16 protein-coding genes (2 of these 16 only partly in view) are annotated in these 57,671 nt (G+C 75.0%); 7 read left to right on the forward strand and 9 right to left on the reverse strand.

What is annotated here, in order from left to right; all coding sequences use genetic code 11:
* From ACIA8L_RS12450 to rfbH, 4 genes are all read left to right on the forward strand, one after another.
* Positions 1-4,909 carry the 3' portion of an amino acid adenylation domain-containing protein gene (locus tag ACIA8L_RS12450; protein ID WP_395903484.1) on the forward strand. 2,702 nt of this gene lie to the left of the window's left edge, so 4,909 of the gene's 7,611 nt are visible here — the last part of the coding sequence; its start codon lies off the left edge, out of view; its stop codon occupies positions 4,907-4,909.
* A 1-nt stretch (position 4,910) separates the two neighbouring features.
* Positions 4,911-6,263, forward strand: a complete 1,353-nt coding sequence (locus tag ACIA8L_RS12455; RefSeq protein ID WP_395903486.1) for an MFS transporter — start codon at positions 4,911-4,913, stop codon at positions 6,261-6,263.
* A gap of 133 nt (positions 6,264-6,396) precedes the next feature.
* Positions 6,397-7,404, forward strand: a complete 1,008-nt coding sequence (locus ACIA8L_RS12460) for an NAD-dependent epimerase/dehydratase family protein (protein WP_395903488.1) — start codon at positions 6,397-6,399, stop codon at positions 7,402-7,404.
* Positions 7,397-8,707: a lipopolysaccharide biosynthesis protein RfbH gene (gene rfbH, locus ACIA8L_RS12465; protein WP_395903490.1), complete on the forward strand. Its 1,311-nt coding sequence runs from the start codon at positions 7,397-7,399 to the stop codon at positions 8,705-8,707. The genes ACIA8L_RS12460 and rfbH overlap by 8 nt, the downstream gene beginning before the upstream one ends.
* A gap of 5 nt (positions 8,708-8,712) precedes the next feature.
* On the opposite strand, the gene ACIA8L_RS12470 is transcribed toward rfbH, so the two are convergent.
* A complete protein-coding gene (locus ACIA8L_RS12470; RefSeq protein ID WP_395903492.1) occupies positions 8,713-9,930 on the reverse strand; it encodes a nucleotide disphospho-sugar-binding domain-containing protein in 1,218 nt (405 codons plus the stop codon).
* A gap of 176 nt (positions 9,931-10,106) precedes the next feature.
* Here ACIA8L_RS12470 and ACIA8L_RS12475 point away from each other — a divergent pair, with 176 nt between their 5' ends.
* From ACIA8L_RS12475 to ACIA8L_RS12485, 3 genes are all read left to right on the forward strand, one after another.
* Positions 10,107-11,018, forward strand: a complete 912-nt coding sequence (locus tag ACIA8L_RS12475; RefSeq protein WP_395903494.1) for a menaquinone biosynthetic enzyme MqnA/MqnD family protein — start codon at positions 10,107-10,109, stop codon at positions 11,016-11,018.
* 28 nt (positions 11,019-11,046) lie between these two features.
* Positions 11,047-12,243 carry a cyclic dehypoxanthinyl futalosine synthase gene (gene mqnC / locus ACIA8L_RS12480; protein ID WP_395903496.1) on the forward strand — a complete coding sequence of 399 codons (1,197 nt, stop codon included), beginning with the start codon at positions 11,047-11,049 and terminating at the stop codon, positions 12,241-12,243.
* 63 nt (positions 12,244-12,306) lie between these two features.
* Complete coding sequence (locus ACIA8L_RS12485; protein WP_395903498.1) at positions 12,307-13,068, forward strand: NAD-dependent epimerase/dehydratase family protein; 762 nt, start codon at positions 12,307-12,309, stop codon at positions 13,066-13,068.
* 22 nt (positions 13,069-13,090) lie between these two features.
* Here the strand turns inward: ACIA8L_RS12485 and ACIA8L_RS12490 are convergent, their stop codons facing one another.
* The 8 genes in view from ACIA8L_RS12490 to ACIA8L_RS12525 are tightly spaced (at most 30 nt apart) and all read right to left on the reverse strand, a layout consistent with a single transcriptional unit that may run on beyond the window.
* A complete protein-coding gene (locus ACIA8L_RS12490) occupies positions 13,091-14,287 on the reverse strand; it encodes a macrolide family glycosyltransferase (protein WP_395903501.1) in 1,197 nt (398 codons plus the stop codon).
* Positions 14,284-15,258: a hypothetical protein gene (locus ACIA8L_RS12495; RefSeq protein WP_395903503.1), complete on the reverse strand. Its 975-nt coding sequence runs from the start codon at positions 15,256-15,258 to the stop codon at positions 14,284-14,286. Before ACIA8L_RS12495 ends, ACIA8L_RS12490 begins: the two co-directional genes overlap by 4 nt.
* Before the next feature lie 4 nt (positions 15,259-15,262).
* On the reverse strand, positions 15,263-16,210 hold the full coding sequence (locus ACIA8L_RS12500) for a hypothetical protein (RefSeq protein WP_395903505.1): 948 nt from the start codon (positions 16,208-16,210) through the stop codon (positions 15,263-15,265).
* Positions 16,207-17,475, reverse strand: a complete 1,269-nt coding sequence (locus ACIA8L_RS12505; protein ID WP_395903507.1) for an activator-dependent family glycosyltransferase — start codon at positions 17,473-17,475, stop codon at positions 16,207-16,209. Before ACIA8L_RS12505 ends, ACIA8L_RS12500 begins: the two co-directional genes overlap by 4 nt.
* A gap of 15 nt (positions 17,476-17,490) precedes the next feature.
* Positions 17,491-18,246, reverse strand: coding sequence for a thioesterase II family protein (locus tag ACIA8L_RS12510; protein ID WP_395903510.1), 756 nt, complete (start codon positions 18,244-18,246; stop codon positions 17,491-17,493).
* Between the two features lie 4 nt (positions 18,247-18,250).
* Entirely contained in the window at positions 18,251-41,830 is a 23,580-nt protein-coding gene (locus ACIA8L_RS12515; RefSeq protein WP_395903513.1) for a type I polyketide synthase, read from the reverse strand.
* Positions 41,831-41,859: 29 nt separating this feature from the next.
* Positions 41,860-55,020: an SDR family NAD(P)-dependent oxidoreductase gene (locus tag ACIA8L_RS12520; RefSeq protein ID WP_395903515.1), complete on the reverse strand. Its 13,161-nt coding sequence runs from the start codon at positions 55,018-55,020 to the stop codon at positions 41,860-41,862.
* Positions 55,021-55,050: 30 nt separating this feature from the next.
* Positions 55,051-57,671: the final stretch of a type I polyketide synthase gene (locus ACIA8L_RS12525; RefSeq protein WP_395903517.1), read on the reverse strand. It continues 11,434 nt past the right edge of the window; the window shows 2,621 of its 14,055 coding nt (coding positions 11,435-14,055); its start codon lies off the right edge, out of view; its stop codon occupies positions 55,051-55,053.

Genomic DNA, 57,671 nt, shown 5'->3' on the forward strand with positions numbered 1-57,671 from the left:
CCGGGTCGAGCTCGGCGAGGTCGAGGCCGTCCTGGCTCAGCGGGTCGGACCCGCGGCCGTCGTGGCCCGCACTGACGGCCCCGGCGGACCGCGCCTGGTCGCTTACGTCGCCCCGCCCGCGGCGGCCGGCACCGACCCGGCCGAGCTGCGGGAGTGGCTGCGCGGCCGGCTGCCCGAGTACATGGTCCCGGCCGTCGTCGTGACGTTGCCGGAGCTGCCGCAGCTGTCCAGCGGCAAGATCGACTACCGGCGGCTGCCGGAACCGCCGCGGGAAGTGCCGGTCGCCGCCGCGTACGCCGCTCCCCGCGGCCCGGTCGAGGAGACCCTCGCCGGGCTGTGGGCGGAGGTCCTCGGCGTCGGGCGGGTCGGGCGCGACGACGACTTCTTCGCCCTCGGCGGGCACTCGATGCTCGCCGTCCAGTTGCTGTCCCGGGTCCGCGACACCATGGCCGTCGACGCACCGCTGCGATGGGCCTTCGACGCACCCACCCCGGCCGGGTTCGCCGCCCGGCTGGCCGGGACGGGCCGCGCGGACGCCGCCGCGCTCCCGCCGGTGCCCGCGGCCGGCGCGCCGGTGCCGGAGCTGTCGGCCGCCGAGACCGGGCTGTGGCTGGTCGATCAGCTCGCCCCGGCCGACCCGGCCTACGTGGTCCCGGTGGTCAGCCGGCTGCGCGGCCCGTTGAACCCGGCCGCGCTCGTCGCCGCGCTGCGGACCCTGCCCGCGCGGCACGAGGCCCTGCGCACGACCTTCGCGGCGCGGGACGGCGCACCCCACCGGGTCGTCCGGCCACAGCTGGACCTGGCGGTCGCGCGGCACGACCTGCGGGCCGAGCCCGAGCCGGCGCGGGCGGCCGCGCGGGAGCGGCTCGTGCGGGCGATCACCGACGCGCCGTTCGAGCTGGCCGTGTCCCCGCTGGTCCGCGGCGCGCTGATCACCGTCGCCGACGACGAGCACATCCTGGCGCTCGCGTTCCACCACGCCGTCGTCGACGCCTGGTCCCTCGCGGTCCTGCACGACGACCTGGTCGCCGCCTACGACGCCGCCGTCACCGGCCGCCCCGGGCCCGCCGGACCGGCCGCGCGGACCGCGAGCGACTACGCCCGCTGGCAGCGCGGCCTGGAGCGGGACGAGCGCTTCGACCGGGAGCTGGCGCACTGGCGGGACCGGCTGGCCGACCTGCCGCCCGGCCCCGAGCTGCCCGCGGACCGCCCGCGCCCGGCCCGGCCCGATCCGGCCGGGTCCGCCCACGCGTTCACCGTTCCGCCGGCGGTCGCCGCGGCCGTGCGGGAGCTGGCCGCGGCCGAGAGCGCCACGCCGTTCATGGTGCTGCTCGCCGCCTACACGGCCCTGCTGCAGCGGCTCGGCGGGCGGGCCGACGTGGTCCTGGCGATGCCCGTCGCCGACCGGGCCCGTCCGGAGCTGGAGCGCGTCGTCGGCCTGCTCCTCAACACGGTGCTGCTGCGGGTCCGCGTGCGCCCCGCGGGGTCGTTCCGGGAGCTGGTGCGGGCCGTGCGCGGCGCCGTGCTCGACGCGTACGAGCACCGCCAGGTGCCCTTCGCCCGGGTCGTCGAGCGGCTCGGCCTGGACGCGGCGGCGCTCTCGCGGTACACCGTCACCATCGACCAGCCCCCACCGGCCGCCGCCCTCAGCGGCGGGGTCGTGCTGGAGCCCGCACCGTTCGTGCCGGCCGCGGCCAAGGCCGAGCTCAACGTGTCCTTCATGGACGGTCCGGACGGGCTCGGCGGATCGCTGGTGTACCAGACCGCCCGCTTCGACCCCGCGACGATCGCCCGCACCGCGGAGCAGCTGCTGAGCCTGCTCGGGGCCGCGCTCGACGCCCCCGACACCCGGGTGGAGCGCCTGGACCTGCTCACCGCCGCCCAGCGGGCCGACCTGCTCGGCCCGCCCGACGATCCCGGACCGGCCGAGGCACTGCACACCCTGGTGCTGCGCCAGGCCCGGCGGCGCCCGGACGCGACCGCACTGGTCTGCGCCGGCACCACGGTCACCTACCGGGAGCTGGCCGAGCGGGCGGAGCGGCTCGCCGGCCGGCTGGACGCGCACGGTGTGCGCCCGGGCGACGTGGTCGCACTCGCGCTCGGTCGCGGCCCGGCCCAGCCGGTCGCCGTCCTCGCGGTGCTGCGCCTCGGCGCCGCCTACGTCGCCCTCGACCGCCGCCACCCCGCGGCTCGGCACCGGCAGATCCTGGCCGACAGCGCCGCCCGGTGCGTCGTCACCGACCTGGGCGGCGACTGGCCGGTCCCGGCGGTGCCCGCCGACGGGGCGGGCCACCTCGCCCCACCCGTCGTGGAGGCGCCGGACGCGGTCGCGTTCATCGCGTACACCTCCGGCTCCACCGGCACGCCCAAGGGCGTCCTGACCCGGCACCGGGCGGCCGCGGCCTACCTCACCCGGTACGTCATCCCGACGCACGGCCTCGGTCCGCACGACACGGTGCTGCAGCTGCCCGCGCTGGCCTTCGACGCCTCGGTCCGGGACCTGTTCGGGCCGCTCGCCGCCGGGGCGCGGGTGGTGCTGGTCGACGACGACGCGGCCGCCGACCCCGCCGCACTGCTCGCCGCGATCGACCGGGAGGGCGTCACCGCGCTGCTCAGCGTCGTGCCAACAGTCCTGCGGGCGCTGCTCGCCGAGGCAGCCTCCGGCTCGGGGGCGCGGCTGTGCCGGATCCTCAGCGCCGGCGAGGTCCTCGACCACCGCGACGCGGCCCGCGCGGCCGAGGCGTTCGCCGGGCGGCCGGTGGTCGTGAACCAGTACGGTCCGACCGAGACGACGATGACCGCGACCTGGCACCGGGTCGAGACCGCGCCGGGTGCGACCGGGCCGGCACCGATCGGCCGTCCGGCGCCGGGCGTCCGGGCGTGGGTCGTGGACCGCGGCGGCGAACTGGCCCCGCCCGGCGTCCCGGGTGAGCTGTGGATCGGCGGGGACCGGGTCGCCCTGGGCTACCACGGCCGCCCCGCACTGACCGCGGAGCGCTTCGTGCCCGATCCGTTCTCCGAAGTGCCGGGATCACGGGTGTACCGCACCGGCGACAAGGTCTACCGCGACGCCGACGGCACCCTGCACTTCGTCGGGCGCGACGACGACCAGGTGAAGATCCGCGGCAACCGGGTCGAGCCGGCCGAGGTCGAGGCCGCCCTGCGCGACCTGCCCGGGGTCCGGGAGGCGGCGGTGGTCGTCGCCGGCGCCCCGGGCGCGCCGCGACTGGCCGGGTTCGTCGCGCCCGAGGGCCTCGACCTGGTCGCGCTGCGGGCCGCGCTGGCCGAGCGGCTGCCGGAGTACCTCGTCCCGGCCACGCTGCACGCGCGGCCCGCGCTGCCGCGCACGAGCAACCAGAAGGTCGACCGGGCCGACCTGGTCATGCGGGCGGCGGCCGCGGAGCCGGCCGGACCCGGCGGCGGTGACGTGCCCCGCAACGCGGCCGAGCGGCGGGTCGCGGCCCTGTTCGACGGGCTGCTCGCGGCCGAGGGGGTCGGCGGGCCGCCGTGCGGCCGCAGTGCCGACTTCTTCACCCGTGGCGGCCACTCGCTGCTGGCGGCCCGGCTGGCCGGCCGCCTGGGCGTGCCGCTGCGGACGGTCTTCGAACTGCGCACGGTGGCCGCCCTGGCCACCGCGGTCGACGGGGACCGGCCCGCGCGGGCCGAGCCGGACCGGGGCGCGTCCGCGGACACCGGCCGGCTCACCCCCGCACAGGCGTTCATGGTCCGGCATCAGGCGGCCGACCCGCTGAGCCCGATGTACAACATCAGCTTCTCGGCGCTGTTGCACGGCCCGCTCGACGAGGTCGCGCTGGTGCGCGCGGCCGACGCGGTGGCGGCCCGCCACCCGGCGCTGCGGACCCGCTTTCCGGACGGGCGCGGCGAACCGGTCGCGGTCGTGGAACCGGTCGGGCCACCCGAGATCGTGCGGTGCCCGGCGCCGTCGGCCGCCGCCGCGATCGCGATGGCGACGGAGCAGTTGCGGCGCCCGTTCGACCTGGCCGCCGGGCCGCTGCTGCGAGTGGCACTGATCCGGCTGAGCGCGGACGAGCACCTGCTCGCCGTCATCGTGCACCACGCGGTGGCCGACGGGTGGTCGCTGAGTGTCATCCAGCGCGACCTGGCCGCCTACTACGCCGCGTTCGCCGAGGGCCGCGCGGTGACCCTCCCGCCGGTGGGCGGCTTCGCCCCGGACACCGGCGACCCGGACCCGGCCGATGGGGCGTTCTGGGCCGGGCGGCTGCGCGGCGTGCCGGTCGACGTGAACGCCACGGCCGACCGGCCCCGGCCGCCGCAGTGGTCGACGGCGGGCGCCGTGCACCATTTCGACCTGCCCCCGAAGCTGACCGAGACGGTGCGCGACACCGCCGCGGCGACCGGGGCGACGGCGTTCATGGTGCTGTTCGCGGCCGTGCAGCGCTGGCTGGGCCGGCAGACCGGGGCCGAGCGGTTCCTGGTCGCGGTGCCCGTCGCCGACCGGACCGCCGACGCCGAGCACGAGGTCGGGCCGTACGCGAACATCCTGCCCGTCCGGGCCGACCTGACCGGCCCGCCGGACTTCGGCACCCTCGTCGCCCGGGTGCGCACCGAGATGCTGGCCGCCTGGGAGCACCAGCACACGCCGTTCGAGTCCCTCGCGGCGGAGTACGGCGGCGGCCTGCACCCGCCCCTGTGCCGATTCATGTTCGGGATGCAGAACCTGCCGCCCGGCGGCGACCCGCTGCCCGGCCTGGCCGTCGAGCGGGTCGACCTCGACCGCGGCACGTGCCGGTACGACCTGCACGTGCGCTGCCGCGAGACCGAGGACGGGATCTCGGGCTGGATCGAATACAGCACCGCGCTGTTCGACCCGGCCACCGTCACGGCCCGCCTCGAGGACCTGTTCGCCGTGCTCGCCGAGGCGGTGTGACGTGCGGGTCTTCAACGTTCTCTGGGCCGGCCAGATCGTGTCGCTCGTCGGCTCGTCGGTCACCGCGTTCGGCGTCGGCATCTGGGTCTACGCCCAGACCGGGTCCCCGGCCGCGTTCACCCTGCTCGTGCTGGCCGCCTCGCTACCCGGGATCGTGCTGCTGCCGATGGCCGGGGCGCTGGTCGACCGCTGGGACCGCCGCCGGGCCATGCTGCTCAGCGACGCCGGCACCGCCCTGGTCACCACGCTGGGCCTGATCCTGCTGGCGACCGGCGCCTTCGCGCTGTGGCAGCTCTACGTCATGGCCGTGCTCCTGTCGGTCTTCAAGGCGATCCAGTGGCCGGCGTTCTCGGCGCTGGTGAGCGAGATCGTGCCGCGTGGACAGCTCGGCCGGGCCAACGGCCGCATCGGCCTGGCCGAGGCGGTCGGCGAGGTCCTCGGCGCGGTCCTGGCCGGCAGCCTCTACGCCGTGCTGAGCCTGCGTGGCCTGCTGCTCATCGACGTGCTCACGTTCACCGCCGCGCTGGGCACCATGCTGTGGTCGCTGCGCCGCCTGCCGCCCCGGGCGCCGCGGGCCGCCGGGGACCGGGAGCCGCTCGGCGGGGAGCTGAGCGCGGGCTGGCGGTTCATCCGGGCCCGGCCCGGCCTGTCCGGGCTGCTCACGTTCTTCGCCGTGCACAACTTCGGCATGCAGCTCGTCATCGTGCTGGTGCCGCCGCTCGTCCTGACGCTGTCCGGGCCGGCCGCCTACGGCATCGTGGAGGCGGTCGGCTGGGCCGGCATGGTCATCGTCGGCGCCGTCATCAGCGTCACCCGTCAGCCGCGGCACCGGGTGCGGGCGATCCTGATCGTCGGGGCCGTCCACGGGCTGCTCGTCGCCGCGATGGGGCTCACGCACAGCGTGTGGGCGGTCGCGGCCGGCATGTTCGCCATTCTCGGCGGCTGGGCCGTCACCAACGCGGTGACCGCCACCCTGTGGCAGCTCAAGACGCCGCTGGAGGTGCAGGGCCGGGTCTTCGCCGTCCGGCGGATGCTCGCCTGGTCCGCGCAGCCCCTCGCCTACGCCGTCGCCGGGCCGGTCGCGCAGTACACGGCCGCGCCCCTCGTCGACGCCGGCGGCCCGCTCGCCTCGTCCCTGGGCGCCGTCACCGGGGGCGGCATCCCCGGCGGGATCGCGCTGCTGTTCCTGGCGGCCGCCCCGCTGCTGCTCGGCATCGTCGCGCTCAGCGCGCTGCGGCCCCGGGTGCGGCGGCTCGAGTCCGAGCTGCCCGACGTGCCGAAGGAGCCCGGCCCACCACCGTCCGATGCGCCGGACGAGGTCCAGCCCGTGGCCGCCACCCCGAGCGCGGTCTGACGTGGCGCACCCACCGGCGCCGCGGACTCCGGGGATTCCCCCAGACTTCTCCTGGGCGCGTCCCGGGGCGGCCGCCGGTGGCGCACGATGCTCACCGGCGGGGGCATGCCGCGCGACGATCCGGGAGGCCGCCGTGGAGACCAGCCGAGCGGGCCGATCAGGCCCCGGACGCGCAGTGCTGCTCGGCGCGACCGGGTTCGTCGGGCGCGGCATCGCGGCCGGGCTGCTCGACGCCGGCTGGCGGGTCACGGCCGTGGCCCGCGGGCCGGCCGGCCCGGACCCGCGGTGCGCCACCGTGCGCCTCGACGCCGCCCAGGCGCCGGCGGAGGCGATCGCCGCCGTGACCGCCGGGGCCGATCTGGTCGTCAACGCCGCCGGCGCGCTGTGGGGCGTGACCGACGCCGAACTCGACCGCGGCAACGTGATGCTGGTCGAGCGGCTCGTGGCCGCGCTGGCAGCCGGGCCCGGGCCCGGACCCGTTCGGCTCGTACACCTCGGCTCCGTGTTCGAGTACGGCGAGCAGCCGCCCGGGCCGCCGCTCACCGAGGACCTGGCCGAGCACCCGGTCAGCCGGTACGCACAGACGAAGCTGGCCGGGACCCGGGCCGTCACCGGCGCCGCGACGGCCGGCCGCATCGACGCGGTCGTGCTGCGCGTCTCGACCGCGATCGGGCCGTGGGCGCCTGCGCAGAGCCTGCTCGGCGGCCTGGCCCGGCAGCTGGCCCGGGACGGCGCGGCGGTGGAGGTGCCGCCGCTGTCCGGGCACCGTGACTTCGTCGACGTACGGGACGTCAGCGACGCCGTGCTGTGCGCGGCGGCCGCACCGGCGGTACCCCCGGTGGTCAACGTCGGCGGCGGGCGGGCCGTGGCCGTAGCCGACATCGTCGGCCTGCTCATCGCCCGGGCCGGCGGCGGTGGGCGGGTTACCCAACGGGCCGGGGCCGCCGCCCGGCGCGACGCCGGGGTCTCGGCCCGGCCGATGGACATCGGCCTCGCGCACCGGGCCCTGGGCTGGGCCCCGGCCCGATCGCCGGCGGAGGCGATCGACGCGCTGTGGCGGCACACCCGGCCGGACGGCACCAGCGGCGGGACCGCAGCAATCCCGAGCTTCGCAGCGAATGGAGACACCGCAGATGGTTGACGAGGTCAAGCAGCTCATCCTCGAGCAGACCCGCAAGCTGCACCGCGACCGCGCGGCCGGCGAGCAGGGATTCGTGCCGGGGGTCACCCCGATCCTGCCCTCCGGGGCCGTACTCGACGAGGACGACCGGACCGCGCTGGTCGAGCAGGCACTGGAGATGCGCATCGCCTCGGGTGCGGCCGCGCTGCGCTTCGAGCGGCTCTTCGCCCGTGCGATCGGCGTACGCAAGGCGCACCTGACCAACTCCGGCTCCGCGGCGAACCTGCTCGCCGTGGCGTCGCTCGGCGCGCCCGAGCTCGGCGAACGGCGGCTGCGGGCGGGCGACGAGGTCATCACCGTCGCCGCGAGCTTCCCGACGACCGTGAACCCGCTGCTGCAGCACGGGCTGGTCCCGGTCTTCGTGGACGTGGACCTCAGGACGTACAACACCACACTCGACCGGATCGAAGCCGCCCTGACGCCGAAGACCCGCGCGGTCATGATGGCGCACACGATGGGCAACCCGTTCCCGGTCGCCGAGATCGCCCAGCTGTGCCGGGACCGCGGCCTGTTCCTGGTCGAGGACAACTGCGACGCGGTGCTGGCGACCTATCAGGGCCGGGTCACCGGCACGTTCGGCGACTACTCGACGGTCAGCTTCTACCCCGCCCACCATCTCACCATGGGCGAGGGCGGCTGCGTGCTCACCGACAGCCTGGAGCTGGCCCGCATCGTCGAGTCGATGCGGGACTGGGGCCGCGACTGCTGGTGCGAGCCGGGGCAGGACAACAAGTGCCTCAAGCGCTTCGAGTATCAGCTCGGTGATCTGCCCTACGGCTACGACCACAAGTACATCTTCTCGCACGTCGGCTACAACCTGAAGACGACGGACATCCAGGCGGCGCTGGGCCTGAGCCAGCTCACGAAGATCGCCGACTTCGTCGACGCCCGCCGGCGCAACTGGCAGCGGCTGCGCGAGGGGCTCGACGGCGTGCCGGGCCTGATCCTGCCCGAGGCGACGCCGGGCAGCGACCCGAGCTGGTTCGGCTTCGTCATCACCCTCACCGAGGACGCTGGCTTCCACCGGCGCGAGATGGTCGACTTCCTGCAGTCGCGCAAGATCGGCACCCGGCTGCTCTTCGCCGGCAACCTGATCCGCCAGCCGGCCTACCGGGACGCCGTGTACCGGGTGAGCGGCGAGCTGACCAACAGCGACATCATCACCGAGCGCACGTTCTGGATCGGGGTGTACCCGGGTGTGACGGCCGAGATGATCGACTACATGGTCGAATCCATCAAGGAGTTCGCGCAGCGACGGGCCTGAAGCGGTCAGGTGGCCAGCTTCTCGAGCCGGGGCAGGACGTCGACGGGGGACGGCCGGTCCTCGGCCGCCCGCCGCAACTCCGCCGCGGCGAGCCGGTGGGCCGGGCCGTCGAGCAGGCCGGCCGCCGCGGCCCGGATCGACGCCACGGTCACAGCCGGCCCGGGTATGTGCCGGGCGGCGCCCGAGGCGGCCGTGCGCCCGGCGGTGCAGGCCTGCTCGCTGGCGAACGTCAGCATCAGCTGGGGTGTCCCGGTGGCGATCGCCGTCATGGTGCTGCCCGAGCCTCCGTGGTGTACCACCAGATCGCACTGCTGCAACAGCGGATGCAGCGGGCAGTACTCCAGCACCCGCGTCCGCGGCGGCACGTCGCCGAGCGCGGCGGCGTCGGCCCGGGTCGCCGTGAGCACGATCTCGACGTCGAGGCCGTCCAGCGCCTCGAGGATGTGCGGCAGCGCGTAGGAGCGCGGGCCGGTCATCGTGCTCAGCGCCGTCGACCAGGTCACGCAGACCCGGGGCCGGTCGATGGCGGGCAGGGGCTCCGGCGGGGTGCCCGGGCCGTTGTAGGGCACGTACCGCACCGCGATGCGCTCGGCCCGCGTCGGCGGCGCGATCGCGTCCGGGCACGGGTCCAGCACGTGGCGGACCAGGTCCGGGCTGAACGGGCCGGCACCGTGGCGCTCGAACGAGCCGCCGAGGTCCGCGGGCAGCAGCCGGAACGGCGACGCCGGCTCGTGGGTGCCGACCGGCCCCCACAGGCCGAGGACCGCGGGCACCCCGAGCACCATCGCGGCGAGCAGGCCCTCGGTGCTGACCGGGTCGTGGATCACCAGGTCCGGCCGCCACGACCGGGCATAGGCCACCGCGGCGTCGTGGCTGCGGGCGGAGCCGGCCGCGTACCGGGCGCCGTCGGCGCGGGCATACGCCGCGGTGTCGAAGTCGGCCAGGGACGCCATCGCCGCGCCGGTGACCGGGTGCAGGGGCGTCCAGGGGTAGGGCCAGTCGCCGTCGAGGGCTTCACGAACGTAGGACAGTCTGTTGTGGACGGACATCTCCATGCCGTCGAGGATCGGCACCGGGGCCAGCCCGGCCCCGGCGACCGCGTCGCGCTGCGAGGGCATGCACAGGACCCGCACCTCGTGCCCGGCGGCGCGCAGCGCCCACCCGTACGGCACCAGTGCGGCGTAGTGGGTCGGCCACGAGGAGACAGTGAACAGCACGCGCATCCGGGACCTCCTGGTCGGTTCGGCCGTTCCCAGGATGCCGCCGGGCCTGCGCGGCGACGGCGCACCGGCGCCAAGAACCGGGAAACACCCAGACTTGACGTGCATCCGGCCCCGAACGGTGGTCGCGCGCGCGGCCGTGATGGATAGTGACCGCATCGTCGACCCGGGGAGTGCACATGCCAGTTTCACCCGGTACCGCACCGGCTTCCGCGCACGGCGGCGCGGTCCTCGCACCGGCCCGGCCGGTCCGGCCGCGGGTCGGCCACATCGACTTTCTCAACTGCGTGCCGCTGTTCTGGGGCCTGGCCCGCACCGGCGCGCTGCTCGACCTCGACCTGCACCGCGCCACCCCGGACCGGCTCAACGACGCGCTGGCCGCCGGCGCGCTGGACATCGGGCCCATCAGCCTGCTGGAGTTCCTGCGCCACGCCGATGACCTGGTGGCACTGCCCGACATCGCGGTCGGCAGCGACGGCCCGGTGATGTCGTGCCTCATCGTGAGCCGGGTCCCGCTCGAGGAGCTCGACGGTGCGCCGGTCGCGCTGGGCTCCACCAGCCGCACGTCGGTGCGCCTCGCGCAGCTGCTGCTGCACGAGCGGATCGGGGTGCGGCCGCGGTACTTCACGGCCGAGCCGGACCTCGACGCCATGCTGCGCGACGCGCCCGCGGCCGTGGTCATCGGCGACGTCGCCCTGCGGGCCGCGCTCACCGAGGCCGAGCGGCTCCGGCTGCACGTCCACGACCTCGGTGCGATGTGGCGCGAATGGACCGGGCTGCCGTTCGTGTTCGCGGTGTTCGCCGCGCGGCGGGACTTCCTCGCGCGGGAGCCGGAGACGGTGCGGCGGGTCCACGCGGCGTTCCTGGCCTCCCGCGACCTCTCGCTGCGGGAGGTCGACGAGGTCTGCGAGCAGGCCGCCCGGTGGGAGCCGTTCGACGCCGGGACCCTGCGGCGGTATTACATGACCGCGCTCGACTTCAGCCTCGGCGATCGGCAGCTGGCCGGCATCGCGGAGTTCGCCCGGCGGGTCAGCGACGCCGAGGCCGGGTTCCCGCCGGACGTCGACGTGCGGCTGCTGCCCAGACCGTGAACCATCGTCATTTCCCGAAAGGTTCGACATGGCCAGTTCTGTCAGCGCGGTGCTCGACCGAGCCGCCGCCGGAGGACGTATCAGCCCCGAAGAGGCGCTGGAGCTTTACCGTTCGGCGCCCCTGCACGCCCTCGGCGAAGCGGCCGACGCGGTACGCCGGCGCCGGTACGCGGGCGTGGAGCACATCGCGACCTACATCATCGAACGCAACATCAACTACACGAACGTCTGCGTGACGGCGTGCAAGTTCTGCGCCTTCTACGCCCCGCCGAAGAGCGACAAGGGCTGGGAGCGCGACCTCGACGACGTGCTGCGCCGGTGCGCCGAGACCGTCGAGCTCGGCGGCACCCAGATCATGTTCCAGGGCGGGCACCACCCGGAGTACGGGGTGGAGTACTACGAGCGCATGTTCGCCGCCATCAAACAGGCGTACCCGTCGCTCGTGATCCATTCGCTCGGCGCCTCCGAGGTCCAGCACATGGCGAAGGTCTCCGGCGTGACGCCGAAGGAGGCCATCGAGCGCATCCGGGCCGCGGGCCTGGACTCGTTCGCCGGCGCCGGGGCCGAGCTGCTGCCGGCCCGGGCCCGCAACGCCATCGCCCCGCTGAAGGAGAGCGGCGAGCGCTGGCTGGAGATCATGGAGATCGCGCACAATCTCGGCGTCGAGTCGACGTGCACGATGCTCATGGGCACCGGCGAGACCAACGAGGAGCGCATCGAGCACCTGCGGATGGTCCGCGACGTGCAGGACCGCACCGGCGGGTTCCGCGCCTTCATCCCGTACACCTACCAGCCGGAGAACAACCACCTGAAGGGGCGCACGCAGGCCACGCCGCTGGAGTACCTGCGGATGATCGCGATCGCCCGGCTCTTCTTCGACAACGTCAACCACATCCAGGGCTCGTGGCTGACCACGGGCAAGGAGGTCGGCCAGCTGTCACTGCACTACGGCGCGGACGACCTCGGCTCGGTGATGCTCGAGGAGAACGTGGTGTCCTCGGCCGGCGCCAAGCACCGCTCCAACCTGCTGGAGATGATCCACCTGATCCGGGCCGCGGGCCGGGTGCCGGCCCAGCGCACCACGACCTACGAGCACATCCGGGTGCTCGAGGACCCGGCGGACGACCCAATCGACGACCGCGTCGTGTCGCACCTGTCGTCCATCGCGGTCGAGGGCGGCGGCGTCGAGCCCCGGCGGATGCTGAAGGTGACACCGGTCGGATGAGCCACCCGCGTGGCGGCCGAGGCGCCGGCGTGCGGCCGGCGCCGCCGCGGTGGAGAGGATGACATGCAGATCGTCGGCAATGGCTTTCTCGCCAGGAACCTGCGCGAGGCGTTCGGGGATCGGTTCCCGGGAGTGACGGCGTTCGCGGCGGGGGTGTCGAGCACCTCGGTGACCGACCCGGTGCAGCTGGACCGGGAGGCCGAGGCGCTCTACGACGCCCTGCGGCAGTGCCGGGCCGCGGGCAGCGCGCTGCTGTACTTCTCCACCGCCTCGTTCGCGATGTACGGCACCACCGAGGCACCGGCGACCGAGGACGGGCCGCTCTACCCCCCGTCGACCTACGGGCGGCACAAGCTGGCCCTGGAGGCGTGCGTGCGGGCCGGCGGCGGCCCGCACCTGGTGCTGCGCCTCGCGCACGTCGTCGGCCCGTATCAGCGCCCGCACCAGCTGCTGCCGGCGATTGTGAAGCAGGTGTGCACCGGCACCGTCACCGTGCACCGGGGCGCGCACCGCGACCTGCTCGACGTGCGCGATCTCGTCGTCGCCATCGACGGGCTGCTGAGCGCGGACGTGCGCGACATCGTCGTGAACGTGGCGTCGGGCCGGCCCTGGCCGGTCGAGGACATCATCGACGGCGTCGCGAAGCGGCTGGGGACGGCGCCCGACCGCACCTACCGGGCCCGGCCCGTCTCGCGCACCGAGGTGTCGCTGCGCCGGCTGCGTGAGCTCGTGCCCGGCTTCGGCGCGGACGCGGACGGGCCCGGATACCTCGACATGCTGCTCGACCGCTACGTCGACCGGCAACTGAGCGCGGCGACGCACTGAGGCCGGCGCACCGGGCGCCGGCCTAGCGGCTCCGCTCGAGAGCGCCGGCCGCCAGGGCCCGCTCCACCATGTCCGCCGCGAGCGTCGCCCCGCCGCTCGCCCGGAGCGCGGCCCGCATCGCGGCTACCCGGGCCAGGGTCTGCGGGTCGTGGGCGAGGGCGTCCACGGCGGCCCGCAGGGTGGCCGCGTCCAGCCGCTCCGCCTCGAGCAGCCGGCCGACGCCGAGCTCCTGCAGCCGCCGCGCGTTGACCCGGTTCTCCGGGGTGTGCGGCACGACGACGAGCGGGCGGCCGAAGTACAGGGCCTCCAGGACGCTGCCCATGCCCCCGTGGCACACGAGGACAGCGGCGTGCGGGAGGACGGCCAGGTGCGGCAGCCACTCGTGGGCCTCGATGTTCGGCGCGCTCAGCCCGGCGGGCAGCCGCTTGCCGCGGCCGAGTGTCATCACGACGTGCCAGGCACCGTCGGCGAACGCCTCGGCGCACATGTGGAACACGTGCTCGCGCTCGTTGGACTCGGTGCCCATCGAGACCAGGGCCACCGCGACGTCCGGGTCCGGCGGGCGCCAGTCGACGGCGGGCGGCGCGCTCGGCAGGCAGTGGCCGACGAAGGTGTACCGGTCGTCGAAGGTCTCGCCCTTCGGCTGCAGCTCGCGTGGGAGGAGTACCAGATTCCGGGCGTCCTGCGGCGACATCATCGCCCACTGGGCGTCCGGGTCCGGCTCGACCGTGGCCAGTACCCGCAGGATCGTCTCCACGCCGTCGTGCACGGCCGGGGAGTCGGGGTCGAAGACCTCGGCGTGCAGCGACCACTGCTCGTTGGAGGCGAGGTACGGGAAGAACTGCACGGTCGCGCTGCCCCATTCGCGGGCCAGGATGCGCGCCGAGACGAAGCTCTCGAAGTCATACACGATGAGGTCCGGCCGGTCGGCCGCGAACCCGGCGCGGGCCGCCGGCAGCACCTCGCCGGTGGTGTAGCGCAGGATGTCCAGGCCGAGCTCGGCGATCTCGTCGGCGTCCACGTGCCCGGCGCTCAGGCGGCGGCGGGTGGCCGCGAAGGGCATCAGCGACGCCCCGACGGCCTCGACGGCCGGGCCGTAGTCGGGACTGAGCATGTACGTCACCCGGTGCCCGCGCTCCACGAGGAGCCGGGCGATCTCGAACGTCGGGTTGACGTGGCCGTAGTCGGGGAAGATGAAGAACGCGATGTGGTGGCTCATCGGACCCTCCGGGGCGGCATGACGACACCGGTCTCGAAGATGCCGGCGGTGACGGCGGGCAGGTCGGCCGGGGACTCGATGTGCACGACCGGGAACGGGAAGTCGATCCAGCCGCGCGGCAGCGACGGGCCGAGGACCAGGCCGAGGCGGGTACGGTGCCGGCGCATCTCGGCGCTCATGGCGTCGATGCGGATCGTCTCGACCGCGTTGCGGCTGAACATGTCGGCGACCTCGGCCGCGGTGGTGAGCGTGCGCTGCTCCAGTGCCGAGCACAGCGGCAGGACCGGGTCCTTGATCGCGACCTCGGCGATGAGCGGGGCGATCGAGGCGCGCACCGGCTCGCGCAGCGGCGTGTGCACGGCGACGGTGTTGGGTTCCTGCAGCTGCACCGAGCCGACGGTCGTCTCCGCGGCCAGTCGCTCCAGGCTCTCGCGGTACCCACCGAGGAGCAGGATGCGGAACTGTCCGGTCGGATGGGTGCCGAAGTCCCCGGCCAGCCAGACGCCGTCGCGCTTGGGCTCCACGAGCAGCTCGATGTCGTCGTCGACGGGCAGGAACGCCACCGCGATGCCCTCGGCCGGCGCGCCCGGGTCGCGCGGCCCGATGTGGTCCATGCGCATGAGTAACTCGAAGACGGCCCGGCGGGGTAGCGCGCCGGCCAGGCAGCTGCTCACCATGGACCCGAGGCTGAGCCCGCCGACGGCCGCCGGGTGGATGCCGAACTGCTGGCCGAGGACGTCGTGGATGCCGATCATGGCGGCCGCGAGGGCCACGGAGCCGTGCCGGGAGCGGGTCTCCGGGTCGGCGCCGGTGTCCTCGCGGCGGCGCAGCAGCAGGTCCTCGTCGACGCCCGTCCACTCGCTGACCGAGGCGTAGAGGCGCTGCATGCACGGGTTGGCGGTGTGGAACTCGGCCACGCCGCGCGGGTCGTAGTTGAGCAGGTTCGTGCCGAAGATGAATGCGATGCTCACGGGTTCAGCCCTTCAGACTCTGCAGTGCCTCGTGCTCGCCGACCGCGGCGACGGCCTGGTCGAGGTGCTCGGGCGCGTCGACGTACACGACCGGGAACGGGAACTCGAAACCGTCGCGCGGCAGCGTCGGGCCGAGCACGACCCCGAGCCGCACGCCGAGGCGGCGCATGCGGTCGCTGAGGTGGTCGGTGTGCACCGGCTCGACGACATTGCGGCTGAACTCGGCCCGCACCAGCGCCGCGCTGTGCAGCTCGCGCGGCTCCAGGGACGAGCACATCGGTACCGCCGGGTCGGTGAAGTCCATGGCCGCGGTGCGCCGGGCCACCTCGTCGCGGGCGCGGTGACGCAGCGCGCAGTGCACGGCGACGTCCTCGTCGCTGAAGACGAAGTACTCGGGCGGGTACCCGGCGGCGAGCTCTTCCAGCGCGTCGCGGTAGCCGCTGAGCAGCAGCATGCGGAACGCCCCGCTGGTGTGCAGGCCGAAGTCGCCGCCGAACCAGATGCCCGGGCGGGTGCCGTAGAACTCCTCGTAGGTCTGGCCGAGTGGAAGTACCGCGGCGACGCACCCTTCGGGCCGGGCCGGGTCCAGCGGGACATCGTCCTCAGCGGTCCGGGCCAGCAGCTCGATGAGCTGCCGGCGCGGCACGGCGCCGGCCAGCGCGGCCGCGACCATGGCGCCGAGGCTGATCCCGCCGACGACGGCCGGTCGCACGCCGCGCTCCCGCAGCACATCGGCGATCCCGAGCATGGCCGCGGCGAGGCCGAGCGAGATGGTGCGCGAGCGCACCACGGGGTCCTCGCTGCCGCGTACGAGCAGCTCCGGGTCGTTGCCGCTCCACCGCCCGACGCCGGTGTAGCTGTCGCGCACGGCCGGGCACTGCTCGTGCAGGGCGATCAGGCCGGCCGGGTCGTAGTTGAGGTTCTTCTGCCCGAGGATGAACGCGACGGTCACGGCCGGCTCCAGCCGGGCAGCCGCGACCCGGCGGCCAGCCGCTCCAGCTCGCCGACGATCGACGAGGGCGCCGGGCGGCCCGTCGCCTCCCGCCGCAGCGCGTCCGCGCCGGCGGCGAAGCCGGGCTCGGTCACCAGCCGGTGGACGGCGTCGCGGATGCCCTCCGCGGTCATCGCGTGGTGCGGGATGAGCAGGCCGGCCCCGGCGTCCCGCAGCCCGGTGCCGCGCAGGATCTGGTCGGCCACGGCGGTGGCCACGAACAGCTGCGGCACGCCGTGCACGAGCGCGGTGGCGTAGCTGCCGAACCCGCCGTGGTGGATGAGCGCGGCGCAGCTGGGCAGCAGCGCGTGCAGCGGTACCGAGGAGACGACGCGGGCGTTGTCCGGCACGGTGCCGAGCTCCGCGACCTGGGCCGGCAGCAGCGCCGCGACCACCTCGACGTCGAGGTCGGCGAGGGCTTCGAGGATCGCGCCCTTGGAGACGTAGTCGCCGCCGTACCGCTCCGTGTTCGCCGCACCGAGGCTCAGGGCGACACGGGGCCGGGCGGGCGGCTCGGCGAGCCAGCCGGGGACGACCGCCGGGCCGTTGTACGGCACGAACCGCACCGGTACCCGCCGCACGTCGGACGGCACGGAGAGCCGCTCGGGCAGCGGGTCGAGGGTCAGCTGGCCGGTCACGAGGTCCTCGCCGAACGCGCCGCCGAACTGCTCGGCGTGCCACCCCAGCCACTCGGCCATCGGGTCCTGACGCAGCGCCTCGGGCTGTTCGTCGCGCAGCTTCAGGAACAGCTGCCGCTTCATCACCCACACGTCGGCGAAGCACATGGAGCGTACGTGGGCGGCGCCGCTGGCGCGGGCGGCGATGGCCCCGGCGTAGGTCAGCGGGTCCCAGACGACGAGGTCGGGCCGCCACTGCCGGGCGAAGGCGACCAGGTCGGGGATCATCGGCTCGTTGTAGTACGCGAAGCCCCAGGCGCCCATCTGGGCCCGCTCCAGCTCCTGCGCGTAGGTCAGGCGGGCCGGGTCGAGCTCGCTCCAGTCGACCGACTCGACCTCCTGCGACTCGCGGTGCTGGGCCATCGCCGAGCTGATGTTGCTGTCGTCGCCGACCCCGACGGCGGTCATGCCGGTGCGGGCGATCACGTCGGTGAACGCGGGCGAGCTGGCCACCCGGACCTCGTGCCCGGCGGCCCGCATCGCCCAGGCGATCGGGGTCAGGCAGAACAGGTGCGACTTCTCCGGCAGCGTCGCGAACAGCACACGCATGTCGAACTCCTTAGGTTATGCGGCCCGCAGCGAGGCGCCGACCAGGGCCAGGACGGCGGAGATGTGCTCGGCCAGGAAGAAGTGGCCGCCGCCGTACACGTGCAGGACGCTGCGCCCGGCGGTGTGCTCGCGCCACGCCTCGGCCTCCTCGACGCTGACCTTCGGGTCGTCGTGGCCGGTGAGGACCGTGATCGGGCACCGCAGGAGCGGACCGTCGCGATACTCGTAGGTCTCCGCCGCCTTGTAGTCGTTGCGCAGGATCGGCAGCACCATCCGCAGCAGCTCCTCCTCGGCGAAGACCCGGGTGTCGGTGCCGCTGAGCGAGCGCATCTCGGCGATGATGCCGTCGTCGTCGCGGCGGTGCACCGACTCGTCCCGGTTGCGTGACGGCGCCCGCCGCCCGGAGGCGAACAGGTGGACCGGCCCGCGGGCCTCGGCTTCGAGCCGGCGGGCGACCTCGAACGCGACGGTGGCGCCCAGGCTGTGGCCGAACAGGGCGAAGGGCCGGTCCAGCGCCGGCCGCAGGACCTCGGTGCAGCGGTCGGCGAGCGTGTCGACGTTGTCGATGAGCGGTTCGTGGCGGCGCTCCTGGCGGCCCGGGTACTGCACCGACAGCACGTCCACCGCGGCGCTGAGCCCGGCCGCCATCGGCAGGAAGTACGGCGCCGAGCTGCCCGCGTGCGGGAAGCACACGAGCCGGACGGGGGCGTCGTCGTGCGGATGGTACCGGCGCAGCCAGGCGTCGGCTGTCGGGTTGGTCGCGATGGTCATCGATCTACCTTTCCGGCGCGATCGCGCGCCCGACCCACTGCCGGACCGCGTCCGCGGTCGTCCCGGCGTGGTGCTCCATCATCGTGAAGTGGTTCCCGGGCACGTCGAGGATCGTGTCCGCCTCCGACCAGGACGTCTGCCAGTCCTCGGGGCGGTACGGCCCGTCGGGGCCGGCCGCGACGATCGGCTCGGAGGAGCGCAGCAGCAGTGTCGGCGTGGCCGTCGACGCCGGCCGCCAGCCCGCGTACAGGTCGAAGTACCAGCTCATGGCGGTCAGCCGGGCCGAGTCGAGGTGGGTGAACAGTCCCTGCCGGTCGAACATGCCGTCGATGAGCTCGGCCTGGAACTTCGCGAGGGGCGAGTCCCCGGTCGCCGGGTAGGTGTCGAGCAGGACGACGCCGGCGGCCGGGCGGCCGGCCTCGCGCAGCCGGGCCGCGGCGGCGTGGGCGAGCAGGCCTCCGCCGGAGGAGCCGAGCAGCACCGCGGCGCGGTCGCCGACGCACTCGGCGACCAGCTCGGCCTGCATGCCGGTGACCGTCTCCGCGCTCACCGGCAGCCGCTCGCCGGCCCGGAACCCGGGCACCGACAGCGCCCAGACGTCGAAGCCTTCGCGGAACCCGGCGGCCAGGCGGGCGTACTGGTGCACGCCCGCGAGGGCGACGAACGAGCTGAAACACACCAGGACCGGCCGGTCGGCGGGGCCGGAGGCGAGCTTGACCGGCGGCAGCTCGCGGCCGAAGTCGGCGCGGGACTTGAACGTGGGGCGCAGGGCGGCGGCGCTGCGCAGCAGGGCGTAGCCCTGGTCGACCTGCCGGTTGCGGCACGCCGCGCGGAACAGCGCGCCGATGCCGTCCTCCCGCGCGCCGGCGGCGTCGTGCTCGTCGGGGCTGACCACGGGGGCGGCATCGGCGAGGTCGCCCAGTTCGGCCAGCAGGTGCGCGGCCAGCGCGGCGGGCGTCGGGTGGTCGAAAACCAGCGTGGGCGGTAGCCGCAGGCCGGTCGCGGCGCCGAGCCGGTTGCGCAGCTCGACCGCGGTCAGCGAGTCGAATCCGGTCTCCAGCAGGCTCTTGCCGGCCGGGACGGCGTCCGGGGTGGTGAAACCGAGCACGGTGGCGACCTGGGTGCGCACGGTGTCGAGCAGCAGCGCGTCCCGTTCGGCGGCGGCGAGGGCGGCCAGGCGGTCCCGCAGCGATGCGGGCGCGGCGGCGGTGCGGGCGGCGGCGGTGCGCCGGAGCGGACCGCGAACCAGGCCCCGCAGGACCGGTGCCGCGGCGTCGCCGAGTTCCCGCAGTGCGGTGCCTTCGATCCGCAGCGGTACCGCAACCGCCGCCGCCCGGTCGACAGCCGCGTCGAACAGGGCCAGGCCGCGGGTGGTGTCGAGTGGCAGCAGGCCTCCGCGGGACATCCGGGCGATGTCGGCGTCCGTCAGCTCGCCGGTCATGCCACGGCCGGTCGACCACGGCCCCCAGGCGAGGGCGGTGGCGGGCCGGCCGCGGGTCTGCCGGTCGGCCGCCCAGGCGTCGAGGAACGCGTTGGCGGCGGCGTAGTTGGCCTGCCCGGCCCCGCCCATGAGGCCCGAGACCGAGGAGTACACGACGAACGCGGCGAGGTCCGTTCCGGCGGTGAGCGCGTCGAGGTGCCGCACGGCGTCCGCCTTCGGGCGCAGGACGGCGGCGAGCCGCTGCGGGTCGAGGGTGCCGACGGTGGCGTCGTCGAGGACGCCGGCGGTGTGCACGATCGCGGTCAGCGGGTGTTCGGCCGGGACCGCGGCGAGCAGCGCGGCGGTGGCGTCCCGGTCGGCGACGTCGCACGCGGCGACGGTGACGGTCGCACCGAGCGCCTCGAGCTCGGCCCGCAGCTCGCCCGCGCCGGCGGCGGCCGGTCCGCTCCGGCTGGCCAGCAGCAGCCGCCGGACGCCGCGGTGCGCGACGAGGTGGCGGGCGGTGTCGGCGCCGAGGCCGCCGGTGCCGCCGGTCACCAGGACGGTGCCGTCGGGCCGCCACGGTGCCGGCAGGGTGAGCACGACCTTGCCGACGTGGCGGGTCTGGCTGATGTAGCGGAAGGCGTCGCGGGCCCGGCGGACGTCGGACGCGGTGACGGGGAGCGGGTGGAGTACCCCCGCGTCGAACAGTGCGACGAGGTCGCGCAGCATGGCGCCGATGCGCGCGGGCCCGGCCTCGATGAGGTCGAACGCGCGGTAGCGCACGCCCGGGTGCGCGGCGGCGACCGCGTCGGCGTCGCGCACGTCGGTCTTGCCCATCTCCAGGAAGTGCCCGCCCCGCGGGAGCAGGCGCAGCGACGCGTCGACGTAGTCGCGGGCGAGCGCGTTGAGGACGAGGTCGACGCCCTCCCCCGCGCTGCGCTCGCGGAACGTCGCCTCGAAGTCCAGGGTGCGGGAGGAGGCGAGCCGGTCGGCGGCCACGCCCAGGCCGCGCACGACGTCCCACTTGCCGGTGCTCGCGGTGGCGTAGACCTCGGCGCCGAGGTGGCGGGCCAGCTGCACGGCGGCCATGCCCACGCCGCCGGCGGCCGCGTGGACGAGCACCCGCTGCCCGGCGCGCAGGTCGCCGAGCTCGACGAGGGCGTAGTAGGCGGTGAGGAACACCAGCGGCACCGAGGCCGCCTGCGCGTCGGACCAACCGGCGGGCACGGCGATCACCATGCGGTGGTCGGCGACGGCGATGGGCCCGAACGCGCCCGGGAACATGCCCATGACCCGGTCGCCGACCGCGAACCCGGCGACGTCCGGGCCGACCTCGGTGACGACGCCGACGCCCTCCTGGCCGAGCGCGCCGGCCTCGCCCGGGTACATGCCGAGGGCGTTGAGGACGTCGCGGAAGTTGACGCCGGCCGCCCGGACCCGCAGCCGCAGCTGGCCCGGGCGCAGCGGCCCGGTGACGTCGGTGACCGGCAGCAGCTCCAGGGACTCCAGCGTCCCCTGGGCGCCGACGGCGAGCCGCCACGCGTCCGCACCGGCCGGTGGGTCCAGTTCATCGAGTCCGCCCGCCGGGGCCAGGCGCGGGATGCGGGCCGAGCCGTGCTGGAGGAGTACCTCGTCCTCGCCGCTGTCCAGCACGGCCGGCAGGGCGGCCAGGGACTCGGGCGACGCGTCGAGGTCGACGAGGGCGAAGCGGCCCGGGTTCTCGGTCCGGGCGGACCGCACGAGGCCGCCGACGGCCGCGGCGGCCGGGTCGCGCACGTCGTCGCCGACGGCGCCCCGGGTGAGGAACACCAGGCGGGCGGCGGCGAACGCGGGTTCGGCGAGCCACTGCTGGACGGCGTCGAGCGCGCGGGCGGTCAGGGCGTGGACGTCCCCGCCGCGGCTGATGTGGAAGACCACCGGCGGGACCGGGGTGCCGGCCCGGGCGGCGGCCGCGAGTGCCCCGAGGTCGGCGTACGACTCGAGATGGACGCCGGCCGCATCGGCCGCCGCACCGAAGCCGAGCGGGTCCGCCCCGGCCACGGCCCAGCGCCGGGCTCCGGGTGCGGCCGGGGCGAGGCTCAGGGCCGGCCAGTCCAGACGCAGCAGATCCGGGGGAAGAGCGGCTTTCGACGGTACCGCCGCCAGCTCCCGAAGCGTCAGCGAGCCCACGGTGGCCACGGGCCGCCCGGCCGGGTCGGACACGGCGAGCGAGACGGCGTCGGCGCCGATGGTGCGCATGGTGACCCGCAGCCGGGTGGCCCCGGTCGCGTGCACGGTGACGCCGGTCCACGCGAACGGCAGCCGCCCCCGGTCGGTGCGCCCGAGCCCGGTGAACGCGACCGCGTGCAGCGCGGCGTCGAGCAGTGCCGGGTGGACGGCGAACCCGGCGGCGTCATCGTCGGCCGGCGCGGGTAGCTCCACCTCGGCACAGACGTCGTCACCGGCCCGCCAGACGGCCCGCAGGCCGCGGAACACCGGCCCGTAGCGGAAGCCGGACTCGGCCAGCCTTTCATAGAAGCCATCGAGGGGTACGGCCGCCGCGCCGGGTGGTGGCCAGGCGCCGGACTCGGGTGCGGGCGCGGCGGCTCCCAGCACACCGGTGGCGTGCGGCGTCCAGTCGCGCTCGTCGCCGGCCGGGCGGGCGTGCACGGTGAGCCGGCGACGGCCCGTCTCGTCGGCGGCGTCGGCGCGGACCTGCACCTCCACCGCGCCGTCGGCGGGCAGGACCAGCGGCGCGGCCAGGGTCAGCTCCTCGACGCCGGGGCAGCCGGTCTCCTCGCCGGCCCGCACCGCCATGTCCAGCAGCGCGGTGCCGGGGACGATCGCACCGCCGGGCAGGGCGTGGTCGGCCAGCCACGGGTGGGTGTGTAGCGACAGGCGGCCGGTGAACAGCAAGGTGTCCTCGTTGGCCAGGACGACGGCGGCACCGAGCAGCGGGTGTGCGGCCGCCGGGCGGGGCCAGTAGCGGCGGCGCTGGAACGGGTAGGTCGGCAGGTCGGCCGGGACCACTCCGGCCGGGGCCAGCGCCGCCCGCAGGCCCGTCCCGGCGCCGGCGACGACGAGGTGGGCCAGGCCGCGCAGGTACGCCTCGGCCTCGGGCCGGTCCCGCCGGGACAGCGCGACCCGCAGCGCCTCAGCGGGCAGGCTTTCCGCGGCCATCGCGGTGAGGACGGCATCGGGGCCGCATTCGACGAAACGGGTGTACCCGGCGTCGTGCAGCGCGGTGACACCGTCGGCGAAGCGCACCGCCGCGCGCACGTGCCGCACCCAGTACCGCGGTTCGGTGAGGTCGGCGGCCGTGGCGAGCGCACCGCTGACGTTGCTCACCACCGGTATCCGCGGCGGCGCGTAGGTGACGGCTTCGGCGGCCCGGCCGAACTCGGCGAGCATGCCGTCCATCCGCGGCGAATGGAAGGCGTGACTGACCCGCAGCCGCCGGACCCGCCGGCCCGCGGCCACGAAGTGGGCGGCGATCCGTTCGACGCCGGCCTCGTCGCCGGAGACGACGACCGCGGCCGGCCCGTTGACCGCGGCGATGGCGACGGTGTCGTCGAGCTGTGCGGCGACCTCGGCCTCGCCGGCCTGGACGGCGGCCATGGCCCCGCCTCCGGGCAGCGCCTCCATGAGCGCGGCGCGGGCGGTGACCAGGCGGCAGGCGTCGTCGAGGTCGAAGACGCCGGCGACGTGGGCGGCGACGATCTCGCCGATGGAGTGGCCGAGGACCGCGTCGGCGGCCAGGCCGGCCGACTCCGCGAGGCGGTAGAGGGCCAGCTCGAACGCGAACAGGGCGGGCTGGGTGTAGCCGGTGCGATGCAGCTCGGGTCCGCCCGCGAACGCGACCTCGCGCAGCGGACGGTCGAGGGTGGTGTCGAAGCGGGCGCAGGCGGCGTCGAACGCGGCGGCGAACACCGGGTGCCGGGCGTACAGCTCCCGGCCCATCCCGTCGCGCTGGGCGCCCTGCCCGGTGAACAGCACCGCGGTCCGCCCGGCCGGGGCGGCCTCGGCCCGCACGACGGCCGGGTGGCCGGCCCCGGTGGCGACGGCCTCCAGCGCGGCGGCGAACGTGTCCCGGCCGTCGGCGACGATGGCGGCCCGGTCGGGCAGCAGCGCCCGCGCGGTGGCGAGGGCGGCCGCGACGGCGCCGGGCGCCTCCTGCAGGTGTTCGGCGAGGGCCCGGGCCTGGGCCGCGAGCGCGTCCTCGCCCCGGCCGGACAGCACCCAGGCGAAGGGGCCGTCGGGCTGGGCGGCGGCCGGCGGTTCGGCGGCGGGCGCCTCTTCGAGAATGAGATGCGCGTTGGTACCGCTGATGCCGAACGCGGATACGCCGGCCCGACGAGGTGCGGCGCCGGGGCCGGTCCACTCGGCCGCGGCGGTGAGCAGCCGCACGTCGCCGGCGGACCAGTCCACGTGCCGCGACGGCGTGGCCGCGTGCAGGGTGGGCGGCAGCACCCGGTGGCGCAGCGCCAGCACCGCCTTGATCACCCCGGCGACACCGGCGGCGGCCTGGGTGTGGCCGATGTTCGACTTGACCGAGCCCAGCCACAGCGGCCGGTCGGGGTCGCGCTCCTGCCCGTAGGTGGCCAGCAGCGCCTGGGCCTCGATCGGGTCGCCGAGTGCGGTGCCGGTGCCGTGGGCCTCGAGCAGGTCGACGTCGGCCGGGCGCAGCCCGGCGGTGCCGAGGACCTGGCGGATGAGCCGCTGCTGGGCCGGGCCGTTGGGGGCGGTGAGCCCGTTGCTCGCGCCGTCCTGGTTGACGCCGCCGGCCCGGATGACCGCGTGGATGGTGTGGCCGTTACGCTGCGCGTCGCCGAGCCGCTCCAGCAGGACCAGGCCGGCGCCCTCGCCCCAGTTGGTGCCGTCGGCGTCGGCGGAGAACGCCTTGCAGCGACCGTCGGCGGCGAGGCCCCGCTGGCGGCTGAAGGCGATGAACGAGCCGGGCGTGGTCATGACCGTCACGCCGCCGGCGAGGGCCAGCTCGCACTCGCCGTTGCGCAGTGCCTGGGCCGCCCAGTGCATGGCGACCAGCGACGAGGAGCAGGCGGTGTCGACGGTGACCGCCGGGCCCTCCAGGCCCAGCGTGTAGGAGATCCGGCCGGACATGACGGCGGCGGTGTTGCCGGTGCCGACGTAGCCCTCGTCGAACGCGGACGCGGCGGCGAGGGTGGCGATGTAGTCCTGGCCGTTGGTGCCGGCGAAGACCCCGATGCGCCGGCCGCGCACGGCCGCCGGGTCGATGCCGGCCCGCTCGAACGCCTCCCACGCGACCTCGAGCAGCAGCCGCTGCTGCGGGTCCATGGTGAGCGCCTCGCGCGGCGAGATGCCGAAGAACTGCGGGTCGAAGTCGGCGACGCCGTCGAGGAACGCCCCCTCGCGGACGTAGGAGGTGCCGGCGTGGTCCGGGTCGGGGTCGTAGAGCGCGGCGGTGTCCCAGTTGCGGTCGGTCGGGAACGGGGTGATCGCGTCGCCGCCGCCGACGACGAGGTCCCACAGCGCCTCGGGTGAGTCGACGCCGCCCGGGAACCGGCAGCTCATGCTGACGATGGCGATGGGCTCGTCGGTCCTGGCGCCGATGGCCTCCGCCACCGCCGGCGCGACGACCGCGGCGCCGCCGACCTCCCCGGCGAGATGCGCGGCGAGCGCGGTGGCGCTCGGATGGTCGAACAGCAGGGTCGCCGGCAGCTTGAGCCCGGTGGCGGTGTTGAGCCGGTTGCGGAGCTCGACGGCGGTGAGCGAGTCGAATCCCAGGTCACGGAAGGCCTGTTCGGCGTCGACGGCATCGGCGGTGGCGTGGCCGAGCGCGGCCGCCGCCTCGGCGCGTACGAGGTCCAGCAGGACCGCGGTCCGCTCCGCGAGGGCCAGCCCCGCGAGCCGCTCCCGTCGGCTGCCGGCCGCGGCGACGACGGCCGGGTCGTCGCCGGCGTTGAGGGCGGCGACCTCGGGCAGGTCGCCGAGCAGCGGGCTGGGCCGGCTGCCGGTGAACCCGGGCGCGAACTTGCCCCAGTCGACGTCGGCGACGGTCACGGACGCCTCGCCGAGCGCGAGCGCGCCGCGCAGGGCGGTGAGCGCCCGGGCCGGGTCGAGCACGCGCAGACCGCGGCGGCGCAGGAACTCCTCGGTCCCTTCCTCGGCCGTGACCATGCCACCGCCGCCCCACGGACCCCAGGCCACGGCGGTCGCCGCCCGCCCGGCCGCGCGCCGGCGCTGGGCGATCCCGTCGAGCACGGCGTTGGCGGCGGCGTAGGCGGCCTGCCCGCCACTGCCCCAGGTGGCCGAGATCGACGAGAACAGCACGAACGCGTCGAGGTCGAGCCCGGCGGTCAGCTCGTCGAGGTGGACGGCCCCGGCCGCCTTGGGGGCGTATACGGCCGCGAAGTCGGCCGCGGACATCCCGTCGAGGACCGCCGACTGGGGTACTCCGGCCGCGTGCACGACAACCCGCAGATCGGCCAGCCCGTCGAGCAGCCGGGCGACGGCCGCGCGGTCGGCGATGTCGCAGGCGGCGACGGTGACCCGCACACCGAGGGCGGTCAGCTCCGCGGTGAGCTCGGCCACGCCGGGCGCTTGACTGCCGCGGCGGCTGGTGAGCACCAGGTGTTCGGCTCCGAGCCCGGCCAGAGCCCGGGCGACGTGCGCGCCGAGCGCACCGGTGCCGCCGGTGACGAGCGCCGTGCCACTGGTCCGCCACTCCGTTCCGGCCGCAGGGGCGGGGGCGTGCACGAGCCGCCGCGCGAAGACCCCGGACGCGCGCACCGCGACCTGATCCTCCCCGCCGCCGAGCACTCCGGCGAGCCGGCGGACGGCCCGCTCGTCCGGGTCGGCCGGCAGGTCGACGAGCCCGCCCCAGCTGCGCGGATACTCGAGGGCCGCCGCCCGGCCGAGCCCCCACACACCGCTCTGCTCGGGATCGCGCAGCGGGTCGGACGGCCCGATGGATACGGCCCCGCTGGTCACGCACCACAGCGGCGCGGCGATCCCGAGTCCGGCCAGGACCTGGACGAGTTCGGCCGTCTCGGCGGCGGGGTTGGTGCTGCGCCGCTCACCGATGGCGAGCAGCGACACGATCCCGTCCACCGCGCCGATGCCCGGCCGGGCCAGGCGCGGATCGGCACCGCGATCCAGGGTCGTCACGGTGGCTCCGGCGGCCCGCAGCCCGTCGGCGACGCGCTCGAGGGCCGCGGTGGGTCCATCGTGCACGACCAGCCAGGTGCCGCTCAGCACGGCCGGGCGGTCATCACCGGGCCGCCACTGGATGCGATAGCGCCAGGCATCCACAGTGGACTGCTCACCCCGGCGCCGCCGCCAGTCGGCGAGCGCCGGCAGCACCGTCGTGAAGGCGTCAGCGTCGAGCCCCAGCGTTGCCCCGAGCGCGGTGGTGTCGGCCCGCTCGACGGCGTCCCAGAACCGCGCGTCGGCCGGGTCGGTGGTGCCGGCGGCCGCGGGATGCTCGATGGTCGGCCAGTACTGCTGCCGCTGGAACGGGTACGTCGGCAGCTCGACCACCGCCGCCTTCCCGAACACCTTGGTCCAGTCCGGCGACCATCCGCTCACGTGTGCCCGCGCGACGGCGGCCATGAGCGTCTCGGCCTCGTCGCGGTCCTTGCGCGCGACCGCGATCCCGTCCTCGACCAGCGCGGCGAGCACCCCGTCCGGGCCCAGCTCGAGGAATCGCGAGACGCCGGCCTGCCGAAGCGTCGACACCCCGTCGAAAAACCGGACGGTTTCCCGCACGTGCCGCACCCAGTAGTCCGGGTCCGTGAGGTCCGCACCCAGGTCGCCGGTCACGTTGGACACGATCGGGATCGAGGGTGCCCGCGCCGGCACCGACGCCACCACGGCTCGGAACTCGTCCAGCATCCCGTCCATGTGCGCGGAGTGGAACGCATGCGACACGTTCAGCCGCCGCGACTTCACCCCGAGCGCCGCCGCGACCAGCGCAACCGCCTCAGCATCGCCCGAGAGCACTACCGAGTCCGGCCCGTTCACGGCCGCGATCGACGCACCCTCGACCAGCGCCGCCCGCGCCGTGGCCTCGTCGGTCTGCACCGCGACCATCCACCCACCGGAGGACAGCGCCTGCATCAACCGACCGCGTGCCTCCACGATCCGGCACGCGCCATCCAAGTCCCACACACCCGCGACGTGCGCCGCGGCCAACTCTCCAATCGAATGCCCGAGCAGGTAGTCGGGGGTAAGACCCCACGACTCCAACAAGCGATATGTGGCTACTTCAAAGGCGAACAGTGCCGGCTGTGTCCACTGTGTCTGGTCAAAGGATACGACCGAGCGGAGACCCTCGATCCGATCACAGACCGAATCGTAACTCTCCGCGAACACCGGGAACGCTGCGTGAAGACGCCGGCCCATATCAGCCCGCTGCGCCCCCTGACCGGTGAAGAGCATCGCGGATCGCCCCTTGCGGACCTGACCGCGCACCACCGCCGAGCCCAGCCGTACCGCCCGGTGGTCGAACTGCGACCGGGTCGTGGCGAGCGAGAAGCCGAGGTCCACGCCGGCGCCGCCGATCGCGTCGAGCCGGGCCAGCTGCGCGTCGAGTGCGGCCGGCGTCCGCGCGGAGACGGGTAGCGGCACCACCGGCAGGTCGGCCGGGGATAGCTCCGGGTCAGGCGCCGGCGCCGGCTCCTCGAGGATGACGTGGGCGTTGGTGCCGCTCATGCCGAACGACGACACCGCGGCCCGGCGCGGTCGGCCGGTCTCGGGCCACGGCCGGGCCTCGGTGAGCAGCTCGACGTCGCCGGCGGCCCAGTCGACGTGCGGCGACGGCTCGGTGACGTGCAGGGTCGGCGGCAGGACGCCGTGGCGCATCGCCTGCACCATCTTGATGACGCCGCCGATGCCGGCGGCGGCCTGCGGGTGGCCGATGTTCGACTTGAGCGAGCCGAGCCACAGGGGCCGGCCGGGTTCGCGCTGCTGGCCGTAGGTGGCGAGGATCGCCTGGGCCTCGATCGGGTCCCCGAGGGGGGTACCGGTCCCGTGCGCCTCGACCGCGTCGACGTCGGCGGCGGCCAGGCCGGCCCCGGCCAGCGCCCGCCGGATGACGCGCTGCTGGGCCGGGCCGTTGGGCGCGGTGAGCCCGTTGGAGGCGCCGTCCTGGTTGACGGCGCTGCCGCGGACGATGGCGAGGACCCGGTGGCCGTTGCGGCGGGCGTCGCCGAGCCGTTCGAGCACGACCAGGCCGGCGCCCTCGGACCAGCTGGCGCCGTCGGCCGCGGCCGAGAAGGGCTTGCAGCGCCCGTCGGGGGCGAGGGCCCGCTGGCGGCTGTAGTCGATGAGCGAGACCGGGGTGGACATCACGGTGACGCCGCCGGCCAGGGCCAGGTTGCAGTCGCCGGCCCGCAGCGACTGGATGGCCCAGTGCAGCGCGACGAGCGACGAGGAGCAGGCGGTGTCGACGGACACCGCCGGGCCTTCGAGGCCGAGGGTGTAAGCGATGCGCCCGGACAGGACGCTGAAGGAGTTGCCGCTGCCGATGAGGCCCTCGGCCCGCTCTTTGGCCAGCATGAGCAGGCCGACGTAGTCCTGGTAGGTGACGCCGGCGAAGACGCCGGTGGGGCTGCCGCGCAGGGCCGCCGGGTCGAGTCCGGCGTGTTCGAGGGCCTCCCACGCGATCTCCAGCAGGATGCGGTGCTGGGGGTCCATGGCCAGGGCCTCGCGGGGCGAGATGCCGAAGAACGCGGGGTCGAAGTCGCCGGCGTCGTGCAGGAAGCCGCCGCCCCGCGCGTAGCAGGTGCCGGGCGCGTCGGGGTCCGGGTCGTAGAGCGCTTCGAGGTCCCAGCCGCGGTTGGCCGGGAAGCCGCTGATGGCGTCGCCGCCGGAGCGCACCAAATCCCACAGGTCGTCGGGGCTCTGGACCCCGCCGGGGAAGCGGCAGCTCAGGCCGACGATCGCGATGGGCTCGTCCACGGTGGCCGGGGCCGGGACCTCGGCCGGCCCGCCGTCCGGAGCGCCGAGCAGCTCGGCCCGGAGGTGCTCGGCGACGGCGGCCGGGGTGGGCCGGTCGAAGACCAGGGTGGCGGGCAGTCGCAGACCGGTCGCTTCGGTGAGGGCGTTGCGCAGCTCGACCGCGGTGAGCGAGTTGACGCCGAGGTTCTTGAACGGCTGATCGGCGTCGACCTCGCCGGGGTCGGCGTATCCGAGCACGCCCGCGGTCTGCGCGCGGACCAGGTCGGTGAGCAGGCGGAGCCCGTCGGCGTCGGTGAGCGCGGCGAGCCGTCCGCCGAGCCCGTCACCGGTCTCGGCGTCGCCGGCCGGTGCGGCGGTGGCGGCGGCCCGGCGCCGGGCGGGTGCGGCGGCGCCGCTGCCGGTGCGGGTGGTCTCGGCGGCGGGGGCCGGAGCACCGGTGGGCCGCAGGACGAGGGCGTCGGCGCTCGCGACGGGGGCGCCGGTGGGGTCGGTGAGCAGCAGGGCGACGGCGCCCGGGCGGCCGGCCGGGCGGAGGCGCACCCGCAGCCGGGTGGCGCCGGCGGCGTGCAGGGTGAAGCCGCTCCACGCGAACGGGAGCAGGTCGCCGTCGAGGCCGGGCAGGGCGCCGAGGGCGAGCGGGTGCAGGGCGGCGTCGAGCAGGGCGGGGCGCAGGCCGAAACCGTCGTCGCCGGGCTGGGCCGGGACCTCGACCTCGGCGTAGACCGCGCCGCCGCTCTTCCAGGCGGCGCGCAGGCCGCGGAATGCCGGCCCGTACGCGAACCCGACCTCGGCCCACCGTTCGTAGAGCTCGTCGACGGGGAGGGGTTCGGCCCCGGCCGGCGGCCATTGGGCGAGGGTGCCGGGGTCGTGGGCCGGGCCGCGGGTGAGGGTGCCGCGGGCGTGCCGGGTCCAGGTGCCGCCGCCGGCCCGGCTGAACAGGGCGACCGTGCGGGCGCCGGCGGTGTCGGCCGGGCCGACGGCGGCCTGGAGTTCCAGGGGGCCGTCCGCGGGTGTCGGCAGCGACGCCTCGACGATCAGCTCCTCGATCCGGTCGCAGCCCACCTCGTCGCCGGCGCGCACGGCCAGGTCGACCAGGACCGTGCCGGGGATGTAGGCGACGCCGTGGACGACGTGTTCGGCGAGCCACGGGTGGTTCCGCGGTGCGACCCGCCCGGTGAGCAGGACGCCGTCGCCACCGGCGACCGGGACGGCCGCGCCGAGCAGCGGGTGCTCGGTGGCCCGCAGGCCGAACGCGCCCGGATCGGAGGCGGCGGTCGTGGGCTCGATCCAGTACCGCTGCCGCTGGAACGGATACGTGGGCAGCTCGACCACGGCCGCGTTGCCGAACACCTTGGTCCAGTCCGGCGACCACCCGGTGACATGCGCCCGCGCGACGGCGGCCATGAGCGTCTCGGCCTCGTCCCGCCCCTTGCGCGCGACCGCAATACCGTCCTCGACCAGCGCGGCCAGCACCCCGTCCGGTCCCAGCTCCAGGAATCGCGAGACGCCGGCCTGCCGAAGCGTCGACACCCCGTCGAAAAACCGGACGGTGTCCCGAACCTGCCGCACCCAGTAATCCGGATCAGTGAAGTCCGCACGCAAGTCCCCGGTCACGTTGGACACCACCGGAATCGAAGGCGCCCGCGCCGGCACCGACGCGACAACGGCCCGGAACTCCTCGAGCATCCCGTCGATGTGCGCCGAGTGGAACGCATGCGACACGTTCAACCGCCGCGACTTCACCCCAAGGGCGGCCGCAACCGCCGCAACCGCCTCGGCATCACCAGTGAGCACCACCGAGTCCGGCCCATTCACCGCCGCGATCTCAGCACCGAGCGTCAACGCCGCCCGCGCCGTCGCCTCGTCGGTCTGCACCGCGACCATCCGCCCACCGACGGGCAGCGCCTGCATCAACCGACCCCGCGCCTCCACAATCCGGCACGCACCATCCAAATCCCACACCCCCGCGACATGCGCCGCGGCCAACTCTCCAATCGAATGCCCCAACACAAAGTCAGGCGCGAGACCCCACGACTCCAACAACCGAAAAACGGCTACCTCGAACGCGAACAGCGCCGGCTGTGTCCACTGTGTCTGGTCGAAGGATACCACCGAGCGGAGGCCCTCGATCCGATCGCACACCGAATCGTAACTCTCCGCGAACACCGGGAACGCCGCGTGAAGACGCCGCCCCATATCCGCCCGTTGCGCACCCTGACCGGTGAACAGCATCGCCGACAGACCCTCGCGAACCTGCCCGCGAAGCACCGCCGGGCCCAGCACGACTGCCCGGCGCTCCAGCTGGGTGCGGGTGGTGGCGAGGGAGAAGCCGAGGTCGACCGGGTCGGCGTCCAGCGCACGCACGAGGGCGATCTGCGCGTCCAAGGCGGCCGCGCTGCGGGCCGACACCGGCAACGGCACCGCGGGCAGCGGCACCCGGGCCGGCGGCAGTACGGCCGGCACTTGGGGAGCGCCCTCGAGGATGATGTGCGCGTTGGTCCCGCTGACCCCGAACGCCGACACCCCGGCCCGCCGCGGACGCCCGGTGTCCGGCCAGTCCCGGCCGGCGCTCAGCAGCGAAACGGCCCCCGCGGTCCAGTCCACCTTGGACGTCGGCGTGGTCGCGTGCAGCGTCTGCGGCAGCCGTCCGTGACGCAGCGCCATGACGGTCTTGATGACTCCGGCGACACCGGCCGCGGCCTGGGTGTGGCCGATGTTCGACTTGACCGAGCCCAGCCAGAGCGGCTCGGCGCGGTCCTGGCCGTAGGTCGCCAGCAGCGCCTGTGCCTCGATCGGGTCCCCGAGCGCGGTGCCCGTGCCGTGTGCCTCGACGGCGTCGACGGCGGCCGGTGTCAGCCCGGCATCGGCGAGCGCGGCCCGGATGACCCGCTGCTGCGCGGGACCGTTCGGGGCGGTGAGCCCGTTGGAGGCGCCGTCCTGGTTGACGGCGGTGCCCTTGACGACCGCGAGCACCGGGTGTCCGAGGCGCTCGGCGTCGCTGAGCCGCTCGACGAGCAGCAGGCCGACGCCCTCGCCCCAGCCGGTACCATCGGCGTCGTCGGCAAATGCCCGGCAACGACCCTGCGCGGCCAGTCCGCCCTGGCGGCTGAACTCCGCGAAGACGCCCGGCGTCGCCATCACGGTGACACCGCCGGCGACGGCCATGGTGCACTCGCCGCGGCGCAGGGCCTGCACGGCCAGGTGCAGGGCGACGAGCGACGACGAGCAGGCGGTGTCGACGGTCACGGCCGGCCCTTCGAGGCCGTACGTGTACGACAGCCGCCCGGACAGCACGCTGCCGGAGTTGCCGGTGAGCAGATGCCCGGCGAGCTCGTCGGGGACCGTGGTGAGGCCGGCGGCGTACCCGGAGGGCGACGCCCCGATGAACACCCCGGTGGCGCTGCCCCGCAGCCCGTCGGCGTCGACGCCGGCCCGCTCGAACAGCTCCCACGACGTCTCCAGGAGCAGCCGTTGCTGCGGGTCCATGGCGAGGGCCTCGCGCGGCGAGATGTTGAACAGCCCCGCATCGAACATCGCGGCCCCGTCGAGGAACCCGCCCTCGGTGGTGGTACTGCTACGCCCCGCACCATCCGGCCCGTACAGCCCGTCGATGTCCCAGCCGCGGTCCCCCGGCATCGCCGAGACCGCATCGGTGCCGTCGGCAACCAGCCGCCACAGATCCTCGGCCGAGCCGACCCCGCCCGGGAACCGGCAGCTCATAGCCACGATCGCGATCGGCTCGTCGGCGGCCGCGGCAGTTGCCGGGCCGGCCGCGACCGGCGAGGCCGCGCCGAACAGCGCATCCAGCACGTGCGCGGCGACCGCCCGCGCGGTGGGGTGGTCGAACACGAGGGTGGCCGGCAGCGTGAGCCCGGTAGCGGCGTTGAGCCGGTTGCGCAGCTCGACCGCGGTGAGCGAGTCGAAGCCGAGCTCGCGGAACGGCCGCGCCGCCTCGATGGCCCCGGTCCCGGTGTGCCGCAGCACAGCAGCCGCCTCGGCCTGAACCAGGTGCAGCAGCACGGCCGAGCGCTCGGCCGTGGCCATCGGGGCGAGCCGGTCCCGCAGCGCATTGCCGGCCCGCGGTTCGACCGCGCCGGGGTCGACCGATTCCAGGGAGTCGAGGTCGGCGAGCAGCGGGCTGGGCCGGGCCACCGTGAACGCCGGCCGGAACCGCCCCCAGTCGATGTCCGCGACGGCGACCACGGCCTCACGGCCACCGGCGGCACCGAACAGCGCGGCGAGCGCGGCCTCGGCCGGCATGGGTCGGATGCCGCGGCGCAGCAGACCGTCGCGCGCGATGGGGTCGGCCGCCATGCCCCGCTCGGCCCAGGCACCCCATTGCACGGCGGTGGCCGGGACCCCGGCACCACGCAGCTGCTGGGCGACGGCGTCGAGGACGGCGTTCCCGGCCGCGTACGCCGCCTGTCCCCCGCTCCCCCACACGGCCGCAATCGACGAGAACAGCACGAACGCATCGAGGTCCCGCCCGGCGAGCAGCGCCCCGAGGTGCCGGGCCCCGGCCGCCTTGCCCGCGTACACGGCGGCGAAGTCGGCGAGGCTCATATCGGGCAGCGGCTGCGACTGCGGCCGACCGGCGGCGTGCACGACGGCCCGGATCGGCGGCCCGTCCCGGTCGGCGGCGGCAACGAGCGCGGCGACGGCGTCCGGGTCAGCGAGGTCGCAGGACTCGATCGCGACGGCGGCACCGAGGGCGGTGAGCTCGTCGGCGAGTTCGGCGGCGCCCGGGGCGTCGGGGCCGCGGCGGCTGACCAGCAGCAGCCGCTCGGCCCCACGGGCGACAAGGGCACGGGCGAGCAGGCCGCCGAGCGCCCCGGTGCCGCCGGTGACGAGCGTGGTGCCGCGGGGCCGCCACTGGACGCCGTCGCGCGGGGCGGGCGCGGACTCCAGCCGCCGCACGGACGTGCCGCCGTGCCGGATCGCGAGCTGGTCCTCGTCCGAGACGAGCGCGGCCGCGAGCCGGCGGACGGCGTTGGTGTCGACGTCGGTGGGCAGGTCGATGAGGCCGCCCCAGCGGGTCGGCAGTTCGAGGCCGATGACCCGGCCCAGCCCCCAGACGGCGGACTGGTCGGGTGCGCGCAGCGGATCGGCGGGTCCGGTGGAGACGGCTCCGCTGGTCACCGTCCACAGTCGGGCGTCACTCGCCCCGTCGCCGTGGGCTTGGGCGAGCAGGAGCGTGGCCGCGGTACCGGCGGAAATTCCCGGCGTGTCCGGACGGGGGCGCTCGTCCAGCGCCAGCAGCGACAGAATGCCGGCCGCCCCGGCCAGCGCGAAGTCCTCGCGCCGCACGGTGGTGGCGTCGACGTGCACCACGCGCAGGTCGAGGCCCAGGGTGGCGAGCCCGTCGGCGACGGGCGGCACGGTGACGTCGTCGGGCAGCAGCAGGAGCCAGAGACCCGCGGGCCGGGGTGCGGTGCTCGGGGGCTGGGGTTTCCAGCTGATCCGGTACCGCCACCCGTCCGCCGCGGCCCGGATGCGCTCGTCGCGGTGCCAGGCGGCGAGCGCGGGCAGGAGGGGTTCGACGGCGGCGTGCTCGACGTGGAGGGCCGCGGCGAGCCCGGCGGCGTCGGCCCGCTCGACCGCGTCCCAGAACCGGTCGTCGCGGGTGGCGGCGGCGGTCCGGGGGGCCGGGGTGGGCCAGTAGCGCTCGTGCTGGAACGCGTATGTCGGCAGGTCGACGGTCCGAGGCCCGGGCCGGGCGAGCTCGGCCCGGCCACCGTCGGCCCACACCTGGGCGACGGCGGCGAGGAACCGCTCGGGTCCGCCGTCGTCGCGGCGCAGGGTGCCGGTGACGGTCGCCTCGACGCCGGCGTCCTCCAGCGTCGCCTGGACCGCGACGGACACGACGGGGTGGGGGCTGACCTCGACGAACGCCGTGTATCCGGCGGCCGCGAGGGATCGGATGGCGGGCTCGAAGGCGACGGTGTTGCGCAGGTTGGCGTACCAGTAGCCGGCCGATCCGACGACGGTGTCGCCCGAGCCTTCGACCGTCGAGTGGAACGCCACCGTGGCCGGACCTGGTGTGACCGGCGCGAGCACGTCGAGCAGGGTGTCGCGGATCGCCTCGACGTGCGCGCTGTGGGAGGCGTAGTCGACGTCGACGCGTCGGGTGCGCAGCCCGTCGGCGGTGCAGGCGGCGGCCAGGGCGTCGAGCGCGTCGGCGTCACCGGACACGACGACCGCGGCCGGCCCGTTGATCGCGGCGACACTGAGCCGCCCGTCCCCGCCGGCGATGCGCTCGCGCACGTCGGCCAGGGGCGCGGCGACGGACAGCATCCCGCCGCGGCCGGACAGGGCGAGCAGGGCCCGGCTGCGCAGGGCGACGACCCGGGCGGCGTCGTCGAGGCCGAGGACTCCGGCGATGTACGCGGCGGCGATCTCCCCCTGGCTGTGCCCGACGACGGCGTCGGGTTCGACGCCCCGGGAGCGCCACAGCGCGGCGAGGGACACCATGACGGCGAAGAGCACCGGCTGGACGACGTCGACCCGCTCCAGCGGCGGGGCCCCGGCCGCACCGCGCAGGACCGCGGTCAGCGACCAGCCGGTGTACGGGGCCAGAGCCTGCTCACAGGCGGCGATGTGCGCGGCGAAGGCGGGTTCGGTGTCGAGCAGGCCGAGGGCCATCCCGGCCCACTGCGAGCCCTGGCCGGGGAACAGGAACGCGACCTTGCCCGGCGGGCGGGCGCGGCCGGTGACGACGGCGGTGGTCGGGGTACCCCCGGCGAAGTCTTCGAGGGCCTGTCGCAGCGTGCCGGCGTCGGCACCGACGACGACGGCCCGGTGCTCGAGGGCGGCCCGCGTGGTGGCCAGGGCCCGCCCGACACCGGCGGCGTCGAGGTCATCGAGGCTGTGCAGACGGGCGGCCTGGGCTCGCAGCGCCGGTTCGCTGCGGGCCGAGAGCGGCCACGCGAGGGCGGCCGGCGGCTCGGCGGCCTCCGGCGCGGCGTCCGGCGCGGGCGCCTCCTCGAGGATGATGTGGGCGTTGGTGCCCGACACGCCGAACGAGGAGACGCCGGCCCGTCGCGGCCGATCGCCCGCGGGCCACGGGCGGGCCTCGGCGAGCAGCGACACGGCGCCGGCGGCCCAGTCCACGCGCGACGACGGCTCGGTGAGGTGGAGCGTCCTGGGCAGCGTCTCGTGCCGCAGCGCGAGGATCATCTTCATCAGCCCGGCGACACCGGCCGCGGCCTGGGTGTGGCCGATGTTCGACTTCACCGATCCGAGCCACAGCGGCTCATCCCGGTCCCGCCCGTAGGTGGCGAGCAGCGCCTGCGCCTCGATCGGATCACCGAGGCTCGTGCCGGTGCCGTGCGCCTCGACCGCGTCCACATCGGACGGCCGGAGCCCGGCATCGGCGAGCGCGGCCCGGATCACCCGCTGCTGCGATGGTCCGTTCGGCGCCGTCAGACCGTTGGAGGCGCCGTCCTGGTTGACCGCGCTGCCCCGCACCACGGCCAGCACCTGATGCCCCCGCCGCCGGGCGTCGTCGAGCCGCTCGAGCAGCAGCAGCCCGACGCCCTCACCCCAGCCGGTACCGTCGGCGTCGTCGGAGAACGCCTTGCACCGCCCGTCGACGGCGAGCCCTCGCTGCCGGCTGAACTCGATGAACAGTCCCGGCGTCGACATGACGGTGACGCCGCCGGCCACGGCCAGGCTCGACTCACCGCGGCGCAGTGACTGCACGGCCAGGTGCACGGCCACGAGGGACGCCGAGCAGGCCGTGTCGACGGTGATGGCGGGCCCTTCGAACCCGAACGAGTACGAGATGCGCCCGGACACCACACTCGCCGCGTTGCCGGTCCCCTGATACCCCTCGACGTTCTCGGCCCCGGCCGCGAGCACGGCCGGATAGTCCTGCCCGTTGGTGCCGACGAACACCCCGGTGGGGCTGCCCCGCAGCGCGCCGGGGTCGATGCCGGCGCGCTCGAACACCTCCCAGGCGGTCTCCAGCAGCAGCCGCTGCTGCGGGTCCATCGCGAGCGCCTCACGCGGCGACACCCCGAAGAACCCGGCATCGAACCCGCTGACGTCGTCCAGGAACCCACCGACCCGCGTGTACGACGTCCCGGCCCGGTCCGGATCGGGGTCGAACAGCCCGTCCAGATCCCATCCCCGGTCGGCGGGGAACGTCGTCAACCCGTCCCGCCCGTCGGCGAGCAGCCGCCAGAACTCTTCAGGATTCGTCACGCCGCCGGGGAACCGGCCCGCCATGGCGACGACGGCGATGGGCTCGTCAACAGCCGATTTCGCGGGGGTACTCCCAGAGGCCGCACCGCCACCGCCGAGCAGCTCACCAACCAGGTACCGAGCCAGTCCAACCGGCGTCGGGTAGTCGAACACGAGCGTGGCCGGCAGCCCGGTCCGGCCGGTCACAGCAGCGAGCGCGTTGCGGAACTCGACAGCGGTCAACGAGTCGAAGCCAAGATCCCGGAACGCCCGGTCGGCGCCGATGGCGTTCGAGTCCGCGTGCCCGAGGACGGCCGCGGCCCGCTCGCGGACGAGCCCGAGCAGGAACCCTTCCCGGTCCCCGACGGGCAACCCCCGAAGCCGCTCGGCCAGCCCGTTCGCAACCACCGGTGCGACGTCAGCCCGCGGCCGCAGCTCGTCGAGGAGCGGAGCGGCCCGGTTGGCCGTGAACACCGCCCCGAACCGATCCCAGTCGATGTCAGCGACGATCGGCGCCGCCTCGGCCCCGACGGCCAGCCGCTCCAGCGCCGCGACGGCCCGCTCGGCGGCCATGGGCCGGACCCCGCCGCGCCGATGCCGGGCCGCCACCTCGGCGTCGCCCGCCATCCCGTCGCCACCCCAGGTCCCCCAGGCGATGGCCACAGCCGGCCGCCCAGCCGCCCGCCGCTCCCGCACGATTCCATCGAGCGCCGAGTTGGCCGCCGCGTAGTTGGCCTGCCCAGCCGACCCGACCGCCCCCGCGAACGACGAGAACAGCACGAACGCATCCAGGTCCAGCCCACGCGTCGCCTCATCCAGATGACGGGCCCCGTCAACCTTGGCCGCCGCGACCAACCGCATCCGCTCAGCCGTGAGCCCTGCAATCACCCCGTCGTCGAGCACCCCCGCAAGATGCACCACCGAGTCCGGCCGAACCCGCTCCACCAGTGCGAACACCGCATCACGATCCGACACGTCACAGGCCGGCTCACTCCTGCGCCCGGCCACGACGACGTTCTCCGCCCCGTGATCGAGCAGCCACCGGGTCACGTGCCGCCCGAGCGCCCCCGACCCACCGGTGACCAGCACCGTCCCCCGCGGCCGCCACCGGCTCCCATCCGCGGCCGTCCGAAGCAACCGCCGCCCGTACGCGACCCCGTCCCGAATCCGCACCTGATCCTCAACCCCACCAACAACCCGGGCCAGGATCTCCAGGTCCTCCTCCGACGGATCAGCCGGCAGGTCGACGAGCCCGCCCCACAGATCCGGGTATTCGAGCGCGGCGACCCGGCCGAAGCCCCACACATCGTCCGAGCCGCCGCCTCGAGTCACACACCACAGCGGCCGCCCTTCGTGCCGCTGCACCGCCGCGAGCGCCTCTACCGCATCCCGAACCTCGACAACCACCCCATCGCCGGGCCCGGCCGGGAGGGTCAGCGGCACCCAGTCGATCCGGTAGAGCCATCCGTCGACCGGGTCCGCGCTGTTCTTGATGGTCGGCCAGTACCGCCGCCGCTGGAACGGATACGTGGGCAGCTCCACGACCCCCGCCGCCCCGAACACCTTCGCCCAGTCCGGTGCCCAGCCGAGGGTGTAGGCCCGGGCGACGGCCGCCATGAGCGTCTCCGCCTCGTCCCGCCCCTTGCGCGCAACCGCAATCCCGTCCGCGACGAGCGCGGCCAGCACCCCATCGGGCCCAACTTCCAGATACCGCGAGACACCGGCCTGCTCAAGGGTCGCCACCCCATCCGCAAAGCGAACGGTTTCCCGCACCTGCCGCACCCAGTAATCCGGGTCCGTGAAGTCCGCACGCAGATCCCCGGTCACATTGGACACAACCGGAATCGAAGGCGCCCGCGCCGGCACCGACGCCACCACAGCCCGGAACTCGTCCAACATCCCGTCCATATGCGCCGAATGGAACGCATGCGACACGTTCAACCGCCGCGCCTTGACCCCAAGCGCAGACGCAACCGCCGCAACGGCATCCGCGTCACCCGAGAGCACCACCGCGTCCGGCCCGTTCACGGCCGCGATCTCAACACCCTCGACCAACGCCGCCCGTGCCGTCGCCTCGTCGGTCTGCACCGCGACCATCCGCCCACCGACGGGCAGCGCCTGCATCAACCGACCCCGCGCCTCCACAATCCGGCAGGCGCCATCCAGATCCCACACCCCCGCGACATGCGCCGCGGCCAACTCCCCAATCGAATGCCCTAGTAGGTAATCGGGCGCAAGGCCCCACGACTCCAGCAACCGAAAAACGGCCACCTCAAAAGCGAACAACGCCGGCTGTGTCCACTGTGTCTGGTCAAAGGATACCACCGAGCGGAGACCCTCGATCCGATCACAGACCGAATCGTAACTCTCCGCAAACACCGGGAACGCCGCGTACAAACCGCGGCCCATCCCGGGACGCTGCGCCCCCTGACCGGTGAACAGCATCGCCGAACGGCCCTCGCGAACCTGCCCGCGCACCACTGTCGAACCCAGCAGCACCGCCCGCAGGTCGAACTGCGCGCGGGTGGTGGCGAGGGAGAACCCGACGTCCACCGGGTCGACGTCCACGGCCCGTACGGCGGCGACCTGCGCGTCGAGCGCGGCCGCCGTGTGCGCCGACACCGGCCACGGAGCCACGGGCAGCGCCGCCCGGTCCACCTCGGCCGGCTCGGCGGCCGGAGCCTCTTCGAGGATGATGTGGGCGTTCGTGCCGGAGATGCCGAACGACGACACACCGGCCCGGCGCGGGTGGTCGCCGGCCGGCCATCGCTGAGACGAGGTCAGCAGTTCGACGGCGCCGCCGGCCCAGTCGACGTGCGTGGACGGCCGGGTGACGTGCAGGGTCGCCGGGAGGGCGCCGGCGCGCATCGCGAGGACCATCTTCATGATGCCGGCGACGCCGGCGGCGGCCTGGGTGTGGCCGATGTTGGACTTGATCGAGCCGAGCCACAGCGGCCGGCCGGGTTCGCGGCCCTGGCCGTAGGTGGCCAGCAGCGCCTGCGCCTCGATCGGGTCGCCGAGGGCGGTGCCGGTGCCGTGGGCCTCGACGGCGTCGACCTCGGTGGCGGCGACGCCGGCGGTGCTCAGCGCGGCCCGGATGACCCGCTGCTGGGCCGGGCCGTTGGGGGCGGTGAGCCCGTTGGAGGCGCCGTCCTGGTTGACGGCGCTGCCCTTGACGACGGCAAGGATCGGGTGGCCGTGGCGCTGCGCGTCCGAGAGCCGCTCCAGCAGGAGCAGGCCGACGCCCTCGCCCCAGCCGGTGCCGTCGGCGTCGTCGGAGAACGCCTTGCAACGCCCGTCCGGGGCCAGGCCGCGCTGGCGGGCGAACTCGACGAAGACGCCCGGGGTGGCCATAACGGTGGCGCCGCCGGCGATGGCCAGGCCGCACTCACCGCGGCGCAGGGCGGTGGCGGCCAGGTGCAGCGCGACGAGCGACGCGGAGCACGCGGTGTCGACGGTGAGGGCGGGGCCCTCCAGGCCGAACGTGTAGGAGATGCGCCCGGACACGACGCTGGCCGCGTTCCCGGTGCCGAGATAGCCTTCGACGTTCTCCTCGGCCCGGGTGAGCAGGTTGAGGTACTCCTGCCCGTTCGTGCCGATGAACACCCCGGTCGCGCTGCCGCGCAGGCGCTTCGGGTCGAGGCCGGCCCGTTCGAACGTCTCCCAGGCCGTCTCCAGCAGGAGCCGCTGCTGCGGGTCCATGGCGAGCGCCTCGCGCGGTGAGACGCCGAACAGGTCCGCGTCGAAGTCGGCGACCCCGTCGAGGAAGCCGCCGACGCGGGTGTAGGTGGTGCCGGGCCGGTCCGGGTCGTCGTCGAAGAGTGCGCCCAGGTCCCACCCGCGGTCGTCCGGGAACCCGCCGAGCGCGTCACCGCCGCCGGCGAGCAGCTCCCACAGCTGTTCGGGGCTCCGCACGCCACCGGGGAAGCGGCAGCCCATCGCCACGATCGCGATGGGCTCCTGCTGGGCGGTCTCGAGTGCGCGGAGGCGCTGGCGGGTCTGGGCGAGGTCACCGGTGACCCACTTCAGGTAGTCCCGGAGCTTGTCCTCATTCATGACAACCTCACCCGTGTGCCGGGCTCACCTCATGCCCGACCGAGCTCCTCATGGATGAACGTGAAGAGGTCGTCGTCGGTGTCGAACTGCATCGAGGCGGCCGTTGCCGATACATCTGTGCGCAGCTTGTCGAGCTTCGACAGCATCACATGCAGTCGGCCGCGCACGGCAGCGTGCAGGTCATCCTCTGGGGAAATCCCCGAAATCGCCGCTTCGAGCTTGTCGAGTTCGGCCAGGACCGGTACCCCGGCCTCGGTCCGGCCCCCGCCGCCGACCTCGGCGAGCAGGTGAGCGGCCAGATCAGCCGGCGTCGGATAGTCGAACACCGCGGTCGCGGGCACGGCCAGCCCCGTCCGAGCGGCCAGCGCGTTGCGGAACTCGACCGCCGTCAGCGAGTCGAAGCCCAGGTCGCGGAAGGCCCGATCGGCCGCCACCGGTCCGGCCCCGGCGTGTCCGAGCACGGCCGCGGCCTGCTCGCGGACGAGGCCGAGCAGCAGCGCCTCCTGATCGGCCGCCGGCAGCCCGTCCAGCCGGGCCCGGAGCCCACCGGCCTCGTCCGGCGCGGCCGCCCGGTGCAACGCCTCGATGAGCGGAGCGGGCCGCACGGCCGTGAGCCCGGCCCCATAGCGCTCCCAGTCCACGTCCGCGACGACCGGCCCCGCCTCACCCCCGACCGCGAGCCGTTCGAGCGCCGCGAGCGCGACCGCCGGCGACAGAGGGTCGACCCCGCCGCGCCGCTGCCGCTCCCCGGCGTCAGCCGCCATGCCGTCCCCGGCCCACGGCCCCCAGGCGATGGCGACCGCCGGCAGCCCCAGGGAACGCCGCTCCCGCACAACCCCGTCGAGGGCCGCGTTGGCGGCCGCGTAGTTGGCCTGGCCCGCCGATCCTACGGCGCCCGCGAACGACGAGAACAGCACGAACGCGTCGAGCTCCAACCCTCGGGTGGCCTCATCGAGAGCGCGGGCCCCGCCGACTTTGGCCGCCGCGACCGCGAGTATCCGCTCGGCCGTCAGCCCCGCGATCACCCCGTCGTCGAGGACTCCCGCGAGGTGCACCACCGAGTCCGGCCGTACCCGTTCCACCAGTGCGAACACGGAGTCGCGATCCGACACGTCACACGCCGGCTCGCTACTGCGCCCGGCCACGACGACGTTCTCCGCCCCATGTTCTCGCAGCCACCGGGTCACGTGCTGCCCGAGCGCCCCCGACCCGCCGGTGACCAGCACGGTCCCCCGCGGCCGCCACCGGCTCCCGTCCGGGGTGGCCCGCACGAGCCGCCGCCCGTATGCGACCCCGTCCCGAATCCGAACCTGATCCTCGACCCCGCCGACGACGCGGGCGAGGATCTCCAGATCCGCGTCCGACGGTTTCGCCGGCAGGTCAACGAGCCCACCCCACCGATCGGGGTACTCGAGGGCGGCCACCCGCCCGAAGCCCCATACATCGTCGCCACCGCCGCGGGTCACACACCACAACGGCCGATCATGCTCACGTTGCAGAGCCGAGAGGGCCGCAACCGCATCGCGAACCTCGACCACCACGCCATCGCCAGGGACGGCCGGCAGCGTCAGTGGCTTCCAGTCGATCCGGTAGGTCAGCTCGTCGACCGCGGAGGCGGCGTGCCGCCGCTCCCGCCAGGCCGTCAGCGCCGCGATCGCCGCACCATCGAGCCCGGGCACCGACCGGCGCTCGACCGCCGACCAGAACTCGGCATCGACCCGCTCCGACCGCCGGACCGTGGGCCAGAACCGAGTGCGCTCAAACGGATACGTGGGCAGATCGACCACAGCCGCCGCCCCGAACACCTTCGTCCAGTCCGGCGACCACCCGGTCACATGCGCCCGCGCGACCGCCGCCATGAGCGTCTCGACCTCGTCCCGGTCGCGCCGCGCCACCGCGATTCCGTCCTCGACCAGCGCGGCCAGCACCCCGTCCGGCCCGACTTCGAGGAACCGCGACACCCCGGCCTGCCGAAGTGTCGAGACCCCGTCGGAAAACCGAACGGTTTCCCGCACCTGCCGCACCCAGTAGTCCGGATCCGTCAGGTCAGCGCTCAAGTCTCCGGTCACGTTGGACACCACCGGAGTCGAAGGCGCCCGCGCCGGCACCGACGCGACAACGGCCCGGAACTCGTCCAGCATCCCGTCCATGTGCGCCGAGTGAAACGCATGCGACACGTTCAACCGCCGCGACTTCACCCCAAGCGCAGACGCAACCGCCGCAACGGCATCCGCGTCACCCGAGAGCACCACCGCGTCCGGCCCGTTCACGGCCGCGATCTCAACACCCTCGACCAACGCCGCCCGCGCGGTCTGCTCGTCGGCCTGCACCGCGACCATCTGCCCACCGACGGGCAGCGCCTGCATCAACCGACCACGCGCCTCCACAATCCGGCACGCACCATCCAAATCCCACACCCCCGCGACATGCGCCGCGGCCAACTCCCCAATCGAATGCCCTAGCAGGTAATCGGGCGCAAGGCCCCACGACTCCAACAACCGAAAAACGGCCACCTCAAACGCGAACAACGCCGGCTGTGTCCACTGTGTCTGGTCAAAGGATACCACCGAGCGGAGACCCTCGATCCGATCACACACCGCATCGTAACTCTCCGCGAACACCGGGAACGCCGCGTACAAACCGCGACCCATCCCGGGACGCTGCGCCCCCTGACCGGTGAACAACATCGCGGAACGACCATCGCGAACCTCCCCGCGCACCACGGCGTCGTCGAGCAACACCGCGCGGTGGTCGAAGTGGGTCCGCGTCGTCGCCAGCGAGAACCCGACATCCACCGGATCAGCGTCCAGTGCCCGGACCTGAGCGAGCTGAGCGTCGAGCCCGGCCCGGGTGCGAGCCGACACGGGCCACGGCGCGACCGGCCGGGCCGCAAGGGTCCGATCCACGGTCGAAGGCGCAGGAGCAGGCGCCTCCTCGAGGATGACGTGCGCGTTGGTCCCGGAGATCCCGAACGACGACACACCGGCCCGCCGGGGCCTCGCCCCAACCGGCCACGGCCGGGCCGAGGTGAGCAGCGAGACCGCCCCCGCCGACCAGTCCACGTGCGACGACGGCGCGGTCACGTGCAGCGTCCTGGGCAGGGTCTCGTGCCGCAGGGCCAGGATCATCTTCATCAGGCCGGCGACACCGGCCGCGGCCTGGGTATGGCCGATGTTCGACTTGACGGAGCCGAGCCACAGCGGCCCGGTGCGGTCCCGCCCGTAGGTGGCCAGCAGCGCCTGCGCCTCGATCGGGTCGCCGAGCGAGGTCCCCGTCCCGTGCGCCTCGACCGCGTCCACATCGGACGGTTCGAGGCCGGCGTCGGCGAGGGCGGCCCGGATGACCCGTTGCTGCGACGGCCCGTTCGGGGCGGTGAGCCCGTTCGACGCGCCGTCCTGATTGACGGCGCTGCCCTTCACCAGCGCGAGCACCCGGTGGCCGAGGCGGCGGGCATCGCCGAGTCGCTCCAGGAGCAGCAGGCCGACGCCTTCGCCCCAGCCGGTGCCGTCGGCATCGTCGGAGAATGCCTTGCACCGCCCGTCGACCGCCAGCCCTCGCTGCCGGCTGAACTCCACGAACGCGCCCGGGGTGGACATGACGGTCGCGCCACCGGCGACGGCGAGCGTGCACTCGCCGCGGCGCAGCGACTGGGCGGCCAGGTGCAGCGCGACCAGCGACGCCGAGCACGCGGTGTCCACGGTCACCGCCGGACCCTCCAGGCCGAAGGTGTACGAGATGCGCCCGGACACCACGCTGGCCGCGTTGCCGGTGCCGAGATATCCCTCGACGTTCTCCTCGGCCGCGGCGAGCATCGTCGGATAGTCCTGGCCGTTGCTGCCGATGAACACCCCGGTGGCACTGCCGCGCAGCCCCCGCGGATCGAGACCGGCCCGCTCGAACGTCTCCCAGGCCGTCTCCAGCAGCAGCCGCTGCTGCGGGTCCATGGCGAGCGCCTCGCGCGGCGAGACACCGAACAGGTCCGCGTCGAAGTCGGCGACACCGTCGAGGAACGCGCCGACCCGGGTGCAGGACGTGCCGGCCCGGTCCGGATCGTCGGCGAAGAGCGCACCGAGGTCCCAGCCGCGGTCACTCGGGAACGGCGCGAGCCCGTCGCGCCCCTCGACAAGCAACTGCCAGAACGCTTCGGGGGTACTGACCCCGCCCGGAAACCGCCCCGCCATGGCGACGATCGCGATGGGCTCGTCCACGGCCGCGGCAACGCCCGGTCCCGCGGCACCGGCGTCGGCCCCGGTGACCTCCTGCACCAGCCGCTCGACCAGCGCGGCCGGGGTCGGGTGGTCGAAGACGACGGTCGACGGCAGCGCGACCCCGGTGGCCGCGGTGACCGCGTTGCGGAACTCGACGGCGGTGAGGGAGTCGAACCCGAGGTCCCGGAAGGCGCGTTCGGGCCGGATGGCCGAGCCGTCGGCGTGGCCGAGCACCGCGGCCGCCTGCTCCCGGACAACCGCTTCGAGGCGGGCGGCCAGCTCTACCGGCGCCAGTTCGCCGAACCGTGTGGCGCCCGCACGCCGGGCGGAGGCCGGCACGAGATCGGCGACGAGCGGCGCGGACCGCCCGGCCGTGATCGCCGGCCCGTACCGCTCCCAGTCGATGTCGGCGACGACCGGCCCGGCCTCGGCCCCGACGGCGAGCCGTTCGAGGGCCGCCAGTGCGACGGCCGGCGGCATGGGGTTGACGCCACCACGCCGCTGCCGCTCCCCGGCACCGGCCGCCATGCCGGCTCCGGCCCAGGGCCCCCAGGCGATGGCGACCGCCGGCAGCCCCAGGCGACGCCGCTCCCGCACGACCCCGTCGAGGGCCGCGTTCGCCGCCGCGTAGTTGGCCTGCCCGGCCGACCCGACCGCCCCCGCGTACGAGGAGAACAGGACGAACGCGTCCAGCTCCAGCCCGCGGGTCGCCTCATCGAGGTGTCGGGCCCCGTTCACCTTCGCATCCGCCACCGTCGCGAACCGCTCCGGCGTCAGCCCGTCGATGACCCCGTCGTCCAGGACGCCGGCAACGTGCACCACCGCATCCGGCCGCACCTGCGCGACCAGGGCGTGCACGGCCGCGCGATCGGTGACATCGCAGACGACGGGCCCCCGGCGACCGGCCACGACGACCCGGTCGGCCCCGTTGTCCGCCAGCCATCGCGAAACGTGTGCGCCGAGGGCGCCCGAACCGCCGGTGACCAGCACCGTCCCGCGCGGCCGCCACCGGCTCCCGGCCAGGGTGGCCCGCACGAGCCGCCGCCCGTATGCGACCCCGTCCCGGATTCGAACCTGGTCCTCGACCCCGCCGACCACCCGCGCGAGGATCTCGCGGTCGGCCTCCGACGGCTCCGGCGGCAGGTCGATCAGCCCACCCCACCGGTCCGGATACTCGAGCGCGGCAACCCGCCCGAACCCCCAGACGTCGTCCGCGCCACCACCCCGGGTCACGCACCACAACGGCCCGTCAGGCTCGCCGCGCACCGCCGCCAGCGCCTCGCCGGCATCCTCCACTTCCACGACCACACCGGAGCCCGGTTCGGCGGGAAGCGTCAGCGGCGTCCAGTCGATGCGGTAGACGAGCCCGTCCACCGCCGAGTCGGCCTGCCGCCGCTCCCGCCAGCCCGTCAACGCCGCAACCGCGGCCGCGTCGAGACCAGGCACGGCCCGGTTCTCGACCGCCGCCCAGAACTCGGCATCCGAACTCGGCGTCCCCGCATCAAGCCAGTACCGCCGCCGCTGGAACGCATAGGTCGGCAGCGCCACGAGCCCCGCCCGCCCGAACACCCGACCCCAGTCCGGCGACCACCCACGCACATATGCCCGCGCGACCGCGGCCATGAGCGTCTCCACCTCATCGCGGCCCTTGCGCGCGACCGCGATGCCGTCCTCGACAAGCGCCGCGAGCACCCCATCGGGCCCAACTTCCAGGAACCGCGACACACCCTCCTGCCGCAGCGTCGACACCCCGTCGGCGAACCGGACGGTCTCCCGCACGTGCCGCACCCAGTACTCCGGGTCCGTGAAGTCCGCACTCAGATCCCCGGTCACATTGGACACAACCGGAATCGCGGGCACCCGCGCCGGCACCGACGCCACCACAGCCCGGAACTCGTCCAGCATCCCGTCCATATGCGCCGAGTGAAACGCATGCGACACGTTCAACCGCCGCGCCTTCACCCCAAGCGCCGCCACAACCAGCGCAACCGCCGCAGCATCACCCGACAGCACCACCGAGTCCGGCCCGTTCACCGCCGCGATCTCAACACCCTCGACCAACGCCGCCCGCACGGTCTGCTCGTCGGCCTGCACCGCGACCATCCGCCCACCGACGGGCAGCGCCTGCATCAACCGACCACGCGCCTCCACAATCCGGCACGCACCATCCAAATCCCACACCCCCGCGACATGCGCCGCGGCCAACTCCCCAATCGAATGCCCCAACAGGAAATTAGGCTTCAGCCCCCACGACTCCAACAACCGGAAAACGGCCACCTCAAACGCGAACAACGCCGGCTGCGTCCACCGCGTCTCGTCGAAGGACACCACCTCCCGGAGACCCTCGATCCGAGCACACACCGCATCGTAACTCTCCGCGAACACCGGGAACGCCGCGTGAAGACGCTGCCCCATATCCGCCCGTTGCGCCCCCTGACCCGTGAACAGCATCGCCGACAGACCCTCACGAACCTCACCCCGGACCACCGCGCCGTCCAGCACGACCGCCCGACGCTCCAGCTGCGCGCGCGTGGTAGCCAGGGAGAAGCCGACGTCGACCGGATCGGCGTCCACGGCCCGGAGCTGAGCCACCAGCGCGTCCAGCGCCGCCTCGCTCCGCGCCGACACCGGCCACGGCACCACCGGCAGGGCCGCCCGCGAGACCGGCGCCGGAGGCGAGGCCGGAGCCTCCTCGACGATGACGTGCGCGTTGGTGCCGGAGATCCCGAACGACGACACACCCGCCCGCCGCGCCCGCGGCCCGGCCGGCCACGGCTGGGCCGACGTCAGCAGCGAGACCGCCCCCGCCGACCAGTCCACGTGCGACGACGGCGCGCTCACGTGCAGCGTCCTGGGCAGGGTCTCGTGGCGCAGGGCGAGGACCATCTTGATGATGCCGGCGACACCCGAGGCGGCCTGGGTGTGGCCCAGATTCGACTTGACGGAGCCGAGCCACAGCGGCCTGGCCCGGTCGCGGCCGTAGGTGCCGAGCAGCGCCTGCGCCTCGATCGGGTCCCCGAGCGCGGTGCCGGTGCCGTGGGCCTCGACCGCGTCCACGTCGGTCGGCTGCAGGCCGGCGGCGGCGAGGGCGGCGCGGATGACGCGGCGCTGGGACGGGCCGTTGGGGGCGGTGAGGCTGCTCGACGCGCCGTCCTGGTTGACGGCGCTGCCGGTCACCAGCGCGAGCACGGGATGGCCATGGCGCCGGGCGTCGCTGAGCCGCTCCAGGAGCAGCAGGCCGACGCCTTCGCCCCAGCCGGTACCGTCGGCGTCGTCGGAGAATGCCTTGCAACGCCCGTCGGGAGCCAGGCCCCGCTGGCGGCTGAAGCCGATGAACGTGCCGGGCGTCGACATGACCGTGGCACCGCCGGCGACGGCGAGGGTGCACTCACCGCGGCGCAGGGCCTGTGCGGCCAGGTGCAGCGCGACGAGCGACGACGAGCAGGCGGTGTCGACGGTGACGGCGGGGCCTTCGAAGCCGAAGGTGTAGGCGAGCCGGCCGGAGGCGACGCTCGGGGCGGAGCCGGTGCCGACGTGGCCCTCCAGCTCGTCGGGCACCTCGTGCAGCCGCGACGCGTAGTCGTTGTACATGAGGCCGACGAACACACCGGTCGGGCTGCCGCGCAAGGCACCCGGGTCGAGCCCGGCCCGCTCCAGCAGCTCCCACGACGACTCGAGCAGCAGCCGCTGCTGTGGATCGGTGGCGAGGGCCTCACGCGGCGAGATGCCGAACAGCTCCGCGTCGAAGTCGGCGGCGTCGTGGAGGAACCCGCCCGCCCGGGCGTGGCTGGTGCCGCGGTGGTCCGGGTCCGGGTGGTACAGCCGCTCCAGGTCCCAGCCGCGGTCGACCGGGAACGGACCGATGGCGTCGGCACCGTCGGCGAGCAGCCGCCACAGATCCTCGGGTGAGCGCACCCCGCCCGGGTATCGGCAGCTCATGGCCACGATCGCGACCGGCTCGTCCGGCGCCGCCGACACTGCTGAGGGCTCGGCGGGTCTGTCCACCAGCTCCAGCTCGCCCAGCAGGTGCCGGGCCATCGCGGCGGCGTTGGGCTGGTCGAACACGACGGTGGCCGGCAGCGTCAGACCGGTGGCCGCGGCCAGCCGGTTGCGCAGTTCGAGCGCGGTCAGCGAGTCGAACCCCGCCTCGAGGAACCCGCGGTGCGGGTCGACGTCACCCCCGGCGGCATGCCCGAGGACGGCCGCGGCCTCCGCGCGCACGAGCCGCAGCAGCTCGGCGTCGCGCTCGCCGGCGGCAAGGGCGCGCAGCCGCCCGGCGAGGGTGCCGGCCGCCGCGGCCGCGCCCGAGCCCCGGGACCGGCCGCCCGTGACCAGGCCGCGCAGCACGGCGGGAACCGTCCCGCCGTCCCGCAGCGCGTCCAGGCGCAGCCGGGCCGGCACGACGACCGGGTCCGCCCCGGCACACGCGGCATCGAACAGCGCGAGCGCGTCCGCGGTCGGCAGCGGCACCACCCCGTGACGGGCCATCCGCTCCCGGTCGGCGGGATCCAGCCCGGCCGTGATCCCGCTCGGCTCCTCCCACAGCCCCCAGGCCAGCGACAGCGCCGGCCGCCCCGCCGCGAGGCGCTGCCGAGCCAGGGCATCGAGGGCGCTGTTCGCCGCCGCGTATCCGCCCTGCCCGGCCGCGCCGACCGTGCCCGCCAACGACGAGAACAGCACGAACGCGGTCAGGTCCAGGTCCCGGGTGAGCTCGTCCAGCAGCAGCGCACCGACGGCCTTGGGGCGCAGCACGGCGGCGACCCGGTCCGCAGTGAGATCGGCGAGGGTACCGTCGTCGACGACCCCGGCCGCGTGCACGACCCCGCGCAACGGGTGCTCGTCCGCGATGTCGGCGATGAGCGCGGCCAGGGCGTCGCGGTCCGCGACGTCGCAGGCGGCGACCGTGACGTCGGCGCCGAGGGCCTCGAGCTCGGCCCGCAGCCCGGCCGCACCCTCGGCGCCGAGCCCGCGGCGCCCGGTGAGCAGGAGGTGCCGCACGCCGTGGACGGTTACCAGGTGCCGGGCCACGCGGGCCCCGAGGCCGCCGAGACCGCCGGTGATGAGGACGGTCCCTTCGGCGTCCCAGGTGGCGACCGGCCCGGCGGCGCCGTCGACGGCTACCGCTCGGACGAGGCGGGGTGCGCGGACCGTGCCGTCACCGCCGACAACCGTGTCCGGTTCGCCGCTGTCCAGCGCGCGCGTGACGTCGTCCACGCCGGCATCGGTGCCGGTGGTGACGACGGCGAACCGGCCGGGGTGCTCGGCCTGGGCGGAGCGCACGAGACCCGCGACCGCCGCCGCGGCCGGGCGGTCATCGGCCAGGATGAAGGCCAGCGGATCGGTGGACCCGGGTTCGGCGAGGTGCCGCTGGATGGCCTCGAGGGCCGCGGCCGCGGCGGTGGTGATGTCGCCGCCGGTGATCGGGTGCCGCACCCAGTTCGCGGCGGCCGGGCCGGTGGCGGCGACGGGCACGAGGTCGACGCGGTAGAGCGCGTCCCGGGCGGTCAGCTGCGCGGCCGTCACCGGGCGCAGGTCGAGGCCGTCCACGGTGACGACGGGGCGGCCGTCGAGGTCGGCACCGTCGACGACCGCGGTGCCGCCCCGCAGCCGGAGCCGGACCCGCAGCGCCGTGGCCCCGGTCGCGTGCAGCTGGACCCCGCGGAACGCGAACGGCAGCCCGGTGCCCTCGCCACCGGCGTACCGCAGGCCGTGCAGGGCGGCGTCGAGCAACGCCGGATGCAGCCCGAACCGGCTCGCGGCCGGATGCTCGGACTCGGGCAGCGCGACCTCGGCGAACACCTCGTCGCCGCGGCGGTGGAGGGCCCGCACGCCCTGGAACGCCGGCCCGTAGTCGAGCCCGGCGGCGCGCAGGTCGTCGTAGAGCCCGTCCACCGGTACCGGCACCGCCCCGGCCGGGGGCCATTCGGTCCACGGAGCCGGGGCCGGCGGCGCACCCAGGCGGCCGGTCGCGTGGCGGGTCCAGGGCGTCGCACCGTCCTCGGGCCGCGCGTAGAGGGTGAAGGGGTGCCCCTCGGCTTCCGGGCCGACGACGAGCTGGAGGACGAGCGCCTCCGGGCCGGGCAGCGTCACCGGGGCTTCGATGACGAGCTCGGCCACTCCGGGCCGGCCGAGGGTGTCGGCGGCGCGCAGGACGAGGTCGAGCAGGGCGGTGGCCGGCAGCAGCGGCCGGCCGAAGGCCACGTGGTCGGCGATCCAGGCGTGCTCGCGCGGCCGCAGCCGGCCGGTGAGCACATGTCCGCCGGCCTCGGCCAGGCCGAGCGCGGCGCCGAGCAGCGGGTGCTCGACCGCCTGCAGGCCGACCGCGGCCGGGTCGCCGGGGCGGGCCGGATCGTCGAGCCAGAACCGCTCACGCTGGAACGCGTAGGTGGGCAGCGGCACGACGCGACGGCCCGGCAGCAGCCGGGACCAGTCTGGCGACCATCCGGTGACGTGGACCCGCGCGACGGCCGTCAGCAGCGTCTCGGCCTCGTCCCGATCCTTGCGCGCGACCGCGATCCCGTCGTCGACGAGCGCGGCGAGCACCGCGTCCGGTCCGACTTCGAGGAACCGTGACACCCCTTGCCGCCGAAGCGTCGACACCCCGTCGAGGAACCGGACGGTCTCCCGCACCTGCCGCACCCAGTAGTCCGGATCGGTGAAGTCCGCACCCAGGTCCCCGGTCACGTTGGACACGACCGGGATCGAGGGTGCCCGCGCCGGCACCGACGCCACCACCGCCCGGAACTCCTCCAGCATCCCGTCCATGTGCGCCGAGTGGAACGCATGCGACACGTTCAACCGCCGCGCCTTCACCCCCAGCGCCGCCGCAACCGCCGCGACCGCCTCGGCATCGCCCGACAGCACCACCGCGTCCGGCCCGTTCACCGCCGCGATCTCAGTACTCTCGACCAACGCCGCCCGCACGGTCGCCTCGTCGGCCCGCACGGCGGTCATCTGGCCGCCCGCGGGCAGCGCCTGCATCAAGCGGCCCCGCGCCGCGACGATCCGGCACGCGCCGTCGAGGTCCCACACCCCGGCGACATGCGCCGCCGCCAGCTCACCGATCGAGTGACCCAGCAGCAGGTCCGGCGTCAGACCCCACGACTCCAGCAGCCGGTAGACCGACACCTCGAATGCGAACAACGCGGGCTGCGTCCACCTCGTCTGATCCAGGTCGACCGCGTCGAGCAGGCCCCCGATCCGCTCGCAGATGGCGTCGTACGACGAGGCGAAGGCCGGAAACGCCGCGTACAGGCGGCGGCCCATCCCGGCCCGCTGGGCGCCCTGGCCGGTGAACAGCATCGCGTTGCCGCCGGGCACGGTGGCGCCGCGGACCACGTTCGAGGCGGGCTCCCCAGCGGTCAGGGCGTCGAGGCCGGCGCGGAGGGCGGCCCGGTCGGCGCCGAGGACGACGGCCCGGTGGTCGAGGGTGGTGCGGGCCGCGGCCGCGGTGTAGGCGACATCCAAGGGTTCCGCGTCGAGGGCCGGGCGGAGCCGGGCGGCCTGCGCCGGAACGGTCGCGGCGGTCCGGCCGGAGACGAGCAGCGGCACCAGCGGCGGGGTCCATGCGGCCGGCGCCGGGTCCTCGTCGAGGGCGGGCGCCGGCGGCTCCTCGATGATGACGTGGGCGTTGGTGCCGGAGACGCCGAACGACGACACACCCGCCCGGCGCGGGCGCTCACCGGCCGGCCACGGACGGGCCGCGGTGAGCAGCTCGACGGCGCCACCGGACCAGTCCACGTGGGTCGACGGCTCGGTGACGTGCAGGGTCCGCGGCAGGCGTTCGTGCCGCAGGGCCAGCAGGATCTTCATGATGCCGGCGACACCGGCGGCGGCCTGGGTGTGGGCCAGGTTCGACTTCACCGACCCCAGCCGGAGCGGGCGGCCGGCCGGGCGACCGGGCCCGTAGGCGGCGATGAGGGCCTGGGCCTCGATGGGGTCGCCGAGGGTGGTCCCGGTGCCGTGGGCCTCGACGGCGTCGACGTCGGACGGTTTGAGCCCGGCGGCGTCGAGGGCGGCGGTGATGACCCGGTGCTGCGACGGGCCGTTGGGGGCGGTCAGGCCGCTGGAGGCGCCGTCCTGGTTGACGGCCGAGCCGCGCAGGATGCCGAGGATCGGATGGCCGAGGCGCTGGGCGTCGCCGAGCCGTTCGACGAGCAGCAGGCCGGCGCCCTCGCCCCAGCCGGTGCCGTCGGCGGACTCGGAGAAGGACTGGCAGCGGCCCCGCGGTGAGAGGCCGCGCTGGCGGCTGAAGCCGATGAACGTGTTCGGGGTGGACATGACGGTGGCCCCGCCGGCCAGGGCGAGGGTGCACTCGCCCCGGCGCAGCGCGGTGGCGGCCAGGTGCAGGGCGACGAGTGAGGACGAGCAGGCGGTGTCGACGGTGATCGCCGGGCCCTCCAGGCCGAAGGTGTAGGCGATCCGGCCGGAGGCGATCGACGGGGAGCTGCCGTTGCCGACGTACCCCTCCAGGCCCTCGGGGATCTCGCGCAGGCGGGCGCCGTAGTCGTTGTACATGATGCCGACGAAGACGCCGGTGCGGCTGCCCTTGAGGGTGGCCGCGTCGATCCCGGCCCGCTCGAACGCCTCCCAGGCGGTCTCCAGCAGCAGCCGCTGCTGCGGGTCCATGCCCAGCGCCTCGCGCGGGGAGATGCCGAACGGGGCCGGGTCGAACCGGTCGGCGTCGTGGAGGAAGCCACCCTCCCGGCCGTAGGAGGTGCCGCGGTGGTCGGGGTCGGGGTGGAACAGGTGCTCCAGGTCCCAGCCGCGGTTGTCCGGGAACGCCCCGACGGCGTCGCGGCCCTCGTCCAGCAGCCGCCAGAGGTCCTCGGGTGTGTCGACACCGCCGGGGTACCGGCAGCTCATGGCCACGATCGCGATCGGCTCGCGGTCCTGGCGCTCCAGTTCGCCGAGCCGCTCCCGGGTGCTGTGCAGATCAACCGTGACGCGCCGGAGGTACTCGCGGAGCTTGTCTTCGTGCATCGGTGATCGTGCCCTTTCTGGGGAGCGGCGTTACGACAGACCGAGGTCGTTGTCGATGAACGCGAACAGGTCGTCGTCGCTGGCCCGGCCGAGCCGGTCGGCGACGGTGCGGGCCGGGACCCCGGTGCGCGGGCCGAGGGCGGCCAGCAGGTCTTCGAGTCGCAGCGCGATCCGGTCGCGGAGCTCGTCCTCGGCGCCCTGGAGACTGGCCTCCAGCTCGTCGAGGACCGCGAGGGCGGCGCCGGTGTCGTCGGGGGCGAGCTGGCCGAGCAGGTGCGCGGCCATGGCGTCGGGGCTCGGGTAGTCGAAGAGCAGGGTGGCCGGCAGCCGCAGCCCGGTCGCGGTACTGAGCCGGTTACGCAGTTCGAGGGCGGTGAGCGAGTCGAAGCCGAGGTCGAGGAAGCCGCGGGCGGGTTCGACGGCGGCCGGGCCGGGGTAGCCGAGCACAACGGCGGCCTCGGCGCGGACGAGCTCCCGCACGGCCCGCTGCCGTTCGGCCGGGCTGAGCTCGCCGAGCCGGGCGGTGAGCGTCTGCTGCGGCGCGGCCGGCTCGGCCGGCGCGGTGACGGCGTGCCGGGCCGGGCGGCCGACGAGCCCGCGCATGATCGCCGGGACGGCCTCGGTGCCGGCCGCGGCCCGGATGGCGTCGACGACGAGCCGGGCCGGGACCAGGACGGCCTCGTCGACGACGCAGGCGAGGTCGAACAGGGCGAGGCCCTCGGCGTGCGAGAGCGGGGCGAGGCCACCGCGGGCCATCCGGCGCAGGTCGTCCTGGCCGAGCTTGGCCGTCATCCCGCTGCCCGGCTCCCACAGGCCCCAGGCCAGCGACAGGGCGGGCCGGCCGGCGGCGCGGCGCTGGTGGGCCAGGGCGTCGAGGAAGGTGTTGGCGGCCGCGTAGTTGGCCTGGCCGGTGCCGCCGAACGTCCCCGCCATCGAGGAGAACAGGACGAACGCGGACAGCGGGTGGTCGCGGGTGAGCTCGTCGAGGTTGAGCGCGGCGTCGACCTTCGGGCGCAGGACGGTGTCGATCTGGTCGCGGGTCAGGGCGGACACGACCCCGTCGTCGACGACCCCGGCGGTGTGGACCACACCGGTCAGCGGGTGCTCGGCCGGGACCGTGGCGAGCAGGTCGGCCAGCGCCGCCCGGTCGGCGACGTCGCATTCGGCGACGGCGACGTCGGCCCCGGCCGCGATCAGCTCGGCCCGCAGCTCCGCGGCGCCCTCGGCGGCCAGGCCGCGCCGGCTGGTGAGGATCAGGTGCCGGACGCCGTGCTCGGCGACGAGGTGGCGGGCGATGAGGCCACCGAGGTCGCCGGTGCCGCCGGTGACGAGCACGGTCCCCTCCGGGTTCCACACCGCCGAGGGCCGGGCACCGGGTGTGACCGCGACCCGGGCGAGCCGCGGCACGTGGACGGCGCCGACCCGCACGGCGACGTTGCCCTCCCCGCAGAGCAGCGCGGCCGGCAGGGCGGCGTAGGAGACGTCGCGGTTGTCGATGTCCAGGAGCACGAAGCGGTCCGGATTCTCGGTCAGGGCCGAGCGGACCAGGCCCCACACCGGCGCCCAGGCCAGGTCTTCGGCGGTGTCGCCGCCGGCGGTGCTGTAGGTGACGAACACCAGGCGCGACCCGGCGAAGCGGTCCTCGGCGAGCCAGGACTGGACCAGGTCGAGCGCCCAGTAGGTGGCACCGCGCACCCGGGTCCGCAGGTCGTCACCGGCCGGCGGCTCGGCGCAGGAGACGATGACCCGGTCGGGCACGGGCGCGCCCGCGGCGACGGCGTCGGTGAGCGCGGCCAGGTCCGGGTATGCCTCCACCGCGGTGCCGGTCGCGCCCAGCGCCTTGATCAGCTTGACGCTCTGGATGCCGAGCACCGCCCAGCGCCGCTGCTCCCGCTCGGGTGCGGGGGCGACCGGGGCCATGACCATGTCGACGCGGAAGAGCGAGTCGTGGTACGGCGACCGGGCCGCTTTGATCTGCTCGGCGGTGACGGGCCGCAGGACCAGCGAGCGCACGCCGGCGACGGGCCGGCCGGTGTGGTCGGCGAGGTCGACCGCGACCGTGTCCGGACCGGCGGGGGTGAGCCGGACGCGGAGCGCGGCGGCGCCGGTCGCGTCCAGCGTGACGCCCTCGAACGAGAACGGCAGGACCCCGCGCCCGGCGATGCCGTCGGCGAAGGCGAGGGTGTGCAGTGCGGCGTCGAGCAGCGCCGGGTGCAGCAGGTACTTCCCGGCCGTGGCCCGCTCCGCGGTGTCCAGCGCGACCTCGGCGTAGACGGCGCCGTCGAGCCGCCACACCCGCCGCAGCCCGCGGAACGCGGGCCCGTAGGCGAACCCGGCGGCGTCGAGCCGCTCGTAGAGGTCGTCGGCCGGGACCGGCTCGGCTCCGGGCGGCGGCCAGGCGGTGAGGTCGGGCGCGTCCCAGGAGCGGCCGGTGCCGAGCCGCCCGGTGGCGTGTGCGGTCCAGGTCTCGTCGGCGGCGCCCGAGCCGCGGGTGTGGATCTGCACGGACCGGGTGCCGAACTCGTCGGCCGCGCCGACGGTCAGCTGCAGCTGTACCGCCCCGGCCTCCGGCAGCACCAGCGGCGCCCGCAGGGTCAGCTCGTCGAGCCGTTCGCAGCCGACGGCCTCACCGGCGCGGAGGGCCAGCTCGA

This window comes from Dactylosporangium sp. NPDC051541, assembly GCF_044454505.1.
GTDB lineage: Bacteria > Actinomycetota > Actinomycetes > Mycobacteriales > Micromonosporaceae > Dactylosporangium.

Excerpts from the sequence above, each read along its gene's own strand:
- rfbH (WP_395903490.1), top strand. The coding sequence starts at position 7,397 with ATGGTTGACGAGGTCAAGCAGCTCATCCTCGAGCAGACCCGCAAGCTG.
- ACIA8L_RS12470 (WP_395903492.1), bottom strand. The coding sequence starts at position 9,930 with ATGCGCGTGCTGTTCACTGTCTCCTCGTGGCCGACCCACTACGCCGCA.
- ACIA8L_RS12475 (WP_395903494.1), top strand. The coding sequence starts at position 10,107 with ATGCCAGTTTCACCCGGTACCGCACCGGCTTCCGCGCACGGCGGCGCG.
- mqnC (WP_395903496.1), top strand. The coding sequence starts at position 11,047 with ATGGCCAGTTCTGTCAGCGCGGTGCTCGACCGAGCCGCCGCCGGAGGA.
- ACIA8L_RS12485 (WP_395903498.1), top strand. The coding sequence starts at position 12,307 with ATGCAGATCGTCGGCAATGGCTTTCTCGCCAGGAACCTGCGCGAGGCG.
- ACIA8L_RS12490 (WP_395903501.1), bottom strand. The coding sequence starts at position 14,287 with ATGAGCCACCACATCGCGTTCTTCATCTTCCCCGACTACGGCCACGTC.
- ACIA8L_RS12505 (WP_395903507.1), bottom strand. The coding sequence starts at position 17,475 with ATGCGTGTGCTGTTCGCGACGCTGCCGGAGAAGTCGCACCTGTTCTGC.
- ACIA8L_RS12510 (WP_395903510.1), bottom strand. The coding sequence starts at position 18,246 with ATGACCATCGCGACCAACCCGACAGCCGACGCCTGGCTGCGCCGGTAC.
- ACIA8L_RS12515 (WP_395903513.1), bottom strand. The coding sequence starts at position 41,830 with ATGAATGAGGACAAGCTCCGGGACTACCTGAAGTGGGTCACCGGTGAC.
- ACIA8L_RS12520 (WP_395903515.1), bottom strand. The coding sequence starts at position 55,020 with ATGCACGAAGACAAGCTCCGCGAGTACCTCCGGCGCGTCACGGTTGAT.